Below are 51209 nucleotides of genomic sequence, written 5' to 3'. Positions count from 1 at the left end.
CAGCGCCACCGAATTACCAGCCTCATCGCCTGCCTGGGCTGCCACTTCGCCAAGGCCCCGTGGCACCAAGCACACCTACAACGACCAGTACAACCCCACGGACACCGCGAAGATCGTCAACGAGCACGCCACGGCTTGCCGCGCGCTTCCCCGCTACATCTCGGCCCGCCCGGACGACGCCCGCCGCCGCTTTCGTCACGCTCCGCATGCTCATCCGACGCTCGACGACCCGCTACCGCTGGGACGGCCGCCCCACGACCCGACGCCTCAAGTGATCCATTTGCCGGTCGCTCTAAACCCGTGCATGCAGCGCCTGCCCCCTGGTCGCCGACCGCGACACAGCCCCGCAGACAGTCCCTCAAAGCGCTGAAGCCTCGTGGAGCCGACCGCCCAGAGGACCCGCCCCGTAGTCGGACGGGGACGCGGCGGGCAGACCGCACTCATGCCGTTCCAGCAGCAGTAACAAGCATGGCCCCGTACTCAAGCCGAAGCCGCGCGCCATGGTGACGTGGCAGACCTCCCGGCCCGGGATATTCACATCCGCGGGGTCTCTGGTGTGGGGAGCGTCGGTGGGACCGGTCAAGCCGGGGGCGCGCTCTTGAAGGTGTGGGTGCGGTGCCACTGGTAGTACGGCTCCCGCAGGGGGGTCCACCAGCCGGTCGTGCGGCCCGCGAGTTTGTCGGCGATGTAGGTGCCGATCTCGGGTATGCCGGACGCAAGCGGGCTGGCCTTGAGGACGCCGCCGGGAACAACGGTGACATAGCCGTGCTCGTAGACGGCGTCGCAGCCCAGCGTGCATGCCAGCATCGCGATGTTGGCCAGGTCCCGCTTTTCTTCGTCGGTGCACAGGGCCCGCTTTTTGATGTGTGCGGCGATCAGGAAGGCGGCGGGCAGGCTGCGTCCGCACAGCGCGCACTGGCCGGCGCCGCCTGGGACCAAGCGGCGTTTGAGAGCGGTCTGCTCTCCACGCTGGGCGCGCCGTGCGGTGCGCTCGAGTTCGCCGTCGAACGCCGCGACGGCTGCGGCTGCGTCCTGTTCGGCCTGCCCGCTGGCGGCTTCGTCTGCTGCCACGGCTGCGGTGGCCGCCTCGAGGGTGAGGTAGGTCTGCAGGTGCTCGCTGTCCTCCTCGCCCAAGACGGTGATGCCCATGATGTTGCGGTTGGGATTCCAGCCCAGCAGTTGGCGGATTTCTTCGATGGGGATGTCGAAGCCGCGGGTGCCGGACAAGGCGTACATGTATTCCCAGGTGCTGCCTGCGGCGTCGGTGCCCCACAGGCGGGTTGCCAGCTCCTTGCTGCGCCACATGAAGGCGATGGTGCCGCCGAAGTACAGGCGCTTGTCGCCGCTGAAGAACACCCAGTCGCCGGGGGCCATTTTCTTGATCTTGGAGACGTTGACGTCTCTCTTGCCTGGCACGACGCCCCACATCTGGGCTTGGCCGTCGGGGAAGAGCTGTTTCAACTGGTGAACGGTGTCGGTGTCCAGGGCGTCCGCGTGGTCGTCAAAGACCACCGGCTTGACGATGGTGTCCTGGTAGTGCTGCTCGACGTCCTTCTCCGACCGGCGGGCCGGCTGCATCACGATCCGCATCTGTTGATCACTCTCCCAGGTGGGTGTACTTGTCCGCTCGGCCCCGCGCCAAGTACACCGGGTACTTACGGCCGTTGGCCTCGATCTTCTGCGCCAGCGCCTGCTCTAGGTCGACGTCCAAGACGTCGGCCAGCCTAACCAGGTAGGCCAGGATGTCCGCCATCTCCTCGCGCACCTGCAGCGCATGCGCGTCGTCCTGCATGATCTGGGTGGATTGCTGCGGTGTCAGCCACTGGAAGATCTCCAGCAGTTCGCCGCTCTCCCTGGCCAGCGCCATGGTGAGGTTCTTCGGTGTGTGGAACTGCTCCCAGTCGCGTTCGCGGGTGAAGTGGGCCAGCGCAGCCTGAAGATCGCGGATCGTCACGCCCCCATCTGTATCAGCCGGTGCCGACACTGGCCGCCTCTGCCCCGGGTCAGGATGGTCCACCGTAGCCGAGCGGCGACGTGTTGGAGCCCGGCAAGGGCGCGCCACCGTGTATCGATGGGGGTTAACTCAGCGTATTGGGCTGCCAGTTGTGGCTGTTATAGATCATATATGCCTGTCTTTGAGTCGCCCGTGCAGCGGCTCTCGGCCGGCCAGCGTCGCTGGCTGCCTGGACTTGCGTGACGGCATGGCCACCTGACGTACTTCGAGTGGGGGCACATTTCGGGCGCACCATCGGGCCACCGGAAAGGTGGACGGCTCCGGAGAGCAGTGATCAGGCTCAGCCGAACGTCGCGAGAACGTGCTCCAGTTTCGACCGCAACTGATCACGGGTGAACGAAGGAACGGACAGAATCCTTTCGTCAAGCGTCGGGGACCTAGAGAAGACCGAGGCAGTCGGGCGCGTCGCCGCCCACCTGACGAACAGTGTGATCGATACGGCGTCATCCGGGCGGATCACACGGTGCAGGAGGTCCGGGCCCATGGCATACGTGCTGCCGGGCGCCAGGGTGAACATCAGGTCTGACGCCAGACTCGACCGTCCGACGGCTTTCAGGCCATACGTCTGTCTGGCGTCATCACGAGGCTGGTATTCGTGGCGATACACCGGCTCTCCTCCCTCCCTCTCGGTAAAGGTCTCGATCTGTGCGTTTCCGTGCAGCGTGGTCGACCTGAAAAACCACCGGTGGTTATGGATGAACTCGCCCTTGTTGCCGTTGTGGTGTCCATCTGGCCACCAGGCGTGCAGCCGCAGTTTGAATTCCGGTTCTCGGCTTGAGAGCAGTGTGATCTTGTCGAATCCGTTGCTGTGTGTGTAGGAGAGTGCCGCGGTTTCTGCTAGCACATGGTCGTTGTTGAGGATTGCCCGGACGATCCGCGATGCGGAGTCGGTGCCGAGGATCTCGGTGAGTCGGCTGTCCGCATAGGTGGCCACCGACGATGCGCCCTCAAGTGCCACCTGGGAGAGGATGCGGTGTGCTCTGTGGATTTCCTCAGACGCCACGGCGGTCTCCTTCCAGGGTGGCGACGACCTGCTCGACCAGTGTGGGGATGTCGCGTCGGCCGTCGAGCGTACTGACCGTCCTGCGGGAGGCGGCGTGTTTTTCGAATAGTTCGCGGACACGTTCGAAGTATGTGCGTCCTTTTCGCTCTACCGCGTCGCCGGCGCGATCTGACATCCGGTCCATGCACACGTCAACTGGGGTGTCGATCCAGAAGATCTGGTCGGCTTGCTCTACATCGCCGACCGCCAGGTCGGAGAGAGAGCTCAGCCTCGGGTCGACGGCCGTCGCGTACGCGTAGTTGCTCAGGGTCGACCGGTCAACGACCACATAGTCGTGGAGCGTTTCGAGGTGGGGTATCTCCACGCGGTTCTTACGCCTGCTCAGGAAATGCAGCAACAACTGGCGTTCCACGTCGTCACAGTCGAATGTGGGGTCGAGTACGGCTTCTCGGATCCGCAGCGTGGTGACTGGAACAGACTGGGCGGAGTTGGGGGCGTAAACTGCTGGCGATGTGAACTCACTTACGACGGCCACGCGGTACTGCCTGGCGGTCAGGGATTCCGCAACTGCTCTGCTCAGAGTCGACTTACCGCATCCGTCGACGCCGTCGAACTTTATGATCATGTCGTCAAACCTCTGCATCGAGCCAGCGGACGCTTTTTCGTACCTCCATCCGTAGGGCCTCGATTTGGGAGGAACTCGCCGTCCGCAGGGCGCGATTGCTGAAGTCCCGTACTTGCAGGCCGGCCAGTACGGTACCAAGGGTGACGGCGTCAGGTAACGTTGCCCGATCGTATGTATCGCACTGGGCGAGATGGGCGACGATGCCCCCGCAAAAAGCATTGCCGGCGCCGGTGGAGTCCACGGTCGCGCATTTCAGGGCCGGCACCACGAAAGTTCCGCCGGTGTCGAACACCTGACTGCCGCGGTCAGCGAAGGTGACGATGAGGAACTCGAGGTCGCACTGCTCGAGGATGCCTGCCACCCGGCCATGCGGCATTCCGGGTGTGGCGTCGAAGTGCCAGAGGCTGCGGAACTCACGCTCTGTGACGACGAAGCCGTTCGAGTTCGCAGCGAGGTCCAGCACTCCCTGGCGGTCGCGCCCTATCCAGTACTCAAGCGTCTCGGAAATGACGAAACACGCTGCGAAGTGCCGGGCGCAGCCGAGCTGTGTCTTCGGGTCGAATGCTGCCAGATAGCACAACCGGATGTCGGGAAACAGGTCTTTGAGAGCGGTCCAGTCAGGAGCGAACTCGTCAAGAAGCCGGTTCTCCAGCGTGATGGTCGTGCTGTCTTCGAAGCTGTGGTCGTATCGGGCTTCCCAGTAGAACGACGGCAGATCAGCATGCGACGTCAGACCGTAGGTATTGACCAACCCGCTGAACTGGCCGGTGAGTTCGGTCGGTGTCAGATCGTTTCCCAGGACAGACACGAGCAGTGGCCGGGCCGCGCCAGCCTTCAGTATGGCTTCGGTGGCATGGTAGGCGGTGCCACCGAAGAGGACGGGTGATATGCGGCCGAAACTGTGGACTCTTTCGCGGCCGACTGTGCCCAGAACGAGTATGTCCTCCATCGTCATCCCTCAAAATGCATGCCGATGTCGACGAGGTACGGCCGTATCTCGTCGACCCTGGCCAGCTCGTTGCGGTGCGCTTCGATCTGTCGCAGGGCTATGTATTTGCGTCGCCCGTCCTCCAGACGCAGGGTCTCCTCAACGCACTCGCGGCGTATCCAGTCGGACGGATGCGTCAGCATGTCGGACAGTGCCTGGTTGAGGAAGACATCGTGACATCCGTCCAGTTTGCCGCTGAACAGCGCACGGACGCTCGCCCACGCCAGTGCGTCATGCGTCGAGTGCAGGTAGCTCGTGATGGCGCTCTGCTGCCGCTCGGGATCGGGGTCGGCGATCCGGTCCAGGACGACACGCTCGGCTGCCTTGTACAGCTTGCCGTGCTGCCCCTTCAGGCTTTCCTTCAGCTCCTCGACCCGGCGAAAGTCCTCCGCCAAGGCTCGCCGGGTGTACCCCGTCGGCCCGGAATCGTCATCGGCGTCGTCAACGGCTGCGAACCGCGGTGCGAAATCGCCTCGGTCGCGAGAGCGGAGCGAAAGGATGGTGTGCTCGCGGAGTTGACCGTCTTGTTCAAGCAGTTCCAGGACCATCGCCACGTTTTTTGGCTTCTCGAGCTCTGCCATCACTTTCTGGTTGCGGAGCCCGACGTCAATCAGCTCTTTGACCACCCAGGGTGACGGGTCCCGGAGCAGTCTGGCGAGGATCCGGCTCAGGTCCCCGTCGGAGACCTGGATCGACTTGAGCGCTGCAGCCACGTTCCACCGCACCTGACGGTGTTCGTGCTCAACCGCGGTCGTCATCAGAAACTCGCGGCCCGGCTTGGTCAGCTCCTCTGCATGATGAAGGGCGTCGAACAGCATCTGTGCGATGTCCCAGTTCTCTCCTGAGACGGACGCCTGCATCACTGCGGTGACCAGGCTCGATCTGCTGCCTTGGCTTCCTGCGGACATCGCCAGGGTCAGCGCGTTCCCGATGGCACAGCGCACTTCCCAGTTCGCGCGCAGAACTGCGCTGCTCTCGTAGCGCTCAAGCAGGTCCAGCGAGAGCCGTTCCACCGGCGACATCCGGTTGTCTGCGTGGTGGGAGCCTGCCCGGCGCACCTCCGCGTGAACGGCTTCTAGCGCTTTCGCTTCCCTGCTCAGCAGGCGGTTCTCGTGGAACTTCCGGTCGATCGACGCGATCCAACTAAGGGTCGGCACCAGCAGTGGCCCCTCCTGGCCGCTCTCGGCCAGCATGGACCTCAATCGAGTTTGCGTCTCGTCGATCCTCTTTAATGTGTCGTCGTCGGGTCCCGGGAGGTTGAAGCGCCCGGCCCGGGTGCGTGCAGCTTCGGGCTGGACGGAGTTGTGTCTCGCAGGTGAGTCCGTCACCCTTTCCACCGGGTCGATCGTCCTCAGAACGGCCCCGAGATATCCGGCGGCAGCCGCGGCCGCATAGTTCTGCCAGTCGTCCCCCTTCCGGCTGTCGCAGTAGTCGCAGATTCCACGGACCACGAAGTGTTGGGCCTGTGCCATCCACGCCGCATCCGCCGTCCCCGAACCCTCCATCTCCACGGCTTTGACGGCGTGCAGGTCGCGCAGCAAGTCGCGTCGCTGCGGCGACTTGAGCAGCGTGTTGGCGGACGCTATCGGGCCGACAAATACACGTGGCCGCCGTCTGGTCCTCAAGGGATCGCTCGGATGCTTCAGGATCACGGAGGGATCGTCCGAAGCCGCCAGAAGGTCAGTGGAATCGGGCGGGCGCTTCCACTTGAGAGCTGACAGGACCTGATCAATGAGTTCGTCCCAGGGGCGGGCCCCTGAGAGGGCGTTGGCTTCGATCATCCGCGCAGCACGGACCAGGTTCGAGCTCGCTGGTCGCGGCGGGTGCCGTGCGACGACCCTGCCGGTCTCCTCCTTGACGAAGTCGTACTGGATGATGCCGTACTCACTGGAGACCACGATGTCTCCGAGGCGGACGTGGTCCTCGGGCTTCGCGGTGTCGGGTACGCCGCCGGCAATGCCCGACAGGATCACCGTTCGGACACTGGGAAGATCGTTGAGGAGTTGTGTGGTCGCCACGGCCGAGATGTTGTTGCCGACGCCGACCAGAGTCAGGGCGATCTCGTGCCTGCCGTCGGCGCGTGCGGGCAGGGTGCCGAAAGCGTAGTGCCGCGTTCCTTGATGATCGGTCTCGCTGTGCGAGACGGGGTGCTCAAGCAGCGCCTGCACCGCCGCGTATTCCTTGGGGAGGGCGGTGAGGATCGCGATCCCTGGACGGTAGATGGATCCTGGAATCTGTGTCATGTGCTCCTCGCCTCGGCCTTTCGGATTCGCTCGGCGACGGCCAGTGCACGGGACAGCAGGACGGCCAGTTCGATGGTCTCTTCCTCCGTGATGGTCAAGGGAGGGCAGGCAATGACGTTCTGGTCGATTGCCCTGACGCGCAGACCCAGGTCGAACGCGGTGTGCCGTACCTGTTGTGCGTGCGCAGGATCGTCGGTCTCGACTGCGAGGCACAGTCCGGTGCACCGCAGGGAGTAATGCCCGCTCAGCTCGGCCATCCCAGCCGCCATGTGCTCCCTCAATACGCCTTCCATGCTGCGGGCGTTGGAGACCGCATCGCGGGCTGCCAGCTCGTCCAGCACCACCGAGGCGATACGCGCCGCCATCGGGTTGCCTGAGGAGGTGTGGCCGTGTCGGAGCGCCGGCGATGACCTTCGTAACACCGACGCGATGCGGGAGGCGATGCACGTGACTGCGATCGGGACGAATCCGCAGCCGAGTCCTTTCGATACCAGCAGTAGGTCAGGGGCGATGCCGTAGAAGTCCGCGGCGGTGCGATGACCTACCCGGCCAAGACCGGTGAGCGCTTCGTCGAGGACCACCAGGATGTCGTTGGCCCGGCAGATGGCGGCCACCTGGCGAATGTCTTCAGGCGCGGCTGGCACCATACCGGCCAAACCCATAACTGGTTCGAGGAATATCGCGGCGATGGTCTGCGCGCCTGCGCGGGCCAGCGTGCGCTCCAAGGCGGCGGACACCCGCAAGGCGTCGTGCGGATCCCAAGCAGGCAGGGATAGTCTGAAGTTCGTCGTGGTTGGGACGTCGGCGTGCTCGTCGGCGCGCCCCGTCAGAGCGAGCGCCCCAAGAGTACAGCCATGGTAACTGCCCTTCAGGGAAAGGATCTTCGTCTTCCCCGGACAGCCCATCTCCGACCAGTATTTCCAGACGATCGCCAGTGCCGCCTCGGTGGCCTCCGATCCGCTTGAGGTGAACGAGCAAGTGGTGTCGGGCAGCCCCAAGGAGCAGCGCAGCTTTTCGGCGAGGTTGATGCAGTCGTCACTGACGTCGCCGGCGACGGCCGGCACAGCGGTCAGGCCAAGAGCCTGCGCGTACATCGCCGCTGCAATGGCTGCGTTGCCGTGCCCGAGGTTTGCGTTCATTGACCCAGCGAGGGCATCGAGAACCCTCTTCCCGCCGCTGGTGTACAAGTAAACCCCACGACCGGATGAATACACTCGAAAGTCTTGCGGGTTCTCGTACGTGTATGACAACAGAGCCGCGGCCGTCGATGCCATGCGTACCTCGCGGGCAGCTACGACGCCGAGACGAAACGGTCGGAGAATGCTGGCCAGAAATCATCGTAGGCGGTATAGAGTTCCGCCTTTATCCTCGCCTGCTTGGCGGTGGTGACGTTCTTGGGATTGTCATCCCAGAAGTAGACCTCGTCGGCCGCACAGCCGAGTTCACCCAGCACGCGTTCGAAGAAGACCGCTTCAGTCTTCGTCGCACCTAAGTCGCAGGAGAAGAAAGCCCCGTCGAAAGCACCCTCAATGTCAACCAGACTACGGACATAGGCCGACCTTGCCGCATCTTGGTCTGAAGCCACGTAGCACTCGTGTCCGGACCGTCTCGCCAGCCCGATCAGGTCAAGGACGCCGCTGTCCACTGTACTTTGGCAATCGAACCAGTATTGGATGAGGGAATCCGCATCTCCCGGCCAACCCCAGGGCGAAACATAGTGCTCGATCTTGTCGCGCAGGGCGGACCGGCCGATCGCGCAGTCATAGTAGTCGTTGACGAAGAAGTCGTAGATCTCGCCGATGCCCACCCCGAACTCCGCGGAATACTTCTCGGCGAAGTTCTTCTCGTAGGTGATGATGACGCCGTCCAGGTCGAAAATGAGTTTTGTCATACCTGTCCTCGGAATCATGACGTCGCGCAGGCCTTGTGGACAGCATCAACTATAGAGCCAGGTAGGGAACATTGGCCCACAATCACGGCAGATCTGCGCCGTCTCCAGCATGACCATCACACGCCACCTCTACCTCCCGCCTCCCGGCCGGGGCCCTTCTGCTCCAACCTGAGCTTCGAAGACGCTTCTCTGGCCACTCGTTCCTCCGCCTCCCCAGCGACCACAGGTTCAGCCGGCGCGCATCGCATTCCGTGCTCCGCCCTGCCTTCACCACGACCGGCACGCTGCCGCGGACGGGGATCTCTCGCCTTCGCCCGTCCTGAGCACGGACAACATGACCCACGAGTCCCTGCCAACTGCTCGGCGCATGCCTTTCATACCTCGCAGCAGCATTGAAGGCTGGCCTCACGTTCTGGATGTGGTCACCGTCATGCGGCGCGACGTCCAGTGCATCGTTCCAGCAGAACCCATTGAGGTGGACAACAGGGCCTCGGCAGTCCTTGACCGCCCCCGGCCATCGCCGTGTGCCAAGCGTGAGGGCGACCACGGCGACGTGGTTGACGGGGGGCGAGCACGCCGTCGCACATCAAGCAGCGTGCTGACAGCCGATCGTGGCCACGATGAGACCGGTCAGCGAGCTCCGCTGACACGTGTGCGCAGCGGCAACGCTCCGGCATTGCCCGGGGTCTGCATGTCATCTGCTGCTCAATAGGCGGGTGTTGGCGAAACCCTCACAGCATGGCTGCGCTGGGCAGCTTTGGAGCCGCTCTGTGGAGCCGACGGCGCGGAAGCGAGTGTGAACTTGCGCTGGGTCGCAGGTCAGTGCTGCCGTTGGGTGACCTCAGCAGGCCGGTGTTCGGCCAATTATCGCTATCGGCAATTGGGGCGACTGCGATACTCATGTACGAGCATGAGGTTCAGGGCGAACGGTCGGCATGGAAGCAGGTACGCGCAATGGCTGGCGGGAGTACGTGGTCGGACCTGGAGGCATTCTGGCCGGCTGAGGAGCTGGTGCGCGACCGGCACCGACTCATCCCCAAGATTGTGGCCTGTTACGAGGCCGCGCACCCCACGAGCAAGGCCCCCTCTGAAAGCGACAAGGATGCGTGGCGCGAAAGCGTCTACGAGTTGGCCACGGCGCTGTCCGATCTCGGACTCGGGCAGGTGTGGCTCTTCGTGGAGTACCGCGTCCATCCGAGCATGAACCCGATCGACGTGGTGCTCGCCGGCCGCCATCCGGACGGTGGGCTCAGCTTTGCCGCGATTGAATTGAAACAGTGGAGCGAGGTCGAACGTCCCGACCCGTCCAAAACGACGGACGGGCTGTGCGCCCGGTGCAGGAAAGCCATCCCGGGATCGCTGTGTGAAGACTGTGCTGTGGAGCGCGTCTTTGCGTCTTTCTACGGGCGGCACAAGAAGCACCCTGCCATGCAAGTCAAGGACAACTTGGACGCACTCAGGCGCCATCACAGCATGTTCGACGACCGGTACGTACACCTTGTCGGGGCCGCGTACCTACACAATCTCAAGGACCCGCAGTCGCAGTGGATCAGTAGGGTCCGGCCGGCCGCCGGCATTGCGACGTTCACCGCCCGCCAGCCAGCGGACCTTCGCACCTTCCTCAAGAGCCACTTCAGCGCTGTGGCGGACGCCGAAGCGGCGCAGGAGCTCCTGGCCAGGCGCCGCTCGACTTCGCTGCTGACGTCCGAAGCCGGGGCGATCGTCAACGGCTACACGACGTTCAGCTTGCTGGAGAAGCAGCGCGAGGCTGTGGACGGCATCATGGCCGCGGTCCGGACCCCGTCACCCGGCGCGAAGAAGGTGTACGTCGTCAGCGGCCGGGCTGGCACCGGGAAGTCACTTGTGGCGCTGACGGTGCTGGGCCAGGCCCTGCACGATGGCGCTGTTGCCCGCTTCGTGTCGGGGGGCGTGGCCTCGCGGGAAAACTTCAAACGCGGCGTCCGAGGCAAGGGCAAGGCATTCGCCACGTTGAATCAGGTCGCGGACAACCTGGGCCCCAACGAGCTGGACCTGCTGCTGTGCGATGAGGCGCACCGGCTGCCCGAACGGCCGAAGACGGGATCCTTCACCATGCGGCCCGGTGAGTCTTCGGTGTCCGTGATTGTAAGCCGGGCCAGGGTTCCCGTCTTCTTCATCGACGGTGACCAGCGACTGTTCGCGGACGAAATCTGGTCCGAAAGAGAACTTATCGACGCAATCCATGAGTTGCGGGCGGAGGTTGTGCCGATCCATCTCGATCGTGCCCTGCGCGCGATCGGAAGTTCTACGTACGACACATGGGTGCAGCGTCTCCTCCTCGGCGACCCTCTGCCGTGGAACCCTGATGCAGGAGAGGACCGAGAGCCGTTCGAGCTGTTGTACGCGGACAGCGCTGCGCAGATGGAAAAGTTCCTGCAGCCGAAACTGGATGCGGGACTGAGTGCCCGCATGTCTGCGGGGATGTGCTGGGAGTGGACGGATAACACGGGCACCAAACCGGACGTCGCGCCGGAGGAGGGCTGGGCGAAGCCATGGAATGCCGGCGATAGCCACTCGACGCCCGGGGTGCCCAAGCGACAGTTCTGGGCCACGGATCCGGGGGGCTTCGGACAGATTGGCTGTGTCCATACGGCACAGGGCCTGGAGTACGAGTGGGGTGGCGTCATCATGGGGCCCGACCTCACCTGGAGCTCAGGGTCTTGGGTTGTGGACCGCCAGCATGTGCGTAGCAAGGCGAACCGGGTGCGTTCCGATGACGTATTGGCGGAGCGGATCCGCAATGCGTACGGGGTTCTCATGACCCGCTCCATTCGCGGCACCGTGCTGTACTCGGTAGATCCGGCCACTCGTCAGCTCTTCGCTGATCTGGGTGTTCCCAGGATCTGAGTCTTCCGCCTCCCGGCTGGTGGCTGCAGATCTCGTTGTCGGCGGGGCGCCGTCGCGGGGGCGGAACCGTGGAGGCGGTTGACGCCCGTGGCCGTCGCATCCGGCAGTCGGGGGTGACGGCTTGAGCGCGGCGCCCGTGCCCGCCCTCCACAGAGCACCGACAGCGCTTCTGGGGCTGCGGAGCCAGCGGTTGGGATCAATTGACTTCCCCGTGCAGCTCTGCGGCGAGTTCTCCGAACTCCTCGATGGCCAGACGCAGGTCGTGTACCAGGTTCCGGGCAATCTCCTCGGGGGCCGCCAGCTGACCAGCGCTGGCCAGCTCCGATGACCAGGTGAGGTCCAGGCGTGCCTGGTTCTGGTTCAGCACGTCCTGAATGTCGAAACAGCGAAAGTGTTCCGTCTCCACCCGGTCGGTACGCGGTTGGCCCGGCAGGTACCCAGAAACGAAGTCGTCCAGGTCACTGCGCAGGAGTGGGTCATGGCCGGGCGCGAACTGTCGGCCCGAGCGCAGGTCGTAGACCCAGACCTTGGTTGTCTGGGGGCGGTCATCCGTGCAGTGTGGCGGTCGGTCGAAGAAGATGACATTCGCCTTGATGCCGGCGCTGTAGAAGACTCCGGCAGGCAGTCTGAGCAGGGTGTGGACGTCGAAGTGTTCAAGCAGACGCCGTCGCACGATCTCTGCTGCGCCTGTCGCGAAGAGGACGTTATCCGGTATGACAACGGCTGCACGTCCCGGTGTCGCTGTCAGCGACATGACGTGTTGCAGGAAGTTGACCTGCTTGTCAATCGATCCGGTCACGAAGTCTGCTCGCGCGAGCGTGTCGTGCCGGGCGGTGTTGAACGGTCCGACCGGTACGGTTGCATGCCTGCCGAAGGGAGGGTGCGCGAGCACCAGTGAGGCTTGCCGGTCGGGTGATTGAGCGAGAGCGTCACCCACGGCGATCAGTGCCGGCTGCCCGGCAGAGGCGATGCCGTGCAGCAGCAGATTCGCCGTCGCCAACCGAGCTGTACGGGGGACAAGTTCGTGTCCCCGAATCTGCTGGGTGTCGTAGCGAGTCCATTCGTCGTGGGTCAACTGTTTCTGTAGGAGGTGCTCGTGCGTGCCGATCAGGAAGCCGCCCGTCCCGCAGGCCGGGTCGGCGATGGTGTCTGTCAGCACTGGTTGGATCACCTCGACAATGGCGTCGATGAGCGCGCGAGGGGTGAAGTATTGGCCTGCACCGCCTCTGACGTCGTTCATCACCCTCTCCAAGAGGGCGTCGTAGGCTTGGCCCAGGGCATCTGTGCCGTGCGCGCTCCATGTGGCTGGTTCGAAGAGATCGTGCACAAGGCGGCGCAGCAGTCCTGCGTCGTGGATTTGGCTTTGCGCACCAGCGAAGACGCCATCCAGCATGTTTGCGGTCCCGTGCTGTGACCGGTGCGCGAGGATTTCGCTGAAATGGGCGACCAGATCGTCGCCGTGCCGTCCGGTCAGTGAACTCCATCGGTGCGGTTTAGATGGAGTTGGCCAGCTTTCCCCTGCCGTGGCGGGATGCAGACTCAGATGCTCGTCCTCGAGTTTGAGCATCAGCAGATAGGTGAGCTGCTCCACAGCTTCCACGGTGGACAACCCGCGGTCACACAGCACGGTGCAGTAGGACGCGAGCCGGTCGGTCACCGTCGCCGCCTTGTCGCTCGACACCGTCACCGGCTGGGTGAAGGGAACGGAGGAGGGAAGTGTGTCGGTCACAGGTCAAACTCGAGCTGCGCAGCGGCGATGGCGGTTCTGAAATCCCGGTCGGCGGGCGAGCCTGGGGCGGTATTGACCCTCGATCGTCCGACGCTGTCGTCCGCCCTGGGGGATAGATCCGGCCACACGGGCAGCGTGCTCTGTCGCTGTGGTGCGTTCATGCTTGAGGGATCGAAGAGCCGCCCGGTGCATGCCGCATCAATAAGCGCTCGGCGTAGATGCTCTGAATTTTCCTGGGCTTTTTGCACCTGCGGATGGAGCCGTTGTGCCTTCAGTATCCAGGCGGTGGCCGCCCGGCCCAGCCGTTGCTGTTCGCCTGGAGGTGCGATGGGAATCGGGATCTCTCTCAGGCGGGCTTGAGAGATGTGCTGCATCGTCGCGAGGGCGCCCCTGCTGCGTTGTCCGATCTGCGTGCGCACATAAGAGGTGGCAAGCAGCTGAGCCAGCCAGCGCCTATCGATGTTCTGTTCCGGTACCAGCCGGAGGCTTTTGTCACTCAGCAGCAGGCGCGGGCGGCATGCTGCGACATGGACTGCCGCACCAACGTGGTCTGGGGAGTTGGCGCGGCATAGCAGAATGTCGCCGGTTCTGATCTCGTGCTTTTCCTCGATGCGCGCTCCGGCGCGGACAGCCTTGTTCTCCGTCTCGCGGAAGGCGCCTCGTGTCATGGCGCTGGTCTTGATCAGCCCCCACTCGTCGCCGCGCGCGGACTGCTTGGTGTGCTGCAGTGACTGGCCCGCCTCGATCCTCTTGATGACGTCACCAAGTTGTCCCCAACACCAGCCAGGAGGAAGGCTTCCAGAGGACGCATCGCAGCAGGGTGTCAGTGCATCGCGGGCAGCATCCTGCAGCAGGGTCACGCCTGCGGACGCGCGACGTAGGGCCTCACCACCACGATCCAGGTGTCCGAGCCGTTCCTTGAGTATGTTGAGGATGCGGTGCTGCTCCGCCAGCGGCGGCACGATCAGCCTGACCTCTTGCAGCACGCGCAGGGCCAGTGAGTGCATGCGGCCGCCGCCCGCAGCTGCCTCGATCTGCTGACGCACCCGGGTGGACTGCCACAGGTGCCCCAGATACTCAGGGTGCAGGATCTGGGGCCGCACTTGTACCCGTACCACGCTGCTCGGAAGAGCCACCGGCGCAAACCCGATCCCCACCAGTGCCCCGCAACCAAGCCGGTCCAGAGTCCCCGCGCGACGGCAGACAACGAAGTCGCCCTCGCAGGCGAGCACCGGAGCCCGTCCTCCGGCGCCCCCGACGATGTCATCGACATCTCTGCAGTCCACCCCGGCGGGGGACAGTGCCGTTGGGCGCAGCACCTTCCATCGGCCTTCGGCCGGCTTCGGCCGCCCGCTCGCCAGCGGACTGCGCAAAACGTCGGCCAGGCGACTTTCCATCCAGCCGGGAGGCAGTTCTAACTCCGCCAAAGCGAGATCTCCTCAACTACCCACGGATGTTCGGCATGGCAGTTCTTGCGCCCAGTCCCGAACCAGTGCGCTCACCAAGCGTAACTGCGGTCACGCCAGCATCAAGCCTGACGGAGTCGGCTGGAACCGAGCAAGGTAGCGCGAGCCAAGGGGCTGGGCGGTGACTTCCTGGCACGTAGGCTGCGGCTGCCGGATGGTGCGGGCGCCATCAGCTTCATGCGGCTGGATCGTGAGATCAACTCTCTCCCGGTCCCTTGCCTCTTCCTCGAGAGGATTCTGGCGCCGGACAGGCTCATCGGATTCGAGGGTCTGCGTCACTCTCGAGCTGGCCCAGCGCAAGGCACTCGCGAGGGCGGCCGTGGGTGTGAAGCTCCGGAGAACTATGGCTGCACCAGCGTGCCTTCCGGCGAAATATTTGGTTTCCTTCCGCAGAACTTCGCTTTTCCTCCAGCTCACGGACCTTCTTGCGCAGAGCCGCGTGCTCCGCCTCCCGTGGCGTGGCGTCTTGGCGGATGCCTCTGTCCGGCATCCCCACGGCCGGCTCGCGCCGGCTGCCCGGACCCGGTTGCGCAGGGTCTCAGGCTTGGTCCCCAGATCGGCGACGGCCTGCTGGATCGTCGCCTCGGGCCGCGACCGGTGCAGCGCGACCGCGTCCGCCGTGAACTGTGGCGGATATCTTCATGACTTTGAGATGTCTGTTCTCGGATCCTCAGGATCCAGTGTCTCGCGTATGCAGGGTCAGAGGCCCAGGTCTGGGGGCAGTCCGGCTGTGTCGGTGCCGTTCCTGTCCCCTGGCGGCTCGCGCATCTCGCTCCCGGCAGCAGGCCGTTGCCCCCGTGGTCCGTCACCGCTCTTGGGAGCCTCCTGGTGCAGCGCTTCCCATGGCCGTTGTCTGCCCAGCCGTTCTTCGATGCGATCGTGGCCTAATATTGCGCGACTGGTGAAGAGGATGTGAAGATCCGTCATCCGTTCGTCTTGTGCGGCAGGGGCATACGCGCTGGTCACAGCCCATACCCTCGCGGCACCTCAACATTCAGAAACGTTCCGGCATGGCCGGCAGGGGTGGGAATGGTGGCCGGGAAACAACTCGACAAGGGGGTGGCAGCACGCCACCTCGAGGACATGGCGCAGGATCCTGCGCTCGCACCGCGCGCCGAGGAGCTGCGCGCGCTGGCCGTGGCACTCGATTCCACCGACACGGAAGCCCTCAACGCCTGGGCCGACCTCGACCTGCTGTCCCACTTCGCGCGATCCGAGAGCGTCACCACCGAGACGGTGCCCGACGGCACAGCCACACGTCTCGACTCCATACTGGACTGGGTTCTGGGAGCTCTGGTCTTCCTGCCGCTGCTCTTCACGTGGTTCGGCCTGTGGCAGGCCTCGAGCGCGTACGGAGCCCTCACTGCTGACGACCCCAAGGCCGCAGGCCGACCTTTCCTGCAACTGTGGCAGTCCGGGTTCGACGGACACCTGGGCGTGCTCTTCCGGTTCGGTCACGTCGCCGTGGGCGGATGCATCACCCTGGCAACGCTGTTCGTGCTCACGACGGTACACGGTTACCGACGTTCCGCTGCGGAGCGCCGGGACGAGCGCACCCGTGAGCGCACCCGTGCGGTCCTCGCCCGCCTGATCCCAGTCCTGACCCATGCGCAGCTCTTGCTCAACGAGCACCGCTTCGCCTCCCCCCAGCGCTTCGCCACGGAGCTCAATGCGGCGGCAGGGCGGTTGCAGCGCATGCATTCCAAGGCCATCACCACGCAGGAAGAGCTCACGCGCGCCGCCCGGCTGGTCAGTGAGGCCACAGACAAGGCGGAACAGCGTTTTGTGCAGGCGGAGGCGTATGTGCGGCCGATCGAGAACGTGGTGCTGCGGATCGAGGAGGCTGTGCGGGAAAGCGGAACGGCTATCCAGAGCGCGGTGCGGAATCTGGACGACCCGCTGGACCAGGCGGGCCGACGGCTGGCCGACGCTGTGAGCGGGCAGACAAGCGTCCTCGACGAGGCGTTGGAGAAGCTGCGGACAGCCGGCGACGAGATGCGCGACGTCCTCGCGCGTGCTGCGGGCCGGCTGGAGACTGCAGTCGGCGACAATGGCGACACCGTGCGCAGGTCTTTGTCGGACGCGGCACAGCAGGTCGAGGATTCCCTGACCGTGCTGGCTGCCTCCCAGCGCGGGTTCACGACCGGTGTTGAAGTGGTGGCGGACATCAACGGCCAGTTGCTCACCAACCTCGGGACGGTGGCTGAGCAAGCGAGTGATGCTGCGGAGGTCTCTCGCGAGGCACTGCGCGGCATCGAGGCACGCAGCCGAGCCCTGCACGAGGCGGCCGACCGTTTCGCCGGCGTCACCGATGCTTTGGCGCTGGTGGCTCGCGAGACCGAGACTGCGCGCGCCGAGACAGTGGCGGCTCGTGCTGAGGCGCAGGCTGCGCAGGCCGGGGCCGAAGCAGCACAAAAGCGCGCGGAGGACGAGCTGCAGCAGGCGACGGAGCTGCGGACCGGAATCGGTTCGGCACGGTGAGTCCGCTCAGAAGAGGATTGCGGTTCACACCGTTGCACCTCGCCGGGTGGCTCTTCGCCGACATGCTCCTCGTGCTGGCCCTCGTGTCCCTGGGCGACCGCGGTGATCCGCTGGCCGCACAGGCTTCCGCTCGGCCTTCACCGTCCAGCGTGTCCCCCAGTGCCAAGGCACCGCCCCAAGCGAGCCCGACGCCGACGGGGCCCCGGTCGGTGGAACGCAGACCAGTCAAGCTCCGTGTCACTGCGACAACCGGCGACAGCGCGCGGATGGTGAAGCAGCTCCGGGCCGCCACTGCCCGTTACGAGGGCCGCACCGCCGCTTTTGTCCTGACCTTCGGCCAGGCCCCGGAGCCCGGCGCCGGCCAGGCGTACGCGAGCGAAATCAACGCGTCTCTGCGCAAGGCCCGACCACAGATGTTCACCGACGCAACGACTCGGGACTTCTGGAATGGCGGTGCCTCCGGCACCGCCGACCTGGAGATCTACTTCTACACCCGCTGACGGCTGCGCCGTCCCCAAAACCAGGAGAGACCATGCAGATACTGCCCTTCTACATGGTGTGCGACGAGTCCGGTTCCATGGCGGGGACCGGCGTCGACGCCATCAACGCAGCGTTGCCGGACCTGCACCAGGAGATCAGCACCAATCCGAGTGTGGCGGACAAGACTCGTTTTGCCCTCATCGGCTTCTCCACGCAGGCTTCGGTGCTGCAGCCGCTCGCAGACCTCAGCGAGCTGACTCAGTTGCCGTCGCTGTCTGCGGGCGGGGTGACCTCTTTCGGGTCTGCCTTCCGTCTGTTGAAGGACACCATCGAAAAGGACGTCGCTGCGCTGAAGGGTGACGGCCACGACGTGTATCGGCCTGTTGTCTTCTTCCTGTCCGACGGCATCCCCACGGACCACGACTGGCGCACTGCGCTCCGGGAACTGAACGCGTTCCGCTACACCCCAAAGATCATCGCCTTCGGGATCGCCGACGCCGACGCCGCAACCATCACGGAGGTGGCCAACTTCAAGGCGTTCATCCAACAGGACGCGTCTATCACTCCCGCCGTCGCGCTGCGCGAGTTCGCTTCGAGCCTGACCCGGTCCATCGTCAATTCAGCGAGCAGCATCGCAGCGCGGGGCGGGGAGGGCTTCCAGCTACAGGTCGACGACCACGTGCCCGGCTTCACCACCGTCTCGCTGGACAAGCTGTGAGTGCCCCCGTGAGTGGCGAGGACTTCCACGGCCACCCGCACGGCGCGGATTCCCACGGCTCCTATGGCCACCCGGCACACCCGGTCCCCGCTGGCCCGGCCGACGGCCACGCACCCTTGGTGAGCCTGGTGCGCAGGGGGGCAGCAGCCGAACGGGCCGCGCACTCCGCCGAAGTCACCGCACCGACGGCCCCGTCAGCGCTCCAGCCGACTGAGGACGTCGTGCCGTCCGGCGACCCTACGATCGAGCTGCGTCGAGGAGTGCCCGCGCACGTGGGCACTCGTCCACCCACCTATCCGCCGCATCCCCTGCGACGCCCCTCCCTGCGAGACGGCGACAGCTTCGCCGCCTTGTCCCCAGTGGTCTTGCTCGACGGCGCCCGCATCGGGCGTCTGAGCGTTCGAGCCGCCTCTGTGCGCGGAGACTCCCACAATTGGGCGGGCAGCTGCCGCCAGGACGCCATGGTGGTGACGCGGATCGGCCCCCCTGAAGCGGAAATGCTTCTGCTGGCGGTCGCTGACGGCGTCGGCTCCGCACGCTACTCGCATGTGGGCTCCGACCACATCTCCCAGGCGGCAGCCATCCGTCTGGACCGGGAGGCGGAGAGCATCCACGCGGCACTGTGCGCACGGGACATGAGCGAACTGCGTGCCCTGGCCAGCAAGGCCATCGCCCTCGCGGCCGACGGACTACGCAGCCAATGGGCGGGCTCTTCGCGCCACCACTCTCACCCCTACGCAGACGAGGACTACGCGACCACCCTGCACGTGCTCCTCATTCCAACGGACCCCGCCATCCGCGACCGCGTCCTGTTCAGCGTCGGCGACGGCGGACTGTTCGTGCTGCGCGAGGGCCACTGGCACAGCGGGGACCCGGACGACGGCAAAGACCTGCTCGATACTCGCACTGAGGCGCTCCCTCACGCCTACCGCAGTGTCAAGGCCATGCTGCTGCGCACCGTGCCGGGCGAGGTCCTTCTTCTGGGCACCGACGGCATCACCAATCCCCTCATGCAAAAGGACCCGGACTTCGCACGCCACGTCGCCGCCGCATGGGGCGGGCCCGAGGTGCCCTCGCTGTCGGACTTCCTGTGGCAGGCCCAGACGCGAGCCAAGTCCTACGACGACGATCGAACCGTCGTCTGCGTGTGGGAGGAGGGCGCATGAGCGCCGAGGACGGTGCCGACATCGCCCGCTCATCGCTCAGACTGGGAGACCGAGTCGGCAGTGGAGGTCAGGGCGACGTGCATTCTGTCGGCAACGGTGACCTGCTCTACAAGGAGTACAAAGATCCCTCCAAGGTCAATGGCCAAGCGCTCGCAGACCTGGTGGCGTTTCGACAGGGGCTCGTCCCAACCGACCAAGACCGTCTGAACACCCTCGCCGCCTGGCCGCTGTGCCGCGTGACCGAGGTTGGCCGGGTGGTCGGCCTCCTCATGAGGCGTGCCCCGTCTGCCATGACATGGCGCACGGCGACGGGCGCGACGAAGCTTCTTGAGTTGCAGTACCTGATCAGACCGCCGAAAGTTGCCTGGCAGGAAGTGGTACAGCCGACTCCTGAGCAGCGCAGGGCTCTGGCGCTGGCCTGCGTCGAGGCGATCAGCTGGTTCCACGACGCCGGACTGGTGATCGGGGACATCTCACAGGCCAACATCCTGTGGTCTCTCATGCCCCAACCTGCCGTTCACTTCCTGGACTGTGACGGCTTTCGCCAGGTGGGGCGCAACGCCGTCCAGGCACAGGCCGCCACCCCCGACTGGAACGACCCGCTCGCGCCCTCCACCGAGGCAAGCGTGGATACGGACGCATACAAGGCGGCTCTCACTGCGGGACGCATCCTCACCCAAGACCCGTACATCAGGCCGGACCAGGAGCTGCGGCCCGTGGCCGGCTGCCTCAACGAGCGTCAAACGGCTGCAACGACAAACCTTTTCGCACAGGCTGCGGGTGAACGCAGCACCCGGCCCCGTCCGAACGAATGGCAGACCGCGTTGAGCAACCGCGGCGTCATCACGCTCACGGCGGCCACGCCCCGGCCTCGCCCCTCCGTCAACCACACGGTCCTGGATGGTGTGCGCGACCGTAGACCGATCGACTTGCGCGCGCCCAGACAATAGACGGGGATCCGGCACTCATAGGCTCCGGATTCTACCGAGCACCACCACACCAACGGTGTCTGTCACACCGGAACAAGCCCAAAACGGAATCCGGTGTGCTCTATCTCCTTGGCCCGGAGCTCGGGAGCGAGGATGACACCGGCGATGTCAACGCACGCAGCCCGTGAACGGCAGCCGGTGGCGGTACCGCGTGGGATTCATCAGAGTGCGGCCGGACGTGTCCGCGCAGGACGTCCAACAGTTCAACGCCGACCCCGGTGATCGCTGCTGACCAGTCCAGGGCCCTCCATGTAAGCGCCGGAGGTGACAAGGAAGTCGATGGCCAGGCAGGGTGCCCAGCCCGTAAACTCGCCAGGCGCAACGGCGTGTAGCTCAGTCAGGAGAGCACCGGGCTCGGGACCCGGAGGGCGCGGGGGCAGAGCCCGCCACGCTGGCTATGGACACGAACGACTCCGGCCGCAGCGACGGCCACGACGCAACCGCACATGGCCGGGCACCTGTGGACGTTCCGCATGTCTACCCGCTGGGCGAGTTGGCCAGGGCCTTCACCACGGCCCTGACGCACCAGGACCGACGGGTGCGCGCCAGCGCCGAGGAGCGTGTGGAGCGCTGGCGAAAGGTTCTGGCCGGCATGGCCGACGGCACGCTGACCGTCGGGTCGCGCACTCCCGTGGCCAGCCTGCCTGCATGGGTCACCCCGCAAGTGGTCCGTGGCGGTTTCACCACGGGTACGCCTGCCGCGAGCGGACCGCTGCTTGCACACGAAGCCGTCGCCGCGCACCGAGCCGGTCTGCCGGCTGAGCGGCGCGCCCTGTTCGCGCATGCCCTCACCGCGACGGGCCTCGCCGAGCTGACGGACCTGCTGGAATCGGGCGGTACGCCCTCGAGCTGCCCGAAGAGGCCGCCCTGCTCACCGTTGCCTGGCTCGCCGACCGCGGGGAGACCGCGACCGCGTTGGAACTCCTCGACGTCCTGGAGCCGTTCGCCGACCGTCTGCGGTTCCTGCCGCAGCCGGAGCCGGCCGCGCCAGCTGGGTCCGACAGCGGCATCGTATTCCGCTGGACGGTCGCACAGGTGCGCCGCCGGCTGCAGCAGCGGCGCCCGCACGCCGGGGTCGAGGCGATGAACGAGGCGCTGGCCGTATGGAATCCCTTCGCCGACGAACTGCTCGACCACTGGCTGAAGACTGTGCGCAACGGCCGCATCCTGGCCAGGGCCCCCAAGCCGGAGTGGAGGCAGCGCGCGACCGCGCTGCTGGAGCGCTACCGCGCACTGGCCGCGGAACACACCCGCTGCGGCAAGCACCGCCGCCCGAAGGAGAACTCGTTCATCCTGCGGACCGCGCTGGAAGACCTGGTCGCTGGAGGCGACCTGGATGCGCGTCGCCGCGGACTGGTGCAGAACGCTGTCGACGCGATGGTGCGCCGACGCGGCGTACCCGGTACGCGCGAGCATGCGGCACTGCGTGCCCGTCAGGCCGCAGACGCCGCCCGCCCAACCCACCACGCCATGGCCCAGCTGGTCGCCGAGCGCCTGGCGGACCTGCCGCCGAACACGGGCACACCGCAGGCCCGCACCTTCACGGTGGCGGTCACCCCCGCCGAGTACGAGGCGACAGGGCTGCCCGTCGGCGCCGACGTACCGAAGGCCATCGCCCGTCTGGTGCACCGGGCGCTGGCCGCTGACGTCCCAACGCTCATCGCAGCCGGCGTCGTGCCATCCGCTGAGGTGCTGGCCGCCCTCACGCCTCAGCTTGTCGCAGCCGCAAGCGCCGCCGCCTACCCCGACCCCCGACTATGCCGCCTGATGGCCGCTTCCTACGGGGCCTTTAGCAACCGGCGCTCGGTGCTCCTGGTCGACCTGCAGCACCAGGTCCGCTTCGAGGAACTGCCCTGGGTCCGGGCCGTCGAACAGCACCGCCAGACCACCGATCCCGTGCGCGCGACGGCGGCACGCGCCCTCGCCAACCTCGGTGAACTCGCCCTGCAGGGCTGGCCCGGCACCGTGCTGCCCAACCCGTTGATAGGCCAGCTCGCCACGCTCGCCCGGACCGCTGGGCTCAGGCTTGCGTGGACGGAGGAGCTTGCGGCCGACATCTTCATGGGCACGTTCACCGCCAAGTTCCCTGCCGCGGCCCGGACCGCGGCCGAGCTCCTCGACCAAACCCTGTACGCGGCCTACTACGGCATCGATTACGCGAGTGTCGCCGGCATCGATGAGTCCGCCTCCCGGGACGGAAAAAGCCTCGTCGGCACTGTGCAGTTCGCGGCGCTGTGTCATCAACGCGCCGGCGTCGATGGAACGACGTGGCTGTCTGTCGCCCAAGCCGGCGCGGTGATCGAGCAGGCCCAGATCCTCACCACGCACAACCTCGCCCTCATGGCCGGGCCGCTCGGGGTGAGCCCGCAGTCCGGCTGGGCGGCACTGGCCCGCAGCGCATTCGCCACCACCTGCCGCCTTGCCGCACGAATCCACGGCAACCCGCACCCGCTGACTACCGTCAAGGACATGGCCTATGCCTGGCGCCAGGCCCTGTTCTACCTGTCGATGGCCACCCCCGACGAGCAGGGCACGGCCCTGGCGCAGTTCGACGACGACGCGGCACGCTATCCCGACCACGCTCGCACGCGCCTCGCGCCCGTCCTGGCGGGTCTGCGCTACGTCCACGCGGGCGGCGACCTCGGCCCCGACGGCAGCCCCACAAACAGCAGCGCACGCCGGCTCCTGGGCTGGGCACCCACCGGCCGCCACTGGCTCCAGGCTGAGCCTGCCGCTCAAGCAGTGATCCACGGCTGAGGAGGCCATCGACCGCAGCCCCAGGAGCACGCCCGGCAGCAGTTGCGAAAGCAAGCGGGCCGGCCCCAGTAGTCAGTCCTCGCCGGCCCCAGATGCGGGCGCATGGCGGCGTCATCGCGAACCCGGCTTTGTCCTCGAAGAGGATCCAGGCATCGAGCGCCGCCGCGGTCCTTCCACCTGCGGCCACACCTCCTTCTTCCACAGCTCAACCGCGTGTTCGTCGCGTTCCAGCGCACGCCGGGCCGGGCTCTGCCAGGACCAGCCGTGGCGGTGCAGGAGCCGCCACGCCCCCGCGATGGAACAACTGAGGCGGAACTGGCGGCCGATCAGCGTCCGGACGCGTTCCAATGTCCACCGCTGGTCTTCCCAGCCATGCGCAGCCGGCCCTTTGGACAGCGCCCTCTCCGGCAGGGCGAACCGATCCAGCCGCCGCAAGAACTGCTCGCCGGCCTGCCGCGAGAAGGGATGCGCGCACCTGCCCAAGCAGCGGGTCTGCCCGCAGTGCGACAAGGAGTTCACCACCGACCTGAGCCGGAAGAGGAAGTTCTGCTCAGCCGAGTGCCTGGTCGCGTTCCGTCGCAGCGAGCAACAGCAGGAGGCCCGTCTCTGCCCGGTCTGCGACAACCCCTTCCAGGCACCGAAGACGGTCCGCACCGTCTACTGCTCGATGGCCTGCCGTCAGGAGGCCGAGCGCGTCCGTGACCAGGCCCTCAACGAGGAACGGGACCGCCGCCTCGCCCAGACGGCACCGCCCGTGCTGTCGGCCCGGATCGAGTTGCCTCCACCGCCGCCACCGGCCCGCGCGAGCACGCGGCAGTCGGCACCGGCCCGGGACTCGCTGGAGCCGACCGCGACGCGGAATTGCCCGCACTGCCAGCAGCCGATCACGATCGTCGCGCTGCTGGCCACCCCGGAAGCCGCCCGGCCAACCATGCCCCGTCACCGCACCGATGTCGTCCCACTGAGGCGGACGCCCTGAGCAGGCCCTCCAGCCGTCCCAGGTTCACAGATCGAGCTGGGGACGGTCGGGGTCGAGGAGATCGGGGTCCTGGCGAACCAGTGCGTCCTCGAATGCCTCCCAGCCCTTCTCGCGAATGAAGGCGGTCTCCTCAGCCGTGATGGGGATCAGCCAGACGATGGCGACATCACTGCCGTTCTCGACGGTGACCGAGAAGAAGTCGGCGTCGAAGTAGACAGGCAGCCCTGCATAGAGCGAGGTCATGAGTCCACCGGGCAGCGGAGCGGGAAGCGGAAGCACGTCACCGCGCATAATCGCCTGGCCGCTCGCCACCAACTGCCCGGTGACATATTCCAGAACCTCGGCAAGGTGCCCATAGCCCGTAGTTCGGCTGGCGTTCTCGCAGGCCAGCAGCTCCAAGTGGAAATGACGGTCCGAAGTCGGGTCCCACAACGGAGTACGCGACAGGCCGATCGTCGCGAACGCCTGGGCGCCCGAGAGCCGGCCCTCCCGGAAACACGCCACCTGAGGAGTCCCCTGCGGGGCGCCTGCGGGTGGGGACCAGGCACCGAGCATGCGCCCGAGTCTGCTCTCAAGATGGTCTATGAGCTCCGGCATCAGGTCTCCCGTCTGACTTCCGAGCACGTCAGGCCCGGCGATGACCAATGATCCCCTGGACAGTAACGATCACGCTGAGACGGGAGCCAGACAGGTCGAACTACGCGCACAATCCCGACTACCCCTCAACATCTCGCCGAGGCTCCACGATCGCTGATCTTGGCCATCCCCAGTCGCATGAAAGACGGACCATCCGAGGAAGAAGATCCAGGCTGGCCGATTTCAAGAATCGCCATCATCGTCCGATAGCTTCGCGGGTCCCTTCGACTTCAGACCCTCCATACCGCCTGCACGCCAGTTGCGGCGCCGTTGCTCCACCGAACGCCCGCTCACCCGCAGGTCTCTGGCGATGTCCGCGGTCCTGTCTCCTCGCGCGAACCTCTGCCCGGCCTCCAGCCGGATCCCTTCCCGAGCAGCCCGCCACTCAGCAGTCAGGCCCCCACCATCCGCATAGCACCGGCATACCGCAGGGATCACCCAACGTCACCACCCGAAGGCAACCCTAAGGGCCCGCAGAGGAACAACATGCGGGCGGCCACCCCACCGAACTGCGGCGTCAAGTCTCAAAACCGGCAAGTTAATTCTCTGCGGGCCCTTAGAAGGCCAGTAGCTGCGGTCAGGGCCAGCCGAGGGTGCCTCCCGCCCGGCATCGCCGAGCGGGAGGCACCGAGCCACCGTGCAGGAGGCGCTCCGTTACAACGCACCCTGCGCCACGGTGGCCAGGGTCCCTGCCAGGAAGGGACTGGGGTCACCGTGCCAAGTGACGGTGAGGGCGTCACGGGCCCGGGTGGCGGCGACGAAGAGCATCGAGCGGGCTTTGCGTAGCTCTCGCCGGTAGCGGGCGGGATCTTCGGTGCGGTAGCGCTCGATGGCCTCCATCCTGGGCACGAGACGGTCATTGGCGCCGACGATGACCAGGCGCTGGTACTCCAGTCCCTTGAAGCGGGGCATGGTGCCGACGTGGATGGCGCCGTCGCCTCGGGGGCCGTCGGAGGTCAGCTGGGCGTAGCCGAGTCCGGCTTTGGTAGCGAGGTGGTAGATGACCTGGCTGACCTTGTCGCGGTCGGGGACGGCAACGGCGATCAGGCCACGAGGGTCGCGGCCGGTACCGTGATCGTGGGTGGCAAGGTCGTTGCTCCAGGTGCGCAGCATGGTGGCGAGTCCGTCAAGTTCGTCCTCCCAGGTGGTGTAGCCGTGCAGGTCGGGGTTGGGGCCGTGCAGGACGGAGCGGTAGCCAGCGAGGGTGTCGGTGCCCTCGTCGAGGTCGTCGTAGGCCTCACCTGACATCACCGACAGGGCCTGGGCGAGGATTTCCTTGGTGGTGCGGTAGCTCAGGGAGAGGCGGGCGGAGCGGCCGCGGACGTTGATGCCGAGGGAGCCGAGGGAGACCTGGTTGTCGTAGACCCGCTGGTGTGTGTCGCCAGCGATGAACATGTCGTTGTCGCCGGGGGCGACCATCGCTCTGAGCATTTTCCAGTGTGCGGCGCGCAGGTCTTGTGCCTCGTCGACGACGACGTGCCGGTAGCGGTGTTTGAGGTCGTGCAAGGTTGCCTCGGCGTCGCGGTGGATGAGGTCGCGGCCGCCGACTTGGTCCTTGTATTCCTGGCGGGCGTGGATGCGGGCGGCGCGTTCCATCTCGTAGCGGGCGGCGCGTTCGGCGGCTTGGCCCCAGGTTTCGATGTCTTTGGTGTTGAGGCCGGTGGTGAAGCGGTCGAGGATGTTCCAGACGGCGGCGCGTTCGGGGCGGGTGAGCGGCCGGCCGCGGCCGGAGCGGCGGGTTTGGAAGTAGGCGGCGCGGGTGCTCACGGACTGGCCGAGGATGACCTGTTCCCACTCCTCGATGAGGAACTCCGGCTCCCAGGCGCTCTGTTGGCCGAGTTCCTTCAGGACGGCACGCAGCTCGTTCAGGGCGGTGCGGTCGTCGATGCGGCGCTTGCTGCGGCCGCTGAGTGCGTTCTCGGTGATGACCTTGTAGGCGAGTTCGTCGATGTGGGTGATGTCGACGCGGGCCAGGAGGGCGGGATCGCCGACGAGGTCACTGAGGCGGGCGTGCAGGTCGGCGGCGAGGTTCTTGGTGAAGGTGGTCAGCAGGATGGGCTTGTCCTGGCCGGGCTTGAGCTGGCGCAGAAGGTGGTGGATGCGGTGCAGCGCGACGATGGTCTTGCCCGTGCCGGGGCCGCCGGAGACCCGTGCGGGGCCGTTGTAGTCGCGGTTGACCAGGCGTGCCTGGGTGGGGTGCAGGAAGACCTTCCATGCCTGGAAGTCTCCTTCTTCCAGGACTTTTTGCAGGGCGTCGTCGACGGTGATGACGGTGGTGCGGGCGAGGGCGGCACCGAAGTCGGCGGGGTCGATGTGCTCCGGTGAGGCGACCGCGTCGGTGATCTCGGCACGCACCTCGTCCGGACTCATCCCGGCGGCGAGGCCGTAGAGGATGTCCTGGGACAGCAGGGGCGCTCCGGCGACCAGGCGGTCGAGGTCGGTGGTGTCGGTGAGGGTGAGGGCGACGTCGATGAGAGATTCGGCGACGCCGAGTTCTCTCAGCAGTTGCGGGGAGTGGGCGGCCAGGAGTGCAGGTGCCGCGGTGGCCAGCGCTTCGCCGCTGGAAAACGTCGCGGGGGGTGGGGTTGCTGGTACTCGGGTGGTGTCCGGTTCGGCAGGGACGAGTTGGATGCCGGCGCGGCGTAGGGCGTTTTCACCGACGACCGAGAGGTCGACGAACTCGATCTCTCCGGAGACCCGGTTGATGGCGACGGAGAGTTGTTCGTAGACGTCCCGGCGATGCCGGACCGCAATGATCAGCCAGTTGTCGTCGCCGTGCTCGTCGGTTCCGGTGCGGGTGAGCAGGGCTCGGTAGGAGTCGTCGATGCGTGCGGAGAAGATCTGCGAGTCGCCCTTGAGGGCCTTGAGTTGGAGGCCGTTGCTGTGCGGGTTTTCCCGGAAGCGGTGGGAGAAGTCGTAGAACTTGGCCTTCACCGAGCGGTCGAGCTTGTAGAGCTCGTGTTCGGCCTTTTGGTACAGGCTGAGACGGACGGTCATCAGAGGTCGTCTTCCGGGTGGTGGGAGGGATCTATTCGGGTGGTGGGGCCGTTTCAGCTGCCGGCAGGGGTGTCGGGAAGCAGGGCGAGCAGCTCATCGAAGTTGGCGAGCCAGTCGGTGGCGGTGCGGATGGTCCAGCCGGCTGCCTGGTAGGCGCTGTCACGGCGTTCGTTTTCCTGGTTGGCGCCAGGTTCGGATGAGGTCACGATGGCGACCTTGGCCGCTTCCTGGTCCCAGGCGAAGTCGGCTTGCCAGCCGCCGTCGCCGAGTTCGTAGCCGAAGATTGGTGCGGTCTTGCCACGGTCGGCGACTTTCCGGGCCACCTCGATCAGGTCGGCTTCGTTGTCCGGGTCGAGCAAGGTGAAGACTTCGTCCCAGACGGCGTCGCGTGCTGTGGGAGAGGGCTGAGCGTCGTTGATGGGTTCGCTGGTGGGTTGCGCATCGGGTGCAGGGGCGGGCTTGAGGGTAGGAGCGGGTTGCGGTGCGGCTGTCGGGGTGTCGTCGAGGGCGGTGGGGTACTGGGGGCTGAGCAGTTCGAGGATGTCCTTGTCGCCGCGTGCGCGCAGGTGGGAGAGGACGTCGTCCATGCTGGTCGCGTCGGCCAGTCCGATGCGCTGGCCCACCACTGAGGGCATGTCCTTGTCGAGGATCTGGCCGGACAGGGCCATCAGGTGCAGGGCGCGCTGGGTGTCGGTGAGGTCGCGTTCGTCCTTCTCGGCTACGCGCAGTGCCTTGAGGTGCCCGTCCTTGGCGGCGAGGAACACATGGTCTCCCTCTCCGGCTTGCATGTGCTCGAGCAGGGTGCGCAGGGAGCCGCAGGTGGGCTGGTTGCGCCAGACGAGCTGGGTGGTGCCGACGTCGTGGGACAGTTCCAGCCGGCTGCCCGGGGTGAGGCTGAGGTGTGCAGCGAAGCCGGTGGGGATGGTGAAGCCGGAGCCGCGCAGGTGTTCGCCGTTGACGTCGAGCCGGTACCACCAGGTTCCCTGGCCGGTCTGGAAGCAGCGCCGGGTCTGTGCGACGTCGCGGCGTGGCTGGTAGTCGGCGAGTGCGGGGTCGTCGGGAGTAGTCAGGCGGACCCAGCCGCGCTGGAAGCGGTCGTACTCCGGGGCGGCGAGGTAGGCGCGGACTGACCTTTCCGATACGTCGAACTGCGAGCAGAGCGTGGTGACGATGTCTTCGATCTGGGCCTGGCCGCCGGTGTTCGCGAGTTCCCTGTTGATCATCTCGCGTATGCCGAGGTACTCGGTGCCGCCCCAGCGGCGCAGGCCATACAGGTCTCGGTCGCGTCGCAGGAAGCGGTCGTCGGTCTGGATTTGGTTGCGCAGGCTGGCCAGGGCGGTGGTGTCGTCCAGGCGGCTGTAGAGGTCTTCCATCGGCAGGGGGTGTCCCACCAGGGCCAGGACGGCTTCGGCCCGGTCGCTGATCGAGCGGCCCCAGGGCAGCAGGTGTCCGTCGATGACGCGGAAGCCCTTGATCGCCTGCAGCCAGGCTTCGGCGTCGGCTGGGCGGATTCCCTGCTGTGTGAGCAGTTCCACGACGTCGGACCATGCGGGCACCGTGGTCGTGCAGCGTTCTGCGAGCTCGGTACGCGTGTGTTCCAGGCGATGGTCGAGATCGCCTTGTACCAGCCAGCTGCTGGTCCAGGTGCGCTCGGGCAGCAGGGCGGCGATGACCTGCCACAGGGGCAGGCCAAGAGCGGCAACACTCTGTTCGTGTGTGGGGTGCAGGGCGCGCAGGCTCGCTTCGGTGGCCACGGGCCCGAGGTGTTCTTGGGTGGCCAGGAGGTGGGCGAGGAAGGGCTGGCCGTCGTCTCCGTGGAGCCAGTGCTGGAGGTTCTTCTCGAGTTCGACCTGGATCTGTCGGACTCGTTCGCGGCTGACGTTGAACTGCTCGCCGAGGTTTTCCAGGGAGGTGCGGCTGGGGTTGAAGATGCGTCCGGCGGCGATGGCCAGCTGCCGTTCGTTCCAGGTGCCGACGAGGACATCGAATGCCTGGAGCGGGTGTGCGGCCAGGGCGGGCACCACGGTAGGCGTCGCAACAGCCGAGGTGGTGTCGGTGTCGTTGTCGCGGCCGGAGGGCTGGGCCCATGCGCGCAGTGTGTCTGCAGCGGCTTGGAGGGCCGGGGGCGCGTCGGCGGGGAGCAGGCGCGTGAGCAAGGCGGTGAGCTCGGCGGCGTCCATGTCGTGCGTGTGGGTGACTGCAGTGTTCGGTGCGGCGGTGGCGGGGTGGGTCAGGTCGCGTCCGCCGGTGAGGAAGGGGCGTAGCAGGGCGAGGACAAGCGAGGTGAGGGTGTCCTCGCCGGTGCTGGCGGCGTGGCCGATGGTGGTGTGGAGGTCGGTGTGCTGGCCTTCGGGGCAGAAGCACAGCTGGGGTAGTGCGGTGGCGAGTGTTAGGTGCGGCCAGTGGGTGGTGAGGGTGTGGGCGGCGCTCTGGGCGATCTGTGCTGCGCCGGTGGTGGCGAGGGCATCGCGCAGTGGGGTGGTGTTCCACCAGGTGGCGGGCAGGCGGGCGTCGTTGAGTGCGAGGCCCAGCTGGTGGGGGTCGCCGAAGCGGAGGGACGGCAGTAGGTCGGCGAGGACGTGGTGCCATGGCGGCGTGGGTTCGATCAGGCCTGTCACGTGAGGTTCCGCTTCTCGTACGTTCGATGGTGTTGGCACACGGTGGGGGTGGTGGCTGCTGGGGGTGGTGGCTGCGCGCCGTGCTGGCACGGTGCGCAGCCACGCGGGTGAAGGGGTGTCAGGCGCTGGGCGTGCGGCCTCTGTCCGGGTGGTGGCTGGTGTGCGGTGCTACCACTCGAGGGCGTCCAGCATGTCCTTGACGGGGTCGTCGTTGGTGTCCGTGGTGGGGGTGAGTGCATCCAGGACGAGGGAGCTGACGATGGCGACGAGGTCTCTGCTGCCCCGGGTGTTGATCTCCGCCTGGAGGTAGTGCAGGCCGCCGTTGGCGTAGTCCTCGAAGATCCTCAGTCGTTCGGCGAGCCGCTCGTCGGCGAGGATTTTCGCGTCTTTGGGGAGCTCGGCTGCGGCGATCAGGTCGATGAGCACGTCGCCGTATTCGCGGTTTTCGACCAGGGCGTAGCGGATCATCTCGCCGGACTTTTCGAACTCGACGCGGCGTTCCTTCCTGCGGCCCAGGGAGGCGGCGAACAGCAGTGCTTCGTAGTTGGAGCGGAAGGGGCCGTCCTTGCCGGTGAGGAGGGCCAGCAGCTGTTCGTGTTCGGCGGGGCGCCGGAAGCGGATTTCGACGGCCATCAGAGGGTCACCTCTTCCAGAACGGTGTGGTTGAAGTCGCCGTGGGAAACGTAGGGGTGGGCGTGGCCGTCGATGGTGATGGTGTCCTCGTCGGCTTCGGTGTTGGTGATGTAGGAGCGCAGCACGTACATGCGGGATGCGGCGGCGCCGAGGTGGTCGAGCACCTTGCCGCGGGACTGTGACTTCGACAGCAGGGTGACGATCTGGGAGGTGAGTTTGGGCAGGGATTCGGCGATGTCGTTTTGGTAGGCGACGTCGAGGTTGCCGAACGGGGCGTCCATGACCACCGGGTAGACTCCCCCGCCGCCGAGCACTGCGTCCGGTGTCTTCTGCTTGCGGTCGTGGGTTTCCTTGGCCAGTTCGGAGACGGCGCCCACGAACGACAGGCCCAGGATCTGATTTTCGCCGGTGCTGCGGGCGGCGGCGACGCCGGCGGAGTGGTTGAGCAGTTCCAGAGCGAAGTCGGGGGTGAGGCGGGGGGTGAAGGGCTTGATGCAGATCCGCCCGAAGACGGTCTTGACCTTCTCATCGAGCTGCTGGCGCACTTCTTCGGTCTTCACCGCCAAGATCCGTTGGAAGGCGGTGAGGACTTCGTCGACCAGGGCGACCTGCCGCTGGATGCGCTTGGACTCCTCGTCCTGCACCCGCGCGGAGTGGAACTGGCGCTTGACCTTGTCGATCCGCTCGTCTAGCTCCGTCAACTGGGACTGCGCTTCGCGGATCTGCTGGCGGACGTCGAGGAGCTTGCTGTCGAACTCCTTGCGCCGCTCTTCCAGGCGCTGGACGTCCATCACGTCGACGCCCTTGAGCTCCCGGTCGATGTCGCTCAGTTCGGCGTCGATCTGCCGGATCGAGGACTCGATCTCCTCGATCTCGGAGACGCACTCCCGCAGGTTCGCCAACAGATCGGCCCGTGCCAGACTGAGGTCGGCGGCCTTGCCGCGCAGGTACATCCAGCGGGTCTCGACGTCGGCGAGTCCGGCGTTGTAGCGGCGTTCCTCCAGCGCCAGCCGTGCCTGGGATCCCTCGGGCAGGTCGCGTCCGCACATGCACAGGCCGTCTTCGAGGAGGCCGTCGATGTAGTCGCGCTGGATGCCCGCGGGCAGCTCCCGGCGCTTGCGCATCCCTTCGGCGAGGTCCAGGACCTGGGTGTCGATGCCGCCGGTGAAGGCGAGGAAGCCCTTGCGGGCGAGCAGGTCCCGCTTTTTTTCCTGGCGCTCGGCGCGCTTGTCGACCAGCTCTTTGAGGCGGGAGTGCAGCTTGGTGCGCTGGCGCTGGAGCGGCGCTGCCTTGCCGTTGGCCAGGAGGGCCTGAATGGCTGCCTCCACTTCTCGTTTGTAGCCGCCCTCGATCTCCGACAGCTCCAGCACCTGCGTGTGGACGTCGAGCTTTTGCTGTTCCAGTGCTTCCTGCTCGGTCATCAGCGCCTGCAGGCGCCCATCGCCGTTGCTGGCGATCTGCTTGCGCAGTTTTCGAGAGGCGCCCGGCAGGTGGGTGGCGATGGCCCGCTCGATCTCTTCCAGCCCCATCAGGGTCTTGATCGCCTGCTTGACCTCGTCGGTGCGGTCACCGGTGAACATGCGTTCCATACGTTCACCGTTGAAGAAGAAGAACTGCCGCAGCCCCTCGGGAAGGATCTTCTGAATGCGGTCCTGGCCGTTGGCGACGGTGGTGCTCACGCCGTGCTCGGATTCGGTGACAATGAGCTTGGGCGTCAGCTCGACCTGCTCTTCGGTGTTCTTGGTCGTGGTGACTGTGCGCAGCACGGTGAACAGCAGTCCCTCGTGCTCGAATTCGACCTTCACCGAGGCACCCGCGACGCCGCCGAACGGTGTCTGCGTCCAGGCGTGATCGTTGATCACGCGTTCCTGGTGTTCCACGTCGTCGGAGAAGGAGCCGTACAGCGCCCAGGTGAACGCGTTCAGCAGGGTGGTCTTGCCGGCGCCGTTCATGCCGAAGATGAGGATGGCCGGCTTTTCTGCGGTGACCTCGAGGTCGAGCAGTTGGGTTCCGTAGAAGACGCGGAAGTTGTCCAGCGTGAGCTTGAGGAGTCTCATTTGGCCAGCTCCTTGGCGGCGCGGACGATCTCGTCGGTGAGCAGGGTCGGATTCTTCACGTGCAGGTGCTCACGCTCGAGCTGCCACACCTTCGCCACGAGCTTTCTCGCTTCGGGCGAGAGGTCGTCCATGATGTCTTTCAGGCTTTCCGTCGTCCCCATGGGTCTTTCTCCAACGTCGGGCTGTAGGTCGGTCGTGCGGGGGTGCTGTCAGGTGTCCAAGAGCCCGTATCGCAGGCGTAGCGGGCGCAGGATGTCGAGGGTGTGTGCTTCGTTGTCGGCGAGCCGGGCGAATTCCGTCACCCGTGCCAGCTCGCGGGCCACCATGCGGCGCTCCGTCTCACGGTGCAGGTCACTCGCATCGCTGGGGGGCACGACGATGAAGTCGACGATGTCCGCACGTTCTTTCCCTGGCGCTTTGCGCAGCACGCGGCCGCGGCGCTGGATGAACTGGCGCGGGTTGGAAGAGCTGGCCAGGAGGTAGGCGGTGCGAGCGGCCGGCACGTCCACCCCCTCGTCCAGGCACTTCATCGACAATAGGACCTGCAGCTGAGAACCGGTGGCGAACTGGCGCAGCAGCTGCTGGCGTTCGGGGCGTTTGGTCTCGGCGGTGTAGGGGGCGGCGGGCATGCGCAGTTCCGTGCCGACCATGGCCAGAGCCTGCTGCAGCTGGGTCGGTTCGTTCGGATCACCGTCCTCGTAGGCGAGGGGGTGGCGGCCTTCGGCGCAGTAGAGCAGTTGGTACCAGTCGTTGCGCCGTGCGGTGATCTCTCTGCGCAGGGCAGGCAGTTTGGCGCGGGCGTGTCCGAGGATGTTGGAGCGTCGGCGCAGGAGCTGGCCGAGCGGACTGTCGTCGTCGGTGTCGGAGGAGAGGCCGCCGTCGGCTGCGATGAGCTTGGCGATCTTCTCCGTCACCTCCGCGTAGAGGTAGGTCTCCTCGTCGTCCAGTTCGACCAGGACGGGTGTGTAGGTGTAGCGGCACAGGGCGCCTGCACGGATGGCGTCGCCGATGCCCATCTCGAAGACGACGTCGCCGAAGTACTCCGCCAATGCCGCGGTGCCTCGATCGTCGAACCAGCGTTCTGGCGTGGCTGACAGCCCGAGCCGGTAGGCCGCCGAGGCGGGCAGTTTCTCGCGTAGGCGCTTGGCTCCGAGGTTGTGGCATTCGTCCGCGATGATGAGGAGGCGGCCGCGGTGACGGGCCAGGATCGACTGCAGGGGGCCGGCGGCGAAGGTGGCGTTGGTGGTCACGATCACCCCGCCCTGGGCGCTGCCTAGCGCCAGGGCGTCCAGGAGCGAGGAGGCTTTGCCGAACCAGCTGCTGGTGGATTCGTAGGCGCGGATGGGCTGCACACCGAACCAGGCGATGTCCTTGCACCACTGGTCGACCAGGTGCTGGTAGGGGGCGATGACCAAGGTCAGGAGTGGTTGGTCGTGTTTTTGCAGGACGCGGGTCAACTGGGCTGCGGCCGCCAGGGCGGTGAGGGTCTTGCCGGTGCCGGTGGCCATGCGCAGAATGCCCCGGCCGCCGGCCTCGAACCAGGCTTGCACGGCCTGCTTCTGGTAGTCACGCACGCTCAGTTCGCCGGGGATCGCCAGCCGTCCGGCGCTGTCCGGGCGCGGCAGGGTGATCAGGGCTCCGTCCAGGGGCGGAATGTGCGTCGTCTCGTCTGTGGTGGAGGGGGCGCAGCGCTGGATGACCGTGTGGGCGCCGGCGGTGAAGTCGAGTACCCGCAGCAGTGGGGTCCGGTCGTCCCACAGGTCGTCGAAGTCCTGGCTGATGCGCACGGCCCGGTCGCGGTCGCCGGGCTCCCAGGTGCGAAAGACCTCGATCGACTCGAAGTTGCCGACCAGTGCCGGCATGGTCTCGTTCGCGCTGCCTTTGAAGGCAACCAGATCGTGGCCGTCGTGGAAGATTCCGATTTTTTCGTGGTAGATGCCGATTCGGTCGTGGGTGCTGATGTAGGCGAGTTTGATGTCGAGGCGGCTGTCGGCGATGAGGAGGCCGAGTTTGCCCAGCCCGCTGGCTGCCCGCGGGTCCTGGGCTGCTTGTTCCATGTCCCGCACTGCTGCCTGTTGCAGCACGGCTCGCAGTTCGTATCCGGCGTGGATCTGCGCCACATCGTCGGCGGTGAGCTGGGGGGAGGCGACGATGCGCATCGTCCCCCCGCGTGCGGCGAACTCCTCCAGTCCTTGGCCGAGCACGGCGAGCACCGAGGCGCTGAAGTAGCCCACGGCACGGTCGTAGGAGGTGGCCGCGCCTAGGGCGGGGACGTAGAAGTCGTGGACGATGTCGCAGCGGTCGCTGCGGTAGTCGGCGTGGAGATCCGCCGCGCTCAGGCCGCCGGGGTGCCGGTTCATCACAGCCCCATCAGGTTGATCAGGTCGTCGGAGGACGGCCCCTCGTCGTCGGAGTCGGGAGCGGATGAAGGCTGCTGGCCGTCTTGTCCGGCGCGGACATCGCTGAGCCGGCGGACCACGCCGTCGCGTGCGGTGAAGGGCGGCGATGAGGCGGAGACGCGGACGCTGGCGGCGGCAATGGTGAATTCGCTGGTCAACGCCGCAACCAGCTCGTCGGTGGGGATCGAACCGCCGGCCCGGTCCACTTCCTGTGCGATCAGCTCCTTGATGCTGGTGTAACGGCGCAGCCCCCACTGTATGAGGGCCCACGAGTTGACGTCGCTGCGCACGAACCGGCCGTCCGCGGACAGTTGGGCTTTGAGCGAGCGAATGTTCACGCCAGGGCCCATGCGCTCGACGAGCAGCGGCCAGTCCAGGGGATACCCGAGCTCCTCAAGTACGGCGTGAGCTCGGTCGGCGAGCGATCCGCGCCCAGTGCCGTCCGGTGCGGCGGCGGGCTCCTCTCCGGACGGCTCAGCCAGATCCCCGAAAGTATCGGGGCCGGGTGCGTCTTCGGGCAGCTGCCAGCCGTCGGCCGTGGCGACCGCGGCGAGGGCACGTGCCACCAGCGTCCGCAACGGCTCAGGCAGTTCTTCGCTATCACGCAGCAGGTCGGCCAGCTGCTCGCCCGGACGCTGTTCGCAGGCGAAGATGCGCAGTTGTTCGAAGACCTGTGCCAGCGGGGACGCCTGCACCGATCCGGGCCCCGAGAGGGGCTCAAGGTCCACCACCGCGTCCGGGTCGGAGGCCGCGGCAGCATGACGGCGCTGGGACGCGGCGGCGTGACGCGGCGGCGGCAGCTCGTAGTCCTCCGCCGACGCCTGAGGGGCGGCTGTGGCGGCAGGCCGATCCGCGGTGGCAAGCTCGACCTGCCGTCCGCCCACGACCTGCAGCCCGCAGTACTCCAGCCACTGCTGTGTGGCGTGGAGGGGACGCCCGGTGTCCTGCAGCAGCCGCGTGGCCGCCGGCAGCGACAGCGCCTCCCCCGGTACCAAACCGAGGGCCGTGCGGGTCAGCTTGCGGGCATGCGCGAGCGATCCGCCGAACAGCCAGTCCCCGTCGCTGCTCCCTGACCAGTGCAGCGCGAGCAGCAGCTCCAGTACCCGCACCTGGCTGCCTGGCAGCCGGTCTGCGAGCCAGGGATGGTGGTTCATCAGATCGGTGCGCGTGACGGGGGTCTGCGTCGCAGATTCGAACAGCTCCAGCGCGCAGGCGAGCTTGGGCGACGCAAGCGCCGCGCTCTGCAGCTGCTGAGGTAGCTCCTGTAGCAGCCGCGTGACCCACGACTGCAGGGTGCGGTAGCGGTCCGCCAGCTCGTCGACCGACACCGGAGCAGACGCACACAGATGCAGGGTGATCAGATCTTGCTGGCGGGCGTCCAGAGCGATGAACCAGCGCGGAACCGCGTTGCCGGGGCCGTCCGGCTCACTGTGCGCGGGTACTGCAGGCACCTGCGCGGATGCCTCCGGCTGCGGAAACAGGGCAGCGGCACGCACCAGCGCCGCGAGGATCTCACGTTTGGTCTCGGTGCGGACCTTCGCCAGGCAGGCGATGGTCGACGGCGTCAACAGGGTGACGTCGGCCAGCGTCTTGCCGCCGGCCGCTTGCAGAACGTCCACCGCAATCGCCTCTAGCTCCAGCTCGGCCGTCGGCATCTGCCGCGGCAGGGAAGGAAGCAGCAGATGCAGAGGCCGCTCGCCCAGCGCCGCCTCACCACCCCAGCCCAGGAAAGAGGCAAACAGCTCGAAGACGTCGTCCATGTACGGGCGGCGTGCGCTGGTCTCTTCGGGCGTCTCGTGCAGCCACCACTGCGCCGGACCTCCCATCCGCTGGAGTGCGAGCAACTGCTCGGGCTCCAGCTGATCCAGCCACGGCAGCACGATGTGCCACGTCGGCTTGAGCAACGAGAGTGAAGCTGACATCTTTCCCACCCTGGTAGTACCGGTGAACCATCTCGGTGCCTGGCGGCGACTGCCGTCGCCGCCAGGCACGCGTCACTCGCTCAGAAGATCGTTCACGCTGCTTATCGGCTCGGCTTCGGTTTCCTCCACGCCGTCAGCGCTCTGCTCGCTCTCCGCCTGAGCGTCCTGGGGCTCCTGTACAGCCACTCCGTGCTGGTCGATCTGGTCCAGCCAGTTCTTGTAGGACTCGTCCGAGCCGTAGAACCATTCCTTCAGGGCACGGCCGAGCGCGGCACGGGCGGCCCTGTGCGCCTCGACACGCAGCTTGGTCTCCGCGACGCCGGGGCGGCTGGTCTTGAGTGCCTTGAGCTGCTGGTCCTGGCACAGACTCAGGTAAAGGCCCCGGGCAGCGCTGAGCATGTCCTCGAACGCGGCGCGGTCGGTGAACCAGTCGGAGACGTGAGCCCATGCCTGGGGGGTGTCCAGCACCTGCAGCCAGAAGTAGCGGAAGTAGACCGCCTGAGGGGTCTCCATGTTGGCAATCTGGTTCAGGGGGTGCGCAGTTTCAGCTTTGTTGAAGGCGAGCCTGCGGTCTTTGGCCTTGCCCGACTCCAGGGCGAAGTAGGCGTTCCACGCCTTCACCAGCGCCTCCGCGAACTGCGGCAGGTCGTTGATGTTGCCACCGCCGGGCTGGGTCTTACGCAGTTCCCACAGCGAGCCGAGGGTCATCATCATCCCCAGCTGGCAGGCATGGGTGTTGAACACGGCGTAGGCGGCTTTCGACTGCTTAAGGGTGCCGCTGCGCCCGGAGTCCAGATACGCCTGGGCACGGTAGGTCTCGAAGATCTCCTCCCGGCCCTTCAGCGCCTCCCAGGCGCGGATCACGTCGGACTTGGTGGCCTTCCTGCCTGCGGTCTTCTCCTCCAGATAGTGTTCATGGCTGTCGCGCAGCGTCCAAAACACGCCCACCCCGCTGAACAGTGCGTCGTGCGCGAGGGTCAGGCCGGTGTCGTCAATGTGCCAGTCGTCTTTCAGCTGCGTCAGCGCCGTGGCGTGAGCGGCATAGGGAGCGGTGCGCGACAGGAGGGTGAGGATCGCCCGGCCCCAAGTGGCGGCGAACCGGTCGCTGATGACGTCCATCCAGCTCAGCGGGAACGCTGTATTGCCGATCTTGTCCCGCTGGTAGGTGGCACCGCCTTCCTCGATCTGATCGGGCAGGAGGCTGGTAAGGTCCAGCTGCTCCTGCATGAAGGCATCCAGCTCCGTCAGGCTGAGGCGTCCGCCGATCTTCTGGGCGACGTTTTTGAGGTACTTGGGAGGGCCGAAGACGCAGCGGTCGACGGCGAACTTCAGCAGGTGAATGTTGGTCAGCACCGACCAGCGGGCCGGCCGGGTGGAGTTCACCTCGGGGTTGTCGTACTCCACGGCGTAGATGGGCAGCAGGGCATCGCTTTTGTCGTTGCGCAGCTCGCTGAGCACGCGTCGGGTGAGTACGTTGCTCAGTTCGGCATCCGACAACAAGATGATCCGGGACTCCGACGGCGGACGCGCTTCCTTGTTGACGTCCACGAACAGTTTCCGTGCAGCCTCGTGAGGCCGCGCGTTCTCACCAGTCTGGTCAGGGAACCAGCACACGGTGACCGGCACTTCGATGCGGCTCAGGTCGACATCGCCGAAGTCGTCGAGCGCCTGGAGGACCTGGTGTTCGTAGAACGAGCGAAAGCGCGCGCCGCCGCTGTTCTGCCAGCTCTTCGTCATCGTGCGTTCGATGGCCAACAAAGCCATGGCGCGGTGCTGGCCGTCGAGGACGACCAGCTGCGCTTCGGTCTTGTTCCACCACAGTTTGCCCACACTGGCCGGGTGCAGCAGGTCGTTGGCCCCGAGCAGACGCTGGATCTGGAAGGCGGTTCCTGCCTGCTCCTGCTGCCACTGGGCCCCGTCGTCGGGAACTACGCTGGGCTGGCCCATCTGCTCGAAGTGCGAGGGGCGCCTGCTGCGGAAGGGCAGCAGCACTGCCACGATGGGCGGCAAGAACGCAGGCCCGGTCGGCTTGCGATCCAGCAGGTAGGGGATCAGTTTGACCGCCACGCGGTGATCGTCCAGGTCACGCTGCAGGAGCTGGTTGAAGTCCAGATCACCGGCTTCCATGACCTCACGCACCGGGGCCAGGCTCTTGGTGAGCTGGCGCTCGGGGTCATCGGTCTCCTCGCCGAGCCGCGCTTTGGTCATGATGTAGTCCACCCGGCCCGCCGGCGTGGTGAACGTGCCCCACGTTCCCTGAACGTAGTCGCGAAACGTGAGCTTGCTTCCTGAGCCGAACATCGTGTTCCTATTGCCTTCCGAGAATCGGCGCGTACAGCCGGTGCAGTAGCCACTGTGCTGACTGTGCAGTGTGGCGCAGATGCGTGACGGTCACGGCGTCGTCTTCCTAATCGCCCACATCGATGACCCAAGCTTCGAGTTGACGCATACTCATATTGCGAGCAGCCGCCCGTGCGCAGAACGTCTTTCCCTTCGCTTCCACCGCCGCCGCGTCCTCCGGTTGATCCCGCAGCCACTCGTACCCTTTGGTGAAATATCGGCGGCGGGTGCGCAGACGCGCGCACAGATTCTCCCCGCCAGCGGCGAGGAGAACACCGGGGACGCCATGCGCACGATGATGGCCATCACCCGCGGCTCCGCGCTGTCCAGCGAATCCATTAATGTCGCCAGACGCTTTCCTGCTTCACGGAGGCTGCGCCAGCTTCCGCGTCGGGCTGGTGCACCGGCGTCTCGAGCTCGAGCTCGCCCTTCCATACCGCGCCGCAGGAACCGCGTCCGTGCAGCACTGTGCAGCGGCTCGTAAGAGCCCGCGTCCCGTCCGTGCAAGCAGCCTTCGGTGGCTTGTTCGCCCTGCGGGCTGGGGTGCACCTTCCCGGCATGCGAACTCGCCCTAGACTTGACATACCCGACGTATAGACCCAAAGTTTCGGGCGCCTCGTTGACGTCGAGCATGGAATAGCGACTGTGCGAGGAAGCGTTCAACGTCGACGCCCCTCACTCGCCCGGGTGTGAGGAGCTGGTCAGCCCGCCTGCACACCCTCGATCATGGTCGTGCGCACGGGGTGACCGGGGCGCGGCCAACCCGAGCCCACGCTTCTGCACAGGCGTGCCGTGAGGCAGCGGAGCACTACTGGGAATGATGGCGCGTGCGTGCACTGATGGTGGTTCCTCTCCCCCGGGCGCGACGGCGTTCGCGCAGGTTGCACCTGTCGCCGTTTGTGAAAAATTAGCGTAGACGATCACACTGACACGCGGGACCCCCGGATGGTTGCCCCGACCACCGAAACGTGATGGAACGCAGGACCCTCCGGGCGTCCGCAACGGCATCCGTCGGCGGGTGGCTGCGGTCGGCAGGCTTCCTCGGCTAGGTCTTTTACCAGCAGCAACGGCGCACATCCACCCCCCTCGCCCAGGCGGTCGTCTACCACGTGGCCCGGGCGGAAGGAGTTTCATCCACGGCGATATCCGACCGGCACGGCAGCCGCCCACGTCGCCAGGAAGGCTGCACACAGCCCGCCCATGAAATGATTGCTCAATACATCGTTCACAATATGATCACATGATGATCGCTTGCGTCAGGCCCGGCCTTGTACGGGGCTTACACATCGCAGCGATGCAGCGCGGGCTACCCGCGGGGAGAAAAGGCGGCACCCCTGCGGGCCAGGTTCAGCGCAGGGGTGCTCACATGCCGATCCCCCCAGGCTGCTTCACCTGGGGGGATCAGACGAATGGCGAAATCGCGTCAGGCGGGCACGACGGCGCCGACCATTCCCTCGATCGTGGCCATCTGCTTGTCGGCACCGAGATAGCCGATGCCGCGGTGCAGGTGGACGGTCAGGATGCGCTGGACGTTGTCGTCGGTGGGCTCCTCGCCGATGGCGACGCAGCGCTGCTTGAGCAGCGCCAGGTAGAGGTCGCCGTGCTGGCCTGCGAAGGTCTTCCAGCTCATCTCGACGTTGGAGTCGGTGACGATGTCCTTCACCAGCGGAGTGGAAGGGTCCTTCAGCGACAGCAGCAGCGCCCATCGGCACAGCACGTTCCACTGCGTGATGCCGGTGGTGCGCTTGAGGTAGACCAGCCGATCTCTGGCCGGCTGGGAGAGGCGGACATTTTCAACCGGCATGCTGGACTCCCCCGTTCCACCAGTAGCCCTCGACGACGCTGGTAGTGAACTGCGTGTCGTCGTGCACCAGCGTGTAGGTCTGGGCGACGGACTTCCTCAGACGGCCCATGAGGTGTTCGTCGATCTCCTCGTCGGTGGACAGCAGCAGGACCTGGTTGCTGGCGTGAGGGAAGTAGCGGTCGACGAGGTGTTCACGGTGGCGGCTGTCGAGACGCCCCAGTGGGGTGTCGATGACGCTGGGCAGCCGGCTGCCGGCCACCCGCATCAGTCCCCACAGCAGGGAGACGGCCAGCAGCTGGCGCTCGCCGGCGCTGAGACGCGCGGGGTCAATTGACTCACCGTCGGCGTCGCTAAGGGTGAGCGTGAACTTGTCCGTGTCGATCCGCAGATGGTGGACCAGGCTCTGCTTGCGCATGAGGGTTTTGAAGCTCTGCAGAACGGCCACTTCAAGGCGGCTGATGTGGCGCCCCAGGAGAGCGGCACCAAAGCGTTCCAGGGTGTCACGGGCCTTTTCAGAGTACTTGATGATCCGTTCGACCTCCTCCGCTTTGACCTTGGTCCGCACGAACTCGTTGTGGGCTCGCTCCAGCAATGTGGTGACGTATTCGCGGCGGCGCTTGAGCTCCTGAAGCCGGTCGGCGGCGCGCTCGCAGAATTCCTGAGCGCGGGCGACCTCCACCAGCTGCTCTTCGCGGGATTGCTGCAGTGCCTCAACCTTGTGCTGGGCGGGTACGCCGGCCAGCTGGCGGTCAAGCTGGTCGAGTTGCCCGGTGAGGTCGGCGACCGTCTGCAGCAGCTGCACGCTGCGGGCGGTGTCTCGCTGAAGCAGTTCGTCCAGGACGCCGAGCTGGGCCAGAGTGTCGTGCGCGAGGCTGAGGTCGACGGCGAGCTCGGCTGTTTCTGCCCGCTCGGCCCGATCTGCTTCCAGCTGGCGAAGGACATCGGCGCGTGCTGCATCGGGCAGCAGATCAAGCAGCCACGTGTCGCGCTGCTGCAAGACCTCGAGGACCTGAGCTGACTGCTGGGCCTGCTGTTCTTTGACCGCTTGCTCACGCACACCGTCGAGGAGAGGGGCGGCGAGAAGCAGCGGCAGGGGACCTGCGGCCAACTGGGTCAGCTCGGCGCGCACCTGGGCCAGTTGGGCGACGATCTGCTTCTTCTCGTTCTCCAGCTCCACGCGTCGGCTGAACAGGTTGCCGCCCTCTTTGGCGAAGGCGTCTTCCAGAGTTTGCAGCGTGCGCTGGGCCTTGCCCAGCTCACTACGAGCGTGGGCCAACTCCTGGTGGGCGACGTCGTATGCGGACACCACCGTCTCACGTTCGGTCTCCTGCGCCCGGATGTTGTCCAGGAGGTGCTGTTCCTCCTCGGACAGTTTCTGGCGCCGCTGGAGGGCCAGCAGGTCGTTGCGCAGCTGCTGGACCGTGCTGACGCCGAGCAGGGAGTGGACGGCGGATTCGATGACGGAGGCAGCGCGTTCGGGGTCGGCGAGTGACTCGATCTTCTCGCCGTCGAAGAACGCCAGTGAGGCGATCTCCAGCGGGAGGAGCGACTCGACGTGGTCGGCCCAGCCTTCACTCAGCAGCCGGTTGAACTGGCCCTCGGGCTGGACGTCGCGGGCCGTTTGGGCACGCTGACCGTAGGTTTCGTCGACGTAGACGTTGAGGAACTCTTTGAGGGTCTTGCCGTTGACGTTCCAACTGCGCACCACCCGGTAGTGATGCTCGTGTCCGCCGGTCAGGACGGTGAACTCGAGGGTGATGGAGGAGCCGCGCGCCGGGTCCGCCTTGCGGTTGATGCTTTCGCGCAGGTAAGCCTCGTACGGCTTGCTGCCGCGGCCGCTGCAACGGGCACGGTTTCCGTAGAGGACGAGCTGGATGGCGTCGAGCAAGGTCGTCTTGCCGCACCCGTTGAGCCCGCCGATCAGGATGATCGGCTTGTTCGTCTTAGGGGTGAGGTCGAGCGACTGCTTTCCGCGGTAGGCCCCGAATTCTTCGAGGGTGATCTTACGCAGGAGCATCGAGTTCGTTTTCGTCGTCGAAGGTCAGGTTCTCGGCGATGTCGTCACGCCACTTCTTCTTGCGCGCGGCAAACTCCACCGCGTCCCCGTGATTGTCGTAATAGCCCTTTTGTACGGCTTGTTCCAGAGCCTGGAACAAGCCGGAGCGGCGGGCCATGGTGCGGTACTTGCGCTCGACGGCGAGCAGTTCGCGCACCATGTTGTAGTGCAGGTCGTCGCCGTCGCAGACCTCTTTGAGGACTTCCATCTCGTCGGAGCCCATGACGAGCTGTTCATCGAGAGGGCCGCCGGGAAAGCGCTCCCCCGTGCTCTCTTCGTAGATCCGCGGCAGGCTGTCTTCTACCTCATACTTGTCGAATACCCAGATACGCCGGATTTCGTGCAGTTCATCCGGCGTGATCAGCTCGATGTTCTTGACGTGCTCCGGAGCGTGCGCGCGGATCCAGGTCTGCGCGTTTAGCAGCTCACGCAGCCATTCCTCACGGTAGGACTGCAGGTAGGGGCCATGAATGGCGTCGTCCTTGAACAGCATCACCGAGCCGTTCATGCGCCGGAAGTCACGTGCCGGCTTGTCTGGCCGCGGGAAGGGCGCCTTGCGGCCAGGCGGAAGGTCGGGATCGCCTTCCTGGTAGTGGCCAAATGGAGCGTCCAGCTTGTCGCGCAGGTCCAGCAGCGGCTGCATCCACTCCTTCTCCTCGTCGTTTTGGATCATCGCGGACATCGACTTGTCCTGCTCAACGAGGGTGCAGGTCCAGCAGCCGAACCGGCTGGAGCCGCAGGAGGGGGTTGTGGAATCGACGACCAGGGGGCATTCGCCGTCGCCGGAGGCGCCCTGATACATGGTGAGCAGATCCTGGTTGTTGTAGCCCCAGGGGTTGGGGATCTGCATCAGGAATTCCCACACGTCATCGTTGGCCCAGTCCTCAACGGGGCTGTAGACGAGGGAGTTGGGGAGGCTTGAGTTCGGAGAGAGGCGGTCGCGTACGCGCCGCCTTTCGTGCTTTTCCATGGCGCGGGCACGCACGGTGCTTTCGGCCTTGCGGATACCCAGAACCATGATCGCCTCGCCGTGGGCGGCGACCACGCTGCGAATGAAGGAGTTCGACGGCTTGATCTTCAAGCGTTCGGTGCACCAGCGAAACTTTGGGCGTGGAGCGGGGTAGCCGCGGCCGATCAGATTCACCCAGAAGGTGTCTTTGATCTCTGGAGTCAGACGGTGCGGCTCGATGGGCAGCCCTTGCGCTCGGGCCGCTTTGTCCATCGTCTCCAACGAGGTCGTGACCCAAGCGGCCACGACGGGGTTTTCCACCAGGGTGTCGGTGCTGATGACGTGAACCGGCTTGGTGCGCTGAGACTCAGGCAGGTCTTTCAGTGCCATCCACACCAGTTGCAGGACGGCGGTGGAGTCCTTGCCGCCGCTGTATCCGATGACCCAGGGCACCTGGTCGGCCGTGTACAGCTCGCGGATCTCGTCCGTCAAAGCTGCGGTGACCTCATCCAGCGACTGGCCGTTGAAGGGCTTGCGCCGCACGGGCGTGAGTCCGAGGTTGAGGGGAATGGTGCTCATGCATCGCCTCGCAGGTATGCGTCTTCCACGCGCTGCTCTTCTGGGCTCAGTTCCAGCCCGAGGCGCTGACGCAAGTAATTAACGGTAAGTGTCACGTTTTGATGGCTTTTGGAAACGCGGCCGCCGACGATGGCCCGGCCCTCCCACTCGGTGTTCGCCCGGGACCAGTCCACGCCCTTCAGCGCTGCGATGCGCTTGTTCCACTTCGCCTCGCTCGTCGTCTCACGCAAGATTGCGTTACCGACGCGCCCCATGGCATGGAGTGCGATGCCATGACTGTGGATGAAGTCGCGGCGCATCTCCTGAGCGGACAGCTGCCGGGAGCGCACCTGCTCCCACTCGGGCAGCAAGCCGTCAACGGCTTGCCAAAAGTCGTGGGTCAGGGCGATGGCCTCGTCCTGCTTCAGCTCAAGCCCCTGCAGCAGCGACTGGTTCCCGAAGTACAGGGCGCTGAGGGTGAACATCTTGCGCGAGCGGGCCGAGAGAGTGCTCTTCTCCATCTCCACCAAGCCCTTGAAGACCGCCGAGCTCTCAGTCAGCGCACGGGTGATCTGGGCGTTGGGATCGCGGTGGTCGTACAGGACACCGATGGAGCGGGCCGGGCGGACCGCATGCCGATTGAGGTCGGCGAACATCTGCTGAGAGCGGGCCAGCCCGGAGTCGTAGAAGAAGACGACAGCGATCGTCTCATCTCCCAGGTCCGGGTTCTCCTTCAGCGCGAGCTCGATGGCAGCGCGACGGTGCTGACCGTCGTTGATGAGGAAGCGCGCATCCATCGGGATGCGCAGCTGGCCGGTGCGGTGCGCCGCCCCCTCGCCCCCCACGCTCTCGAAGATCATGTCCCCGTCCACGGATGCGGTCAGCGCACTGAAAACATAGTCGTCGGGGTTGTCCAGAATGTAGCGGGCGAGCGAGGGCAGGCGCCCCTTGTTCAGCACGCGCTGCGCTCTCAGCTCCGCGGAAAGATCATCTTCATCGAAGAGAAAGATCTTCGGGATGAGCCTCAGCGGGCACATCGAGGCGTAGAACTCCCGCCCCGCCTGCACCCCCCGGATGGCGGGGAAGGTGTACTCAAATCCTGTTGACGCTCGCGAGACAGCCCGCCCCGCAGCCTTGCTCGCCGCTTCAGTCTGCACCAGTGAACTGTAGCGTACGTACGTCTCCTGGAAAACGTACGTCACTCTGCTGTCGACGTACTCCGACCTGCGAATGACGTACCGAGGGGTGATGGTGCACCCGACAAGACAGCGCAGCAAGGAGCGCACGCCCCGCGGGAAGATGTGCGGAGCACTGGCGGTTCAGTGCACCAGGGCGGCTCGCGCATCCCATCGGCTTCGTGGCGTGCCTGCCCAGCGTGTACGTTAAGCACTTGACGTACACGGGCAAGAGGAACGGCTCTGAGGCGGGTGAGCGCTGTGGTGGCGTATCTGGATGTAGCGGCGACGACGCGAGTGGATCCGAAGGTCGCCGAGGTCGTCCTGCACTGGATGACCGAGGACTTCGGCAACGCCGGCAGCCGCACCCACGAATACGGCGCCCGCGCCAAAAAGGCGGTTCAGCAAGCCCGGTCCTTCATCGCCAGCACGGTCGGCGCCAAGACCGAAGAAGTGATCTTCACCAGTGGGGCGACGGAGTCCAACAACATCGCGCTGCTGGGGCTGGCTCCCCACGGTGAGAAAACGGGCCGCAAACACATCATTACGTCGGCCATCGAGCACAAAGCTGTCATCGAACCCCTGATGCATCTGCGCGACACCCGCGGCTTCGAGGTCGACTTCCTCGAGCCCGGACCTTCCGGCCGCATCACGACAGAGGCAGTACTGCAGCGGCTGCAGCCTGACACCTTGGCGGTATCGCTGATGCACGTCAACAACGAGACAGGTGTCATCCAGCCGGTCGCCGAACTCGCCGAGAAGCTCCGCGCCACACCGACCTTCCTGCATGTCGACGCCGCCCAGGGCTACGGCAAGGTACCCGGCGACCTGACGGCCCCGATCGACCTGATCAGCATCAGCGGCCACAAGATCGGCGGGCCGAAGGGCGTCGGCGCCCTGGTGACCCGGCGCCGCGGCTGGGACAAGGCACCCCTGGAGCCGATCATGTTCGGCGGCGGCCAGGAGCGCAAGCTCCGCCCCGGCACACACGCCGTGCCCTTGATCATGGGCATGTACGAAGCAGCGAAGATCTTCCAAGAGAACCGCGACCGCTGGGAGCGCGACGCGCGCGCCATGCGCGAGCGGATCCTCGACGCCCTCAAGCCGACGCGGTTCCATATCAACGGCGACCCCGACCACTGCGTCCCCCACATCCTGAACGTCAGCTTCGACAAGCTCAACGCCGAAGCCCTGATCGTCCGACTCAAAGACCGCGTCGCCATCGCCACAGGATCGGCATGCACCAGCGCCTCCTACACCCCAAGCCACGTCCTTCAAGCCATGGGGCTCAAGGACGACGTGGCCGCCAACGGCCTGCGTCTGTCCTGGTTCCCAGCACAGGCCAAAGACTTCGATCCGCTGGACATTGCCCAGACCATCGCCGCCATGCAGCCCGACGAAGCCTGATCCCGATCCCGCCGCTACACCTCCATGCGCCGCACCAGGCGATGTCCGCGTAGTTGCCGCCCGCACCTGATCAGCTCAGCCTGCCAGCCCATCTCGGTCCCGATCAGGTGCGGGCGCTGGTACAGCCCCGCGCGCACCTCCGCATCGGTCAGCCGCTGATAGCGCGGCACGTCCGGGTCGTCCGGCGCCAGGAACTCCTGCTTACGATGCAGCAAAGGACGGTTGGCCGACTGCGCATACGAGATGTGGGAAGCTTCCAGAGTGTGCAGGTCCACCACGTAGGAAGACGCAATCCGTGGATGTGGATCGCGATCAAAATCCGGGTAGTCCAGCCACGAAACTGCCCGACCGTCGTGCTTGAGTTTCGCCACCGTCCACTGCTCGGGGCGTCCGGCAGCAATCGACGCGCAGTGCTCATACAGCCGCAGCACCGTGGGGATGCGCTCCATCGCACGACGATGGACATACAACGCCGTCGGAGTCAGCTTGCCGGCCACCGAGGCATGCATGGCACTGCGCACATACTGGTCATCGCGCAGCTTCAGCAGCAGCCGGTCAGCCCGCTGGCATGCCTCCTTGTACGACGTGAAAAAGGTACGCACGTCCTGCTGCAAGCCCACCGGCAGACTCCCAAAAGGCCCACGGCCGTTGAAAAGCTCCACTGCCAGATACAGCAGGGTATTCAACGTCGAACGCTTGGCCCCCTCCTCGACGCACCCAGCATCCGCACCATCGCGCACCAAGCGTTTCAGTTCGCCCGGCTTCAGATGAGCCAGCAACTCCGCCACCGTGCGCGGCATTTCCTCGATCCTCGGCGGCCGGCCACGACGTTCCACAAAATCCACCAGCGCACTGATGGCTGAAGCAGTGTCCTCGGAAGCCAGCCATTCCGCATCCGGCACCACTCGGTAAGCCAAATACCCCAGACGAGCACTGTCGTCCTTGAACGCGTAGACGATGCCCGGTGCCGCAGCAGCCACCCGAGCTCCGGTGACTTCCTCCACGTACTGGCGTAGCTCACTGGCAGCAAAAAGATGTTGAAACGTCTGCCGACTCGTCAGCAGACCGTCCCCGAAATGCTCACCGCGGACCTTCGACCGCTCCCAGGTCAGGCGAGCCGAGACCACCAGCAGGGTCGAAGTCAACTCCCACGCCTGCTCGAGTGTCCGCCGACGTTCCGCCGGATCCTCGATCACGTTCAGCACGTAGGTCAACAGCACCACATCGCTGATCTCGAGCCGAGTCTGCGACCGGTAATACGGATCCCACCCAACCACTCGGCAATCGAGCCGTTCAAGCGCCTTCACATCATCGCCGCGCCCACACCCATAATCCAGGATGGTCCGCTCCGACGTCAGCTGCCGATCCGCCAGTGCCTGCCGCGCCGGAACCGACAGCGCCAGCCGACCAATCGCCGTACGCCGACGATCACTCCCCCAGGACTCCTGCATCACAGCACTCACAGACATGCGACACCATCAGCAACACAGTAGAAGACATGCAACCAGCACAGTACAAGCGGGCCCGCGCTGCGGGCTGCGCTGTCTGCTACGTCTCACCCTTGGCCAATCATGAGACCGAAGCTGTCGATATACAGGACGAAGTGATCGAGAAAGGCGTGAAGTTGCTCGTGTAGCTGTCAGAGGGGGTGAAGTTCGCCCACTCTCCCATCCCGGTCGAGAAGGCGACCCATCACCGTCGGTTGAACGGTCATGCATGCCTCCCCGGCAGTTTATGGTGGTGCGAGGTACCGGGACCCGGGATCGGAGCCCGGAGTGTCAGTACCAGGTCGCCACGACCAGGCCGTGCCGCTTCGGTAAAGTGCCTCCGGTAGACAGGCAGAGGCGGAGCCGGGAAGGTAGCGGATCTCGGCGGCTCCCCGACGGCGATGGTTCTGAGCCCAGCGCCGGAGCAGTTCGATGTACTGGTCACCGAGCGTTTCGGCCTGCGGGCCGTGGGTGACCACACCGCTTTCGAAGCCGCCGGTGTCTTCATTCTCGCGGCGAGTGCGGTACGCGATTGCTGTCCCCGTCGACCAGTGCCGGAACACCGAGCAGCGCCGATGCCTCCACGAGCCCACTTTCGACGACATCCATCGACGCGTGTAGCCGGACGGCGCTCGACAAGTTCACCGAGAGGTACAGCTCCAGTTCGTCAGGCAGGTCGTAGGCCATTCCTGACCAGCGCAGCAGCCGCGGCGCATCCAGCGCACTGTTCAGTGCGTCCACGTCGAGGCGTACCCGATCGTCGTCGGTCAGCACGGCGACGCCGACCCGGAGCAGCGACTTCCGTTCGTCCTTGGCGGCACCTTCTCCCTGCATGGGAACGAAGCGCGCCAGCCGGTAGGAGCAGCTCAGCAGGCCCTCGCCCTCGCGGTCGAAGGCGATCGAACGGGTGGTGCCGCGCAGGGTGCGCGGTACGACGAGCCGGAGCACGGCTGGTCACCGCTTCCCCGCACCCGGTCCTGCTGATGATGCTGGCCGACCTCCCTCCCTCGGTACTGCCCGACTCGCTGGCCCGCACCGTCGAGGTCAAGCAGTGGTGGGGGCCCTACTGCCTCACCGAGGCCACCGGCGAGTACGAACGCGCTCGCAACGCCCAGGCCGAAGCCGACTCCCTGCGCGCCCAGCAGCGCACCCGAGCCCGTCGCTCCTGCGCCCCGGACCGCGCCCGCTGACTCAGCACCTGCAGCAGCTACCGCAGAGCGAAAGACCAGGTCGAGGGCGAGTTCACGCTATCCGCAAAGTCACTATTATTAGTAGTTCGAGAGGAAACATCCCACCCCCACCCCGCCCCCTCTCGTACCCCGGACCAGCTCAAGAAGTCTTCATGCCGGGAACGTTCGCGTTCACCGCCCACCGCGGATCGTTCGGCTGCCAGGCCCGCAACAGCCAGGAAAGCGACGCCTGTTACGGCGTCGTCCAGTACGACCGACAGGTATGCCGACGGGTTCCCGAGCACCCCGACAACCGCCCCGGCAGAGGCTGGCGAATCCCCGGATTCGCCAGCCTCCTGTCGGCCGCCCGCTTCCTGTACCGCTACCGCAAGCCCGCGCCGGCCGGCCGCCGCTGACCGCCCCGCCCGATGCGACGCCGTACCGCCGGGCATCGGCCACGTTCGGGCACATCACGTCGCAGCGCAGCACTGCGCCCAGCCGGGCCGTGTGCTCACCGACCACCGGCCCGTCATGGCAGGACAGCAGCCGCCAGAACAGTCCCGGACTGCACATCTACACCATCACGA

The 51209-nt window shown here is 66.0% G+C and carries 36 protein-coding genes, 1 tRNA gene and 3 pseudogenes; 13 read left to right on the top strand and 27 right to left on the bottom strand.

From position 1 onward, the window contains the following. Positions 1 to 182: 182 nt before the first annotated feature. A pseudogene (locus ACWCQK_RS35315) lies at positions 183 to 275 on the top strand (IS5/IS1182 family transposase); the annotation flags it as partial. 304 nt (positions 276 to 579) lie between these two features. Here the strand turns inward: ACWCQK_RS35315 and ACWCQK_RS35310 are convergent. The 8 genes from ACWCQK_RS35310 to ACWCQK_RS35275 all read right to left on the bottom strand — a co-directional run bounded on the left by ACWCQK_RS35310 (position 580) and on the right by ACWCQK_RS35275 (position 8764). Next, a complete protein-coding gene (locus ACWCQK_RS35310) occupies positions 580 to 1590 on the bottom strand; it encodes a hypothetical protein (protein WP_451162183.1) in 1011 nt (336 codons plus the stop codon). 7 nt (positions 1591 to 1597) lie between these two features. Further along, entirely contained in the window at positions 1598 to 1954 is a 357-nt protein-coding gene (locus ACWCQK_RS35305) for a nucleotide pyrophosphohydrolase (protein ID WP_451162182.1), read from the bottom strand. A 340-nt stretch (positions 1955 to 2294) separates the two neighbouring features. After that, on the bottom strand, positions 2295 to 3017 hold the full coding sequence (locus ACWCQK_RS35300; RefSeq protein WP_451162180.1) for a hypothetical protein: 723 nt from the start codon (positions 3015 to 3017) through the stop codon (positions 2295 to 2297). Further along, positions 3007 to 3660, bottom strand: a complete 654-nt coding sequence (locus tag ACWCQK_RS35295) for a dTMP kinase (protein ID WP_451162178.1) — start codon at positions 3658 to 3660, stop codon at positions 3007 to 3009. Before ACWCQK_RS35295 ends, ACWCQK_RS35300 begins: the two co-directional genes overlap by 11 nt. Then, positions 3647 to 4597 (bottom strand): PfkB family carbohydrate kinase, encoded by a 951-nt coding sequence (locus ACWCQK_RS35290; protein WP_451162176.1) that lies wholly within the window; start codon positions 4595 to 4597, stop codon positions 3647 to 3649. The genes ACWCQK_RS35295 and ACWCQK_RS35290 overlap by 14 nt, the downstream gene beginning before the upstream one ends. Continuing rightward, a complete protein-coding gene (locus ACWCQK_RS35285; RefSeq protein WP_451162174.1) occupies positions 4594 to 6873 on the bottom strand; it encodes a 5'-methylthioadenosine/S-adenosylhomocysteine nucleosidase family protein in 2280 nt (759 codons plus the stop codon). Before ACWCQK_RS35285 ends, ACWCQK_RS35290 begins: the two co-directional genes overlap by 4 nt. Next, the gene (locus ACWCQK_RS35280; RefSeq protein ID WP_451162172.1) at positions 6870 to 8147 is read right to left on the bottom strand and encodes an aminotransferase class III-fold pyridoxal phosphate-dependent enzyme; all 1278 of its coding nucleotides are present in this window, start codon (positions 8145 to 8147) and stop codon (positions 6870 to 6872) included. Before ACWCQK_RS35280 ends, ACWCQK_RS35285 begins: the two co-directional genes overlap by 4 nt. Positions 8148 to 8164: 17 nt before the next feature. Beyond that, the gene (locus tag ACWCQK_RS35275) at positions 8165 to 8764 is read right to left on the bottom strand and encodes an HAD family hydrolase (protein ID WP_451162170.1); all 600 of its coding nucleotides are present in this window, start codon (positions 8762 to 8764) and stop codon (positions 8165 to 8167) included. A 900-nt stretch (positions 8765 to 9664) separates the two neighbouring features. On the opposite strand from ACWCQK_RS35275, the gene ACWCQK_RS35270 reads away from it, so the two are divergent. Further along, a complete protein-coding gene (locus ACWCQK_RS35270) occupies positions 9665 to 11650 on the top strand; it encodes a DNA/RNA helicase domain-containing protein (RefSeq protein WP_451162168.1) in 1986 nt (661 codons plus the stop codon). A 196-nt stretch (positions 11651 to 11846) separates the two neighbouring features. Here the strand turns inward: ACWCQK_RS35270 and ACWCQK_RS35265 are convergent, their stop codons facing one another. After that, a complete protein-coding gene (locus ACWCQK_RS35265; protein WP_451162166.1) occupies positions 11847 to 13379 on the bottom strand; it encodes an HsdM family class I SAM-dependent methyltransferase in 1533 nt (510 codons plus the stop codon). Then, positions 13376 to 14806: a hypothetical protein gene (locus ACWCQK_RS35260; protein ID WP_451162164.1), complete on the bottom strand. Its 1431-nt coding sequence runs from the start codon at positions 14804 to 14806 to the stop codon at positions 13376 to 13378. Before ACWCQK_RS35260 ends, ACWCQK_RS35265 begins: the two co-directional genes overlap by 4 nt. A gap of 1068 nt (positions 14807 to 15874) precedes the next feature. On the opposite strand from ACWCQK_RS35260, the gene ACWCQK_RS35255 reads away from it, so the two are divergent. From ACWCQK_RS35255 to ACWCQK_RS35225, 7 genes are all read left to right on the top strand, one after another. After that, positions 15875 to 17326, top strand: a complete 1452-nt coding sequence (locus tag ACWCQK_RS35255; protein ID WP_451162162.1) for a hypothetical protein — start codon at positions 15875 to 15877, stop codon at positions 17324 to 17326. 62 nt (positions 17327 to 17388) lie between these two features. Next, positions 17389 to 17826, top strand: coding sequence for a hypothetical protein (locus ACWCQK_RS35250; protein ID WP_451162160.1), 438 nt, complete (start codon positions 17389 to 17391; stop codon positions 17824 to 17826). A gap of 32 nt (positions 17827 to 17858) precedes the next feature. Further along, positions 17859 to 18524 (top strand): vWA domain-containing protein, encoded by a 666-nt coding sequence (locus tag ACWCQK_RS35245; protein ID WP_451162158.1) that lies wholly within the window; start codon positions 17859 to 17861, stop codon positions 18522 to 18524. Next, complete coding sequence (locus ACWCQK_RS35240; protein WP_451162156.1) at positions 18521 to 19690, top strand: protein phosphatase 2C domain-containing protein; 1170 nt, start codon at positions 18521 to 18523, stop codon at positions 19688 to 19690. The genes ACWCQK_RS35245 and ACWCQK_RS35240 overlap by 4 nt, the downstream gene beginning before the upstream one ends. Then, positions 19687 to 20640: a hypothetical protein gene (locus ACWCQK_RS35235; RefSeq protein WP_451162154.1), complete on the top strand. Its 954-nt coding sequence runs from the start codon at positions 19687 to 19689 to the stop codon at positions 20638 to 20640. Before ACWCQK_RS35240 ends, ACWCQK_RS35235 begins: the two co-directional genes overlap by 4 nt. A gap of 361 nt (positions 20641 to 21001) precedes the next feature. After that, positions 21002 to 21074 (top strand) — tRNA-Pro (locus ACWCQK_RS35230). 520 nt (positions 21075 to 21594) lie between these two features. After that, on the top strand, positions 21595 to 23436 hold the full coding sequence (locus ACWCQK_RS35225; RefSeq protein WP_451162152.1) for a hypothetical protein: 1842 nt from the start codon (positions 21595 to 21597) through the stop codon (positions 23434 to 23436). A gap of 70 nt (positions 23437 to 23506) precedes the next feature. Here ACWCQK_RS35225 and ACWCQK_RS35220 read toward each other — a convergent pair. Beyond that, a pseudogene (locus tag ACWCQK_RS35220) lies at positions 23507 to 23841 on the bottom strand (helix-turn-helix domain-containing protein); the annotation flags it as partial. Between ACWCQK_RS35220 and ACWCQK_RS35215 the strand changes: the two are divergent. Then, on the top strand, positions 23825 to 24415 hold the full coding sequence (locus ACWCQK_RS35215; protein WP_451162150.1) for a hypothetical protein: 591 nt from the start codon (positions 23825 to 23827) through the stop codon (positions 24413 to 24415). The pseudogene ACWCQK_RS35220 and the gene ACWCQK_RS35215 sit on opposite strands and share 17 nt — an antisense overlap. Before the next feature lie 24 nt (positions 24416 to 24439). Here the strand turns inward: ACWCQK_RS35215 and ACWCQK_RS35210 are convergent, their stop codons facing one another. From ACWCQK_RS35210 to dndB, 14 genes and pseudogenes are all read right to left on the bottom strand, one after another. Continuing rightward, entirely contained in the window at positions 24440 to 25012 is a 573-nt protein-coding gene (locus ACWCQK_RS35210; protein ID WP_451162148.1) for a suppressor of fused domain protein, read from the bottom strand. 252 nt (positions 25013 to 25264) lie between these two features. Beyond that, positions 25265 to 25486: pseudogene (locus ACWCQK_RS35205) on the bottom strand (helix-turn-helix domain-containing protein); the annotation flags it as partial. A 219-nt stretch (positions 25487 to 25705) separates the two neighbouring features. After that, the gene (locus ACWCQK_RS35200; RefSeq protein ID WP_451162146.1) at positions 25706 to 28048 is read right to left on the bottom strand and encodes a UvrD-helicase domain-containing protein; all 2343 of its coding nucleotides are present in this window, start codon (positions 28046 to 28048) and stop codon (positions 25706 to 25708) included. Between the two features lie 53 nt (positions 28049 to 28101). Beyond that, positions 28102 to 30666: a hypothetical protein gene (locus tag ACWCQK_RS35195; protein WP_451162144.1), complete on the bottom strand. Its 2565-nt coding sequence runs from the start codon at positions 30664 to 30666 to the stop codon at positions 28102 to 28104. 168 nt (positions 30667 to 30834) lie between these two features. Then, positions 30835 to 31299: a DNA phosphorothioation-associated protein 4 gene (locus ACWCQK_RS35190; RefSeq protein WP_451162142.1), complete on the bottom strand. Its 465-nt coding sequence runs from the start codon at positions 31297 to 31299 to the stop codon at positions 30835 to 30837. After that, positions 31299 to 33356 carry an AAA family ATPase gene (locus tag ACWCQK_RS35185; RefSeq protein ID WP_451162141.1) on the bottom strand — a complete coding sequence of 686 codons (2058 nt, stop codon included), beginning with the start codon at positions 33354 to 33356 and terminating at the stop codon, positions 31299 to 31301. Before ACWCQK_RS35185 ends, ACWCQK_RS35190 begins: the two co-directional genes overlap by 1 nt. After that, entirely contained in the window at positions 33353 to 33517 is a 165-nt protein-coding gene (locus ACWCQK_RS35180; protein ID WP_383455659.1) for a hypothetical protein, read from the bottom strand. The genes ACWCQK_RS35185 and ACWCQK_RS35180 overlap by 4 nt, the downstream gene beginning before the upstream one ends. Positions 33518 to 33565: 48 nt before the next feature. Beyond that, a complete protein-coding gene (locus tag ACWCQK_RS35175; RefSeq protein ID WP_451162139.1) occupies positions 33566 to 35716 on the bottom strand; it encodes a DEAD/DEAH box helicase family protein in 2151 nt (716 codons plus the stop codon). Continuing rightward, a complete protein-coding gene (locus ACWCQK_RS35170) occupies positions 35716 to 37677 on the bottom strand; it encodes a hypothetical protein (protein ID WP_451162137.1) in 1962 nt (653 codons plus the stop codon). Before ACWCQK_RS35170 ends, ACWCQK_RS35175 begins: the two co-directional genes overlap by 1 nt. A 72-nt stretch (positions 37678 to 37749) precedes the next feature. Beyond that, positions 37750 to 39978, bottom strand: a complete 2229-nt coding sequence (locus ACWCQK_RS35165) for a hypothetical protein (RefSeq protein ID WP_451162135.1) — start codon at positions 39976 to 39978, stop codon at positions 37750 to 37752. A gap of 1462 nt (positions 39979 to 41440) precedes the next feature. Continuing rightward, the gene (gene dndE / locus ACWCQK_RS35160) at positions 41441 to 41821 is read right to left on the bottom strand and encodes a DNA sulfur modification protein DndE (RefSeq protein WP_451162133.1); all 381 of its coding nucleotides are present in this window, start codon (positions 41819 to 41821) and stop codon (positions 41441 to 41443) included. Continuing rightward, on the bottom strand, positions 41811 to 43838 hold the full coding sequence (gene dndD, locus ACWCQK_RS35155; RefSeq protein WP_451162131.1) for a DNA sulfur modification protein DndD: 2028 nt from the start codon (positions 43836 to 43838) through the stop codon (positions 41811 to 41813). Before dndD ends, dndE begins: the two co-directional genes overlap by 11 nt. Further along, the gene (gene dndC, locus ACWCQK_RS35150) at positions 43825 to 45405 is read right to left on the bottom strand and encodes a DNA phosphorothioation system sulfurtransferase DndC (protein ID WP_451162129.1); all 1581 of its coding nucleotides are present in this window, start codon (positions 45403 to 45405) and stop codon (positions 43825 to 43827) included. Before dndC ends, dndD begins: the two co-directional genes overlap by 14 nt. Next, complete coding sequence (gene dndB, locus ACWCQK_RS35145) at positions 45402 to 46541, bottom strand: DNA sulfur modification protein DndB (RefSeq protein ID WP_451162127.1); 1140 nt, start codon at positions 46539 to 46541, stop codon at positions 45402 to 45404. Before dndB ends, dndC begins: the two co-directional genes overlap by 4 nt. Positions 46542 to 46811: 270 nt before the next feature. On the opposite strand from dndB, the gene dndA reads away from it, so the two are divergent. After that, positions 46812 to 47966 carry a cysteine desulfurase DndA gene (dndA, locus tag ACWCQK_RS35140; RefSeq protein WP_451162125.1) on the top strand — a complete coding sequence of 385 codons (1155 nt, stop codon included), beginning with the start codon at positions 46812 to 46814 and terminating at the stop codon, positions 47964 to 47966. 14 nt (positions 47967 to 47980) lie between these two features. Here the strand turns inward: dndA and ACWCQK_RS35135 are convergent, their stop codons facing one another. After that, positions 47981 to 49417, bottom strand: a complete 1437-nt coding sequence (locus tag ACWCQK_RS35135) for a DNA phosphorothioation-associated putative methyltransferase (RefSeq protein WP_451162185.1) — start codon at positions 49415 to 49417, stop codon at positions 47981 to 47983. 540 nt (positions 49418 to 49957) lie between these two features. Further along, entirely contained in the window at positions 49958 to 50401 is a 444-nt protein-coding gene (locus ACWCQK_RS35130) for a hypothetical protein (protein ID WP_451162123.1), read from the bottom strand. Between the two features lie 38 nt (positions 50402 to 50439). Between ACWCQK_RS35130 and ACWCQK_RS35125 the strand changes: the two genes are divergently transcribed. Then, a complete protein-coding gene (locus ACWCQK_RS35125; RefSeq protein ID WP_451162121.1) occupies positions 50440 to 50643 on the top strand; it encodes a hypothetical protein in 204 nt (67 codons plus the stop codon). 152 nt (positions 50644 to 50795) lie between these two features. Beyond that, complete coding sequence (locus ACWCQK_RS35120) at positions 50796 to 51038, top strand: hypothetical protein (protein ID WP_451162119.1); 243 nt, start codon at positions 50796 to 50798, stop codon at positions 51036 to 51038. The last annotated feature ends 171 nt before the right edge of the window (positions 51039 to 51209 follow it).

This window comes from Streptomyces sp. NPDC002306, from assembly GCF_053593435.1.
The sequence above is the reverse complement of the archived record's forward strand: the minus strand, read 5'-3'. Positions and strand labels throughout refer to the sequence as shown.

What these genes read in the sequence shown, in the direction of transcription:
- ACWCQK_RS35190 (WP_451162142.1), bottom strand. Translation starts at nt 31,299, where the DNA reads ATGGCCGTCGAAATCCGCTTCCGGCGCCCCGCCGAACACGAACAGCTG.
- ACWCQK_RS35200 (WP_451162146.1), bottom strand. Translation starts at nt 28,048, where the DNA reads ATGACCGTCCGTCTCAGCCTGTACCAAAAGGCCGAACACGAGCTCTAC.
- ACWCQK_RS35235 (WP_451162154.1), top strand. Translation starts at nt 19,687, where the DNA reads ATGAGCGCCGAGGACGGTGCCGACATCGCCCGCTCATCGCTCAGACTG.
- ACWCQK_RS35285 (WP_451162174.1), bottom strand. Translation starts at nt 6,873, where the DNA reads ATGACACAGATTCCAGGATCCATCTACCGTCCAGGGATCGCGATCCTC.
- ACWCQK_RS35275 (WP_451162170.1), bottom strand. Translation starts at nt 8,764, where the DNA reads ATGACAAAACTCATTTTCGACCTGGACGGCGTCATCATCACCTACGAG.
- dndC (WP_451162129.1), bottom strand. Translation starts at nt 45,405, where the DNA reads ATGAGCACCATTCCCCTCAACCTCGGACTCACGCCCGTGCGGCGCAAG.
- ACWCQK_RS35295 (WP_451162178.1), bottom strand. Translation starts at nt 3,660, where the DNA reads ATGCAGAGGTTTGACGACATGATCATAAAGTTCGACGGCGTCGACGGA.
- ACWCQK_RS35310 (WP_451162183.1), bottom strand. Translation starts at nt 1,590, where the DNA reads ATGCGGATCGTGATGCAGCCGGCCCGCCGGTCGGAGAAGGACGTCGAG.
- dndD (WP_451162131.1), bottom strand. Translation starts at nt 43,838, where the DNA reads ATGCTCCTGCGTAAGATCACCCTCGAAGAATTCGGGGCCTACCGCGGA.
- ACWCQK_RS35120 (WP_451162119.1), top strand. Translation starts at nt 50,796, where the DNA reads ATGCCGGGAACGTTCGCGTTCACCGCCCACCGCGGATCGTTCGGCTGC.
- ACWCQK_RS35245 (WP_451162158.1), top strand. Translation starts at nt 17,859, where the DNA reads ATGCAGATACTGCCCTTCTACATGGTGTGCGACGAGTCCGGTTCCATG.
- ACWCQK_RS35165 (WP_451162135.1), bottom strand. Translation starts at nt 39,978, where the DNA reads ATGTTCGGCTCAGGAAGCAAGCTCACGTTTCGCGACTACGTTCAGGGA.
- ACWCQK_RS35185 (WP_451162141.1), bottom strand. Translation starts at nt 33,356, where the DNA reads ATGAGACTCCTCAAGCTCACGCTGGACAACTTCCGCGTCTTCTACGGA.
- ACWCQK_RS35180 (WP_383455659.1), bottom strand. Translation starts at nt 33,517, where the DNA reads ATGGGGACGACGGAAAGCCTGAAAGACATCATGGACGACCTCTCGCCC.
- dndE (WP_451162133.1), bottom strand. Translation starts at nt 41,821, where the DNA reads ATGCCGGTTGAAAATGTCCGCCTCTCCCAGCCGGCCAGAGATCGGCTG.
- ACWCQK_RS35270 (WP_451162168.1), top strand. Translation starts at nt 9,665, where the DNA reads ATGTACGAGCATGAGGTTCAGGGCGAACGGTCGGCATGGAAGCAGGTA.
- ACWCQK_RS35125 (WP_451162121.1), top strand. Translation starts at nt 50,440, where the DNA reads ATGCTGGCCGACCTCCCTCCCTCGGTACTGCCCGACTCGCTGGCCCGC.
- ACWCQK_RS35280 (WP_451162172.1), bottom strand. Translation starts at nt 8,147, where the DNA reads ATGGCATCGACGGCCGCGGCTCTGTTGTCATACACGTACGAGAACCCG.
- ACWCQK_RS35210 (WP_451162148.1), bottom strand. Translation starts at nt 25,012, where the DNA reads ATGCCGGAGCTCATAGACCATCTTGAGAGCAGACTCGGGCGCATGCTC.
- ACWCQK_RS35290 (WP_451162176.1), bottom strand. Translation starts at nt 4,597, where the DNA reads ATGACGATGGAGGACATACTCGTTCTGGGCACAGTCGGCCGCGAAAGA.
- ACWCQK_RS35175 (WP_451162139.1), bottom strand. Translation starts at nt 35,716, where the DNA reads ATGAACCGGCACCCCGGCGGCCTGAGCGCGGCGGATCTCCACGCCGAC.
- ACWCQK_RS35135 (WP_451162185.1), bottom strand. Translation starts at nt 49,417, where the DNA reads ATGCAGGAGTCCTGGGGGAGTGATCGTCGGCGTACGGCGATTGGTCGG.
- ACWCQK_RS35250 (WP_451162160.1), top strand. Translation starts at nt 17,389, where the DNA reads ATGCTCCTCGTGCTGGCCCTCGTGTCCCTGGGCGACCGCGGTGATCCG.
- ACWCQK_RS35170 (WP_451162137.1), bottom strand. Translation starts at nt 37,677, where the DNA reads ATGTCAGCTTCACTCTCGTTGCTCAAGCCGACGTGGCACATCGTGCTG.
- ACWCQK_RS35255 (WP_451162162.1), top strand. Translation starts at nt 15,875, where the DNA reads ATGGTGGCCGGGAAACAACTCGACAAGGGGGTGGCAGCACGCCACCTC.